The 57671-nt window shown below is 55.0% G+C and carries 44 protein-coding genes and 1 pseudogene (1 of these 45 running past the window's edge); 26 read left to right on the top strand and 19 right to left on the bottom strand.

The genetic code is table 11. The features are described 5' to 3' along the window. The 3 genes and pseudogenes from FV139_RS21240 to FV139_RS13975 all read right to left on the bottom strand — a co-directional run. Positions 1-89: pseudogene (locus FV139_RS21240) on the bottom strand (electron transfer flavoprotein subunit beta/FixA family protein); the annotation flags it as partial. Between the two features lie 67 nt (positions 90-156). After that, positions 157-1002 (bottom strand): bifunctional methylenetetrahydrofolate dehydrogenase/methenyltetrahydrofolate cyclohydrolase FolD, encoded by an 846-nt coding sequence (folD, locus tag FV139_RS13970; protein ID WP_148069420.1) that lies wholly within the window; start codon positions 1000-1002, stop codon positions 157-159. 1 nt (position 1003) lies between these two features. Next, the gene (locus FV139_RS13975; RefSeq protein ID WP_148069085.1) at positions 1004-2407 is read right to left on the bottom strand and encodes an aminotransferase; all 1404 of its coding nucleotides are present in this window, start codon (positions 2405-2407) and stop codon (positions 1004-1006) included. Positions 2408-3034: 627 nt separating this feature from the next. Between FV139_RS13975 and FV139_RS13980 the strand changes: the two genes are divergently transcribed. From FV139_RS13980 to FV139_RS13995, 4 genes are all read left to right on the top strand, one after another. Beyond that, positions 3035-3904: a helix-turn-helix transcriptional regulator gene (locus FV139_RS13980; protein WP_235898676.1), complete on the top strand. Its 870-nt coding sequence runs from the start codon at positions 3035-3037 to the stop codon at positions 3902-3904. A gap of 366 nt (positions 3905-4270) precedes the next feature. Further along, positions 4271-5980, top strand: a complete 1710-nt coding sequence (locus FV139_RS13985; RefSeq protein ID WP_187276540.1) for an alpha/beta fold hydrolase — start codon at positions 4271-4273, stop codon at positions 5978-5980. Between the two features lie 4 nt (positions 5981-5984). Then, entirely contained in the window at positions 5985-6794 is an 810-nt protein-coding gene (gene phaZ, locus FV139_RS13990) for a poly(3-hydroxyalkanoate) depolymerase (RefSeq protein ID WP_213004128.1), read from the top strand. A gap of 382 nt (positions 6795-7176) precedes the next feature. Further along, positions 7177-8691, top strand: coding sequence for an aldehyde dehydrogenase family protein (locus FV139_RS13995; RefSeq protein WP_148069088.1), 1515 nt, complete (start codon positions 7177-7179; stop codon positions 8689-8691). A gap of 213 nt (positions 8692-8904) precedes the next feature. Here the strand turns inward: FV139_RS13995 and FV139_RS14000 are convergent, their stop codons facing one another. The 9 genes from FV139_RS14000 to FV139_RS14040 form a co-directional block, all read right to left on the bottom strand. Beyond that, positions 8905-11355, bottom strand: a complete 2451-nt coding sequence (locus FV139_RS14000) for a GcvT family protein (protein WP_148069089.1) — start codon at positions 11353-11355, stop codon at positions 8905-8907. A gap of 193 nt (positions 11356-11548) precedes the next feature. Beyond that, positions 11549-12973 carry an APC family permease gene (locus tag FV139_RS14005; protein ID WP_187276541.1) on the bottom strand — a complete coding sequence of 475 codons (1425 nt, stop codon included), beginning with the start codon at positions 12971-12973 and terminating at the stop codon, positions 11549-11551. Between the two features lie 10 nt (positions 12974-12983). Beyond that, entirely contained in the window at positions 12984-13811 is an 828-nt protein-coding gene (locus tag FV139_RS14010; RefSeq protein WP_148069091.1) for an acetoacetate decarboxylase family protein, read from the bottom strand. Between the two features lie 105 nt (positions 13812-13916). Beyond that, positions 13917-16187 carry a TonB-dependent receptor gene (locus FV139_RS14015; RefSeq protein ID WP_148069092.1) on the bottom strand — a complete coding sequence of 757 codons (2271 nt, stop codon included), beginning with the start codon at positions 16185-16187 and terminating at the stop codon, positions 13917-13919. A gap of 344 nt (positions 16188-16531) precedes the next feature. Continuing rightward, entirely contained in the window at positions 16532-18802 is a 2271-nt protein-coding gene (locus FV139_RS14020) for a TonB-dependent receptor (RefSeq protein WP_148069093.1), read from the bottom strand. Between the two features lie 351 nt (positions 18803-19153). After that, the gene (locus FV139_RS14025; protein WP_187276542.1) at positions 19154-19894 is read right to left on the bottom strand and encodes a TetR/AcrR family transcriptional regulator; all 741 of its coding nucleotides are present in this window, start codon (positions 19892-19894) and stop codon (positions 19154-19156) included. A 37-nt stretch (positions 19895-19931) separates the two neighbouring features. Beyond that, the gene (locus FV139_RS14030) at positions 19932-20831 is read right to left on the bottom strand and encodes an SDR family oxidoreductase (protein ID WP_148069095.1); all 900 of its coding nucleotides are present in this window, start codon (positions 20829-20831) and stop codon (positions 19932-19934) included. Between the two features lie 62 nt (positions 20832-20893). Continuing rightward, positions 20894-21604, bottom strand: coding sequence for an SDR family NAD(P)-dependent oxidoreductase (locus FV139_RS14035; protein ID WP_148069096.1), 711 nt, complete (start codon positions 21602-21604; stop codon positions 20894-20896). Positions 21605-21640: 36 nt separating this feature from the next. Beyond that, entirely contained in the window at positions 21641-22414 is a 774-nt protein-coding gene (locus FV139_RS14040) for an SDR family NAD(P)-dependent oxidoreductase (RefSeq protein ID WP_148069097.1), read from the bottom strand. A 131-nt stretch (positions 22415-22545) separates the two neighbouring features. Here FV139_RS14040 and FV139_RS14045 point away from each other — a divergent pair, with 131 nt between their 5' ends. The 4 genes from FV139_RS14045 to FV139_RS14060 all read left to right on the top strand — a co-directional run bounded on the left by FV139_RS14045 (position 22546) and on the right by FV139_RS14060 (position 27896). Then, positions 22546-22971, top strand: a complete 426-nt coding sequence (locus tag FV139_RS14045) for a cupin domain-containing protein (protein WP_148069098.1) — start codon at positions 22546-22548, stop codon at positions 22969-22971. 85 nt (positions 22972-23056) lie between these two features. Then, a complete protein-coding gene (locus FV139_RS14050) occupies positions 23057-25522 on the top strand; it encodes an FAD-dependent oxidoreductase (protein WP_148069099.1) in 2466 nt (821 codons plus the stop codon). Positions 25523-25629: 107 nt separating this feature from the next. After that, positions 25630-26670: a phosphotransferase gene (locus FV139_RS14055; RefSeq protein WP_148069100.1), complete on the top strand. Its 1041-nt coding sequence runs from the start codon at positions 25630-25632 to the stop codon at positions 26668-26670. Positions 26671-26699: 29 nt separating this feature from the next. After that, a complete protein-coding gene (locus tag FV139_RS14060; protein ID WP_148069101.1) occupies positions 26700-27896 on the top strand; it encodes an MFS transporter in 1197 nt (398 codons plus the stop codon). Positions 27897-27979: 83 nt separating this feature from the next. On the opposite strand, the gene FV139_RS14065 is transcribed toward FV139_RS14060, so the two are convergent. The 3 genes from FV139_RS14065 to FV139_RS14075 all read right to left on the bottom strand — a co-directional run bounded on the left by FV139_RS14065 (position 27980) and on the right by FV139_RS14075 (position 30910). Next, positions 27980-28870: an arginase family protein gene (locus FV139_RS14065; RefSeq protein ID WP_213004129.1), complete on the bottom strand. Its 891-nt coding sequence runs from the start codon at positions 28868-28870 to the stop codon at positions 27980-27982. Beyond that, entirely contained in the window at positions 28867-29859 is a 993-nt protein-coding gene (locus FV139_RS14070) for a quinone oxidoreductase family protein (RefSeq protein ID WP_148069102.1), read from the bottom strand. The genes FV139_RS14065 and FV139_RS14070 overlap by 4 nt, the downstream gene beginning before the upstream one ends. A 115-nt stretch (positions 29860-29974) precedes the next feature. After that, positions 29975-30910 (bottom strand): helix-turn-helix domain-containing protein, encoded by a 936-nt coding sequence (locus FV139_RS14075; protein ID WP_148069103.1) that lies wholly within the window; start codon positions 30908-30910, stop codon positions 29975-29977. Positions 30911-31167: 257 nt separating this feature from the next. Between FV139_RS14075 and FV139_RS14080 the strand changes: the two genes are divergently transcribed. The 6 genes from FV139_RS14080 to FV139_RS14105 all read left to right on the top strand — a co-directional run bounded on the left by FV139_RS14080 (position 31168) and on the right by FV139_RS14105 (position 38381). After that, positions 31168-31872, top strand: coding sequence for a TetR/AcrR family transcriptional regulator (locus tag FV139_RS14080; RefSeq protein ID WP_148069104.1), 705 nt, complete (start codon positions 31168-31170; stop codon positions 31870-31872). A gap of 533 nt (positions 31873-32405) precedes the next feature. Further along, positions 32406-33644 carry a sugar phosphate isomerase/epimerase family protein gene (locus FV139_RS14085; RefSeq protein ID WP_187276543.1) on the top strand — a complete coding sequence of 413 codons (1239 nt, stop codon included), beginning with the start codon at positions 32406-32408 and terminating at the stop codon, positions 33642-33644. A 1-nt stretch (position 33645) separates the two neighbouring features. Continuing rightward, positions 33646-34806 carry a Gfo/Idh/MocA family protein gene (locus FV139_RS14090; protein WP_148069106.1) on the top strand — a complete coding sequence of 387 codons (1161 nt, stop codon included), beginning with the start codon at positions 33646-33648 and terminating at the stop codon, positions 34804-34806. Between the two features lie 44 nt (positions 34807-34850). Further along, a complete protein-coding gene (locus FV139_RS14095; protein WP_187276544.1) occupies positions 34851-35378 on the top strand; it encodes a gluconate 2-dehydrogenase subunit 3 family protein in 528 nt (175 codons plus the stop codon). After that, a complete protein-coding gene (locus FV139_RS14100; protein ID WP_148069108.1) occupies positions 35375-37072 on the top strand; it encodes a GMC oxidoreductase in 1698 nt (565 codons plus the stop codon). Before FV139_RS14095 ends, FV139_RS14100 begins: the two co-directional genes overlap by 4 nt. A gap of 88 nt (positions 37073-37160) precedes the next feature. Further along, positions 37161-38381 carry an MFS transporter gene (locus FV139_RS14105; RefSeq protein ID WP_148069109.1) on the top strand — a complete coding sequence of 407 codons (1221 nt, stop codon included), beginning with the start codon at positions 37161-37163 and terminating at the stop codon, positions 38379-38381. 49 nt (positions 38382-38430) lie between these two features. Here FV139_RS14105 and FV139_RS14110 read toward each other — a convergent pair whose 3' ends face one another. Continuing rightward, positions 38431-40113, bottom strand: a complete 1683-nt coding sequence (locus tag FV139_RS14110; protein ID WP_148069110.1) for a GMC oxidoreductase — start codon at positions 40111-40113, stop codon at positions 38431-38433. A 171-nt stretch (positions 40114-40284) separates the two neighbouring features. After that, a complete protein-coding gene (locus FV139_RS14115) occupies positions 40285-41472 on the bottom strand; it encodes an MFS transporter (protein ID WP_213004130.1) in 1188 nt (395 codons plus the stop codon). A gap of 432 nt (positions 41473-41904) precedes the next feature. Here FV139_RS14115 and FV139_RS14120 point away from each other — a divergent pair, with 432 nt between their 5' ends. Together FV139_RS14120 and FV139_RS14125 are read left to right on the top strand one after the other, a co-directional pair. After that, complete coding sequence (locus tag FV139_RS14120; protein WP_148069111.1) at positions 41905-42303, top strand: C-glycoside deglycosidase beta subunit domain-containing protein; 399 nt, start codon at positions 41905-41907, stop codon at positions 42301-42303. After that, positions 42300-43310, top strand: coding sequence for a sugar phosphate isomerase/epimerase family protein (locus FV139_RS14125; RefSeq protein WP_148069112.1), 1011 nt, complete (start codon positions 42300-42302; stop codon positions 43308-43310). The genes FV139_RS14120 and FV139_RS14125 overlap by 4 nt, the downstream gene beginning before the upstream one ends. A gap of 112 nt (positions 43311-43422) precedes the next feature. On the opposite strand, the gene FV139_RS14130 is transcribed toward FV139_RS14125, so the two are convergent. Next, complete coding sequence (locus FV139_RS14130) at positions 43423-46731, bottom strand: glycosyl hydrolase (RefSeq protein ID WP_187276545.1); 3309 nt, start codon at positions 46729-46731, stop codon at positions 43423-43425. Between the two features lie 39 nt (positions 46732-46770). After that, a complete protein-coding gene (locus FV139_RS14135) occupies positions 46771-47502 on the bottom strand; it encodes a TetR/AcrR family transcriptional regulator (RefSeq protein ID WP_148069114.1) in 732 nt (243 codons plus the stop codon). A gap of 374 nt (positions 47503-47876) precedes the next feature. On the opposite strand from FV139_RS14135, the gene FV139_RS14140 reads away from it, so the two are divergent. The 10 genes from FV139_RS14140 to FV139_RS14185 form a co-directional block, all read left to right on the top strand. Then, the gene (locus FV139_RS14140) at positions 47877-50045 is read left to right on the top strand and encodes a TonB-dependent receptor (protein WP_148069115.1); all 2169 of its coding nucleotides are present in this window, start codon (positions 47877-47879) and stop codon (positions 50043-50045) included. A gap of 69 nt (positions 50046-50114) precedes the next feature. Beyond that, entirely contained in the window at positions 50115-51017 is a 903-nt protein-coding gene (locus tag FV139_RS14145) for a sugar phosphate isomerase/epimerase family protein (protein ID WP_148069116.1), read from the top strand. 14 nt (positions 51018-51031) lie between these two features. Then, positions 51032-51436, top strand: a complete 405-nt coding sequence (locus FV139_RS14150; RefSeq protein WP_148069117.1) for a C-glycoside deglycosidase beta subunit domain-containing protein — start codon at positions 51032-51034, stop codon at positions 51434-51436. A gap of 260 nt (positions 51437-51696) precedes the next feature. Further along, positions 51697-52689, top strand: coding sequence for a fumarylacetoacetate hydrolase family protein (locus tag FV139_RS14155; protein ID WP_148069118.1), 993 nt, complete (start codon positions 51697-51699; stop codon positions 52687-52689). Positions 52690-52725: 36 nt separating this feature from the next. Further along, positions 52726-53505, top strand: a complete 780-nt coding sequence (locus FV139_RS14160; protein WP_148069119.1) for a cyclase family protein — start codon at positions 52726-52728, stop codon at positions 53503-53505. Positions 53506-53524: 19 nt separating this feature from the next. Next, positions 53525-54688: an alpha/beta hydrolase family protein gene (locus tag FV139_RS14165; protein WP_148069120.1), complete on the top strand. Its 1164-nt coding sequence runs from the start codon at positions 53525-53527 to the stop codon at positions 54686-54688. Positions 54689-54708: 20 nt separating this feature from the next. Continuing rightward, the gene (locus tag FV139_RS14170; RefSeq protein ID WP_148069121.1) at positions 54709-55644 is read left to right on the top strand and encodes a VOC family protein; all 936 of its coding nucleotides are present in this window, start codon (positions 54709-54711) and stop codon (positions 55642-55644) included. A gap of 1 nt (position 55645) precedes the next feature. Next, positions 55646-56020 carry a Rieske (2Fe-2S) protein gene (locus tag FV139_RS14175; protein WP_187276546.1) on the top strand — a complete coding sequence of 125 codons (375 nt, stop codon included), beginning with the start codon at positions 55646-55648 and terminating at the stop codon, positions 56018-56020. Continuing rightward, on the top strand, positions 56017-57150 hold the full coding sequence (locus tag FV139_RS14180; RefSeq protein WP_148069122.1) for an FAD-dependent oxidoreductase: 1134 nt from the start codon (positions 56017-56019) through the stop codon (positions 57148-57150). Before FV139_RS14175 ends, FV139_RS14180 begins: the two co-directional genes overlap by 4 nt. Before the next feature lie 16 nt (positions 57151-57166). Next, positions 57167-57671 carry the 5' portion of a glutathione S-transferase family protein gene (locus FV139_RS14185; RefSeq protein ID WP_187276547.1) on the top strand. 305 nt of this gene lie beyond the right edge of the window, so the window shows 505 of its 810 coding nt (coding positions 1-505); its start codon is at positions 57167-57169; its stop codon lies beyond the right edge, outside the window.

Consider the following 57671-nt stretch of genomic DNA (forward strand, 5'->3'; position numbering starts at 1 on the left):
TTGTTAAGATCAACATCACTGCCATCGGCTTTGGCGCGAACCTTGACGTTGTAGTCAACAACGCGCTTTACAGCAACTAGCACTTTCATCGAATTTGTTCCCCGGCAATATGCCTTGAATGTCCGGTATCAGGGTTAATCCACCAACACGCTCTCCTTAGCGCTTCAGCTTCTTCTCACCCGCCAATACCGTTTGCAGAATCAGTGTATTAATCGTCATCGGCCCCACCCCTCCGGGTACCGGCGTCAGTGCCGTGGCCGTGGCCTCAAGCGGACCGAGCTCGATATCACCTACACCGCCGGGGTGATAGCCCGCGTCAACGACTACGGCTCCCGCCTTTATCCATTCAGCGCGTATGAACTCAGGCTTGCCTACTGCCCCGACCACAATGTCCGCCTGGCGGACAATGTCAGGCAGGTTACGGGTACGGGAATGACAAATCGTCACGGTGGCGTTTTCGTTAAGCAACATCATTGCCATTGGCTTGCCGAGAATAGGACTACGCCCCACCACTACAGCATGTTTGCCTTCGAGCTCAATATCGTAAGCCTGTAGAAGACGCATGATGCCCTGGGGCGTGGCCGAACCATAGGCCTCCTCCCCCATGGCCATGCGACCAAATCCGAGACACGTTACTCCATCGACGTCCTTTTCCAGGGCAATCGCGTCAAAACAGGCCCTCTCATCAATCTGCTCCGGCACTGGATGCTGCAGAAGAATGCCATGGCAGTCAGGGTTGCCATTGAGTTCCTCAATGGCAGACAGGAGTTGTTCTGTAGTTGTCTCTTCGGGCAGTTTTACCGCGATGGACTCCATACCAACTCGACGACACGCGTTCTGCTTCATGGACACATAGGTCGCCGAGGCCGGATCTCCACCAACCAGGATCGTTGCCAGAATCGGCGTCCCGCCACTGGACTGCTTAAGCCGCTCGACGCGCTCTGACAACTCAGCCTCGGTTTGTTTTGCGATAGCCTTGCCATCGAGAATAAGCGCAGACATATCAATCAAACTCGCCTTTATGCATGGCGTCCTCAATCCGGGTAAACGCTCGCAGGAGGCGCTCCACGATCTGGTCTGCCTCAGACTCAGTCAGGGTGAGTGGCGGAGCCATAGCCGCCAGTGCTCGTCCCCTCGCACCTCGAATTACCAGTTTCTCATCGTGACAAGCCTGTATCGCGAAGTGTCCGGCTTTGGAGGCTTGAACAAAGGGCGTACGGGTCTCCTTGTCCTTGTCGAATTCAATGGTCATCAACAGACCTTCTCCGCGGATGTCCGAGACAAACGGCCGGTCGCCCAGTTGCTCCCGCAGTTGGTTCTGCAGATAAGCTCCGACCTTGGCCGCGTTCTCCGGGAGCTTTTCGCGCTCCAGGATATCGATATTTGCCATCGCTACGGCCGTGCAAACCGGGTGCCCTGAGGCGGTAAAGCCGTGCCCGAAGGCGCCGTCAGCCTCGGCCTCTGAGTAAAGCACCTTGCTTACACGCTCAGACAAAACACTGGCGGACAGTGGGAGATAACCGCTGGTGATCCCTTTGGACAGGGTCATCAAGTCGGGTTTGATATTGTAGCGCGGAGAGGCAAACCAGGTGCCTGTCCTTCCGAATCCGGTAATCACTTCATCCGCGACCATCAGGATGTCGTAACGCTTCAGTACCGCATCTATCGCCTCGAAGTAGCCAGCAGGGGGCGGGATAATGCCGCCTGATCCGGAGATGGGCTCAGCAAAGAAGGCAGCAATCGTGTCAGGACCTTCCGCAAGAATGAGCTTTTCCAACTCGTCAGCCAGATAGCGAACGAACTCTTCCTCAGTGGCGATGTGATCGGGCCTTCTGTGCCAATCCGCAGCGACAGTGTGCAGGAACCCAGGGCGCGGAATATCAAATGCACGGTGGGCTGCAGTAATACCTGTAAGACTACCCGCGGTAACAGTGGAGCCGTGGTACCCAGATTCACGCGCGATAATTTTCTTCTTCTCGGGTCGTCCCAACACATTGTTGTAACGCCAGATCAGCTTCACGTTACTGTCGTTGGCGTCCGACCCCGAAAGTCCATAGAAAATCCGGTCAAACCCACTCGGCAGAAGAGACAGCAACTTCTCCGTCAGTTCGATCTGAGGCTCATGGGTGAAGTTGGAGAAACTGTGCAGATAACACAGTTTTGACATCTGGCTTGAGGCAGCATCAACGAGTTCCTGGCGACCATAGCCTACGTTGGTGCACCACAACCCGCCGGCTGCATCGATATACTTCTCCCCAGAGGCGCTTGTTAGCCAGATTCCCTCGCCTGACTCAAAGAACGCGAGCTCTTTGTTCTTCTGGCTATAAAGCGACGAAAAAGGGTGAAGCAGGTGAGCGTGATCGGCGTCTATAAGCCGTTGCTGTGCAGTGCTGGTGTTACTTGTCATGGCGGTTTCTCCCCATCCATTTCGGCGCCAGTTACCGTCATCTGTCCACAGGCCATTCACGAAGGATGATGGCCGGGAACAGTTTACAGGTGGCACCTGTTCGCTAGTACATGCGTCCTAATACTAGATGTTTCCGAAGGATCGATCAAGGGACTTTTGGAGCGCATGAAAAAAAATATGTTTTGGGAATGCTGGCGCAAAACTACCGGCCAAAAAAAAGGGCCCCTGTCGGGGCCCTAAGGTCTTACAAGGACCTTCACGGGAAAATTCCAGAATTCTGACGGGAAGCCCAGGCTTCCTGCGTTCGTCATGCGAATGCCGCTACTCAAGGCCGCATCGCTAGGACATATGTACTAGGATAGCATCAGCCTGAAGGCGCTGCAAGCCCAATTTCCATAAATTCAAGCTCTGGATAAGGCGGTGACACAGGGCTTCAGGGGCTCAATTTGTTCCTGAGCAGCTGTTTCCGGAGCGCTGTGGATTTGGTAACTGGCCTGCAAATTGCTAAGGCAATCAATAAGTTGGTCAGCGAGTTGCCATGCCCGTCAAAACGGTCACAATGAAGGCATTCGGGCAGGAGCTGTCCAATCCCGGTGAAAATTGCCTTACTCAGGAGTTGGTGTATTGATGTCGACAAAGTGTGCCTCTTTTCTGCAATCCAGCGAGTGGTACGAGTCGCTCGGAAGAGTTGTGTCTTCCCAGGGGGCAGAAAAGGTGGAAGCGCTTTTTGATGCGATTTCGGTGCTTTTGACGGCCGATGAGGTAATGCTCTTCTACTTCAAACCAGACCTTGGCCCCGACATCATTGTGCACCGTACCGACAATGCAAAGAGAACCAGGCAGATACACGACTATAAGCGAGGTTTCTACCTTACCGACCCGTTTTACCTGGCCCTTGAGAGGACCGAGCAGTCTGGCGTTATGAGTCTCGGCGAACTGGTGGAGGATGATAGTTTCGAGAAAAGTGAATTCTATCGCTATCACTATCGTGCAACCGAACTGGTGGACGAGGTTTGTTACTGTATGTCACACGGTTCTGGGGGGCATCTGCTACTATCCTTTGCCCGCTCGCATCATGTCGGAAGATATTCCTCAGAAGATATTGTTGCTGCGAGGCTGATAGTGCCGTTAGTAGTCGCAGTTCTGACTGCAAGTGCAGATTACCTGGTCGATCCGGCTTCGATATCTCCCGCTACCACCGACGAAATCAATTTTCACCGCAATCTAAAACGCGCCAGGAGTAATTTTGGCCGATCCGTACTAACGGATCGTGAGTATGAGGTTGTCCAATTGTTGCTCAGAGGCTACCCGATCGACGTCATATCGGAAAGATTGGAAATGGCAAAGGGTACGACCGCGGTTCACAGGCGCAACATCTACCGGAAGTTGGACATCAGCTGTCAAGCGGAGCTGTTTACACTTTTTATTGATGTTATAGAAGAAGTCAGTATTGATATTGACAGTGATCCACTCAGCCTCTACCTGCAACCTCTCTAATGTTTCTCTGCCACGATACCGCCTCGCTCACATACTCCTCGCTCAAATTATTACCCGACTTTAAATCGTGAGAACCAATTATACGCGTTCAACACATCACACATAGTCGACGCTAAAGGGTTAGGTCACTGGCGCTTTTGCGCAATTCACGCTGCATATGTAGTGCTCAATCAAAGGCAGCGCAGAAAGTTACCTGTTTTTCGTCAGTCTAAGAATTTAGTGGTCTTCTCAGTAAATCCCTTCGTCGCAGGGTAAAGTTTATCGTGGCGTGGGTATGCAAATAGAAGTGATCTAGAATCGAAGCAAAAATGCGAATGGTCAATAAAGTATTGAGGTACTTTAACGCATCGAAAGAGGTGGATGGCTATGGCCTTGTCAGCACAACAGAAACGTGCTCGAAAATTACGTGAACAGAAGCAACTCAATCAGCAGGCGGAGGACGTAGTCGGCCTGAGCCCGCTCATCGGTGTGAGCAGGGATGACATCAGAGATGCCGTTGCAAACATGTCACGACATTTCCTACGTCACCCCCTCCACCTTATCAAGCATTTAGCCGGTTATAGCGGCAAGATTGTTGATTTGACTGCAGGCCTTGAAGAACGCGGTGTGCCGCAGGGGGACCGTCGCTTTAAAGATGATAGTTGGCAGGATAGCGGTTTCTATCACTGGGTATTGCAGGCTTACCTTGCCCTCGGGGAGTCAATGGATGAGTGGCTCGCAGAGCTTGACCTGGATAGCCTGGACGAACAAAAGGCGCAGTTCGTGCTCTCGGTGATCAAGGACAGTCTCGCCCCGACAAATCATTTGTTGACCAACCCAGTAGCGCTCAAGAAGTTTCGAGCCACTCGTGGCGGCAGCCTGATCCAAGGCATGCGTCATCTCATGGACGATATGCGCAACAACCATGGTATGCCATCTCAGGTAGATAAGAGCCAGTTCGAGGTCGGGAAGAATCTTGCTACCACAGAGGGGGCCGTGGTATTTCGTAATGAAGTTCTGGAACTGATTCAGTACTCACCGCTTACCAGTTCGGTCTATCAGCGACCGATGCTAATCGTTCCACCGCAAATCAATAAGTACTACATTCTTGACCTTTCACCCGAAAAGAGCTTGTTCAAGTTCCTGCTCCAGCATGGTCATCGTGTTTTTACTGTTAGCTGGCGCAATCCCACCGCCGAGCTTTCGAGTTGGGGCATGGAACACTACATAAAAGCGCTGGTACAGGCCGTTACGGCTATAAAAGCAATCACTGGACAAGATAGCATCAATATATCGGGTGCCTGCTCGGGCGGCATCACGGCCACTATCTTGTCCAGTTACCTAAAGCAATCCGGTGACAGTTCGATCAACAGCTTAAGTCTCAGCGTCTGCGTACTCAGTCAAGCGGTCGGCGATTCAGAGATAACGGCATTTGCTTCACCAGATTCAATAGAGTCGGCACGGCGCTCCTCACGCAAACATGGAGTACTGGAAGGAAAGGATCTCTCCCGAGTATTCAACTGGATGCGACCCAATGACCTCGTGTGGAGTTATGTAGTGAACAATTACCTGATGGGCAGTAAGCCACCGGCCTTTGACATACTGTATTGGAATAACGACACAACTTGTCTACCAGCACAACTCCATAGCGATTTCCTTGATATTCTATTGTCAGATCCGCTTGCCACACCAGGTGCTCTCAAAATACATGATCAGGGAATAGATTTGCAGGCATTGGATTGCGACAAATACCTGGTAGGCGGCACCACCGACCACATAACTCCGTGGCATGCATGCTATCGAAGCACTCGAATTCTTGGAGGAACTGTTCGTTTTATACTCAGCACTAGCGGACATGTACAGGCGCTGGTCAATCCGCCAGGGAACCCCAAGGCAAGCTACCTGAGCAATCCGGAAAATCCTGCGCGGCATGAAGACTGGTTGGCGGGAGCAGAAAAGCAGCCCGGTTCCTGGTGGCTGGACTGGCATGACTGGTTAGCCAACCGCTCTGGCCGTAAAATCAGGGCGAGTAAAAAGCTCGGCGGCAAAGGCTACGCGCCCATCGAGCCAGCACCTGGTCTCTATGTGAGAGGCTGAAACATTGGATGAACACGCGCTTGACATTCGCTACCTACAAATTGAAGGAGTGAATGTACGTACCGGCATCAGACCAGGAGCGCGGGAAGGCCTTGCTCTACTTATATTCAACGGGATTGGCGCCGGGCTTGAATTGCTCGAACCCATTATTACGGCAATGCCAAACCGCGAGATAGTCACGTTTGATATGCCCGGATCGGGCAGTTCCACCACACCGCAGCGACCATGGCGAATGCGAAACTATGCACGCCTGGCGGCTCAACTCCTGGATCGCCTTGGTTATGAAAAAGTGGCGGTACTGGGGATTTCATGGGGCGGGTTACTGGCGCAACAATTCGCCCGGCAATACAGTGAGCGGTGTGAGAAGCTTATCCTGGCGGCTACTACTCCGGGGCACTTGATGCTCCCACCGCGCATGGAGGTGATCGTGCGCATGTCGAATCCGCTACGGTATTTTTCGCCTGACTACATGGTCTCCATCGCACCGAAGATCTATGGCGGCTCCTTACGGACCAATAAGCTCAAGGCAAAAGCGCATGCCAGTCAGATGACACCTCCCAGTGTGCGGGGCTACTATTACCAACTATGGGCGTTGATGGGCTGGAGTAGCCTACCGTGGTTACACAAGCTAGAGTTGCCAACACTGGTTTTGTCGGGGAGTGATGACCCTATTGCACCGCTAGCCAACGGTAAACTGTTAGCCAGGATGATACCAAACGCCCGGCTTCACGTGGTCGCGTGCGGCCACTTGTTCCTACTAACGCGTGCTCAAGCAGTGGCGTCCGATCTGGAGGATTTCCTGGATTCCAAGTAGAGTTCTGTAAGCCAGTTCCAAAGGTGTTCAGATAATCGGATCCCTGAAAGCCTCGCGGCGCCTCGGTTTCAGCGCGAAATCCTGGTTGCCAAGGAGGTGTAATGGGTGGCCCTCATTGAAGCGACGGATATCGATATGGACGACGCACACTCACCGGATAAAGTCGGGCCTGACAACATACCCCTCCAATGGTATTGCCTGTGCCAGCCCAATTAACCAAGCTAGCCCTAAAGACCCGGCTCTGATCAGCTCTTTGCCTGCAATTCAGGCCGCTCGCATCGCACCGCGAGCATACACAACTACGCCATTACGCATCGTCGCAACGTCAGAGTCCCGTCGGATCATCCCACCACTAACCATCGCTGTTCAATTGGAGTACACAATGAATTCATTTCAGCCCTTTGCCGACTTTAGTCATACAATTCTGATTGACGGTGAATTCCAGCGTAGCGCCGCAACCGGCTCGTTCGACGTCATCGACCCTGCGAGTGCAGAAGTCGTTGGAACCGTCGCAGATAGTACCGATGCCGAGCTGGATACCGCCATTGCCGGTGCGCTGGTGGCGCAGCGGGCCTGGTCGCGCCTTTCTGCGCTTGATCGGACTGACGCCCTGCACCGGATTGCCAATAGTATCGAAGAGAACCAGGCCTTGCTGGCGGAGTCGCTTACTCGCGAAATGGGCAAACCGTACAAGGAAGCGTTCGATGAAGCCTACTGGGCCATCCTGGCTTTTCGCCACTACGCTGAGACCTCCCGCCTGGACAACGGCAGAATTGCCGGACCGGTCGTGGGCGGCCACCAGAATTACGTAACCAAGCACCCCCTGGGCGTTGTCGGCATCATCATGACCTTCAACTTCCCCTTCTGCCTGTTTGCCTGGGAGGCGGCAGCGGCACTGGGTGCCGGCAATGCCGTCGTACTCAAGCCCTCCGAGCAAACTTCACTTTCATCGTTACTGCTTATGCGCTGTCTGCTCCCCCACCTACCGAGCGGACTGATCGCCTGCGTCACCGGCGGGGGCAGGATCGGCGGGGGACTCGTGGCGCATCGCGACGTACACGGCGTGGCTTTCACAGGCAGTGTCACAGTCGGGAAAATGGTAGCCAGCGCCTGTGCTGAGACATTCAAAAAGGCCCTGATCGAAACATCTGGTAATGATCCCTTTATCGTCATGCCGTCAGCCGACCTGGACGTCGCGGCAAGGGCCGCGGTCTTCGCTGCCTTCTTCAACGCCGGGCAGGTATGTACATCCGCTGAGCGTTTCTATATTCATGAGGCCATCTACGACGATTTTGTCAGCAAGGTGATAGATCTGGCCCGGGAGGTTCGCATCGGCAATGGCCTCGACCACGTTGACATGGGACCCATGGTGTCGGAACGCGAACGCACCCGTTTTGAAGCGCTGGTAAACCGGGCTATCGAGGAAGGCGCGAGCGTCGCATTTGGCGGCGGCCGACCCGCCGGCCTGGACAAGGGATTCTTCGTCAATCCGGTCATTCTTAAGGATGTATCTCCCGACGCGGAAATCATGAACGTCGAGAGCTTCGGGCCGGTAATGTCGATCTGCAAAGTAGCGGACTTTGACGAGGCCATTGTCCTCTCCAACCGCTCTGAATATGGTCTCGGCTCGACGGTCTACACGACCGACCTCAAGGAGACCGCCCGGGCTATCGAGGAACTGGAATGCGGAATGACGTGGATCAATGCCCCGCTGATGGACAACAATGCCCAGCCATTTGGTGGTCGCAAACTTTCCGGTATCGGCAGTCAGCTAGGCTCCGAGGGTCTCGATCAGTTCCGCCACTCGAAGATGGTAATGATCGATCCTGACTGCACCTCTCAGGACTTCTGGTGGTTCCCCTACTCTGACAAGGAAGCATTTGGCGGGGATCAATAACCCGCCCTTGCGCAGTCTGCGCCGACTACTGGATCCAGGCTACCTGGATCCAGGCTACTTTGCTGCCACCGAAGCCCATACAGGACACCGCGGTGGTAGTGGAGTCAAGCTGACCAGTGCGTTCCTCTGAACGGTCTCTTCCACTACTCCCTCACTGAAGTCAAAGATCCCCGGTAGCGCTCAGAATTCTCCGGAGCGCGCCGGGGCATTGAACTACGCTTTTATGCACTTACCTGCGGGGTCGTACCAGGGCTTGAGTTGAACTTCGATGGGGTAGCGTTTCCAGGCGATTTCAACCTCGAATTCGTGAGCAGAGAGAAAGTCCGCATCCACGCCTTCTTCGGCTTCAATAAATCCCATTCCCAGTGATGCCTGTAGCCTGTGGCCGTAAGCCCCCGAGGTGACTGAACCGACGATCTTATCGTCAACCCAGATCGGTTCATGGTGAAACACAAACGGACCGTTGGGGTCTTTGAGCTTGAACTGTACGAGCCGTCTCGTCAGAGGACCGCTATCCAGCTGCTTCTGCAGCGCTTCCCGGCCTATAAAACCACCAGGCTTATTCATAGCAACAGCGAAGCCAACGCCGCCCTCATAGGGCGTATCTTCCTCGCCGATATCATGGCTCCAGTGACGGTAGCCCTTCTCCATTCTCAGCGAGTTCAGCGCAAAGAAGCCCGCGTGCCCCAGGCCAAGTTCCGCGCCAGCTTCGACAAGGACGTCATAGACATGTTGTGCGAACTCTGCCGGTATATACAATTCCCAGCCCAGCTCTCCCACAAAGGTGACACGAGACGCGCGCACTTTGGCATAGCCGAGGTCAATTTCCTGGCTGGTACCAAAGGGAAAAGCTTCGTTGCTGAAATCCGCCGGCGATACCCGTTGCATTAGCTCGCGTGATTTCGGCCCCATGAGCGCCAGCATCGGCATACCCGAGGTAACGTCGGTGACGAAAGCATGCGCATCGGCAGGGATATGCCGCTGGAGCCACGCCAGGTCGCGGCGCTGTGATGCTGCGACAGTGACGATAAGGAAAGAAGTGTCGCTCAGTCGAGTCACCGTCAGGTCTGCCTCGATACCGCCATGAGGGTTCAGCCACTGGGTATAGACCACCTTGCCATGTGGAACGTCCACGTCGTTCGCACAGACATAGTTCAGGACTTCCAGCGCATCCCTCCCCTCGAGCATGTATTTGACGTAACAGCTCAGGTCGAACATCGACACGTTCTCGGCCGTGTTAATGCACTCCAGGGCAGTTCGCTCGAACCAGCTGGGGCGTCCATAGGAGTAGCGTACGTCATGCGTCTCACCCGGCACGCCGAAGAAACCCGGCCTCTCGTAGCCGTTCATCTCTGTCATCCACGCCCCCTCGGAGATGAGCCGGTCGTGGAATGGGCTCCGGCGTACGTTGCGGGCGGTTTCATACTGCAGATTCGGCCAGTGCATGTCATACATCGCGCCGATGCTCTCGGTCGTCCTGTCGTGCAGGTACTTCCTGTTCGACTGGAAAGAATGAGTGCGACGGATATCGACATCAACCAGTTCAACCGGAGGCAGGCCATCAACGACCCAGTCAGCCATGACTTTACCAACACCACCTGACGAGAGTATTCCCACGGAATTGAACCCGCAGGCAGAGAACAGGCCCTGTACCTCCGGTGTCTCGCCGAGGTGATAGCGATTGTCTGGTGTAAAACTTTCCGGCCCGTTGAAGAACAGCTGGATTCCCGACTCCGCCAGTAGCGGCACGCGATTGATGGCCTGCTCCAGGATCGGCTCGAAGTGATCAAAATCATCTGGTAGCTGATCGAAACAGAATTCCGGCGAGATCCCGTCCATCCCCCAGGGTTTGGCGTCGCGCTCGAAACAGCCAATCAACAGTTTCCCTGCATCTTCCTTGTAGTAGGCGTGCTCGTCGCCGACGAACATGACGGGCAGATCCCCCGGAAGACCGGGAATTGCCTCAGTAACAATATAGAAGTGCTCTGCAGCGTGCAGTGGGATGCTCACGCCAACCTGCGCGGCGAGATCGCGCGACCACATACCGCCAGTGATTACGACGGACTTTGCTCTTATCTCTCCCTGGTTGGTAACAACGCCGCGGGCTTTGCCCTGTTCCACAATAATTTTTTCTACCAGGCACTGCTCCAGCACCTTGGCACCCCGCATGCGCGCACCCTTGGCGTACGCCATGGTCACATCGATCGGGTTGACCTGGCCATCTTCGGGGAACCAGAAGCCGCCGACGATTCCGTCGACATTTACCGGTGACCATCTCTCCTTGATCTCGCCCGGCGAAACCGGCTCGACTGGAAGTCCGAAGCAACGCCCCATGGAGGCTCCCCGGGCGAGTTCCTCAAGCCGTTCGGGTGTTTTTGCCAGCCGCAGCGATCCGCGCTGCATGTAGCCTGTCGCCAGCCCGGTTTCAGCTTCCAGTTCCCGGAATAACTGGCCCGTGTAGTAGGCGAGTTCCGTCATCCTGCGGTTTGCGCGAAGCTGGGTAACAAGACCGGCCGCGTGCCAGGTCGTTCCACATGTTAGCTGTTTTCGCTCACATAAAACGACGTCTGTTACTCCGCGTTTTGCAAGGTGATATGCGATCGAACAGCCGGCTATACCGCCCCCGATAATTACTACGTCAGCTGTGCCTGGAACCGATGTCATGATTTTTTCCTACAGTTGCTCTTCGTTACTTTTCGCGTCGAAAATTTCTAAGCGAACGCTATAGGTAGAGAGTGTGACAGGTGCGCTAGATGGGCAATACCATACAAATGGTAGGGAACAGAGCGAATGCCGAGCAGGAAGGATTGTTACCTGCTATTCCTCGGTCGCGGTGTACGCACCGGAGGAAAGGTGCCTATAGCACCTCCTCCAGCTTGCTGATCCGGGAGGGGCTCCTCCACTGGACGATCGCAAAAATGAGAAAAAGAGCCATCGTCAGTATCAGGGATAGCCAGGGAAGCATTCCGAACACTCCCTCGTCAGAATGACTCAGGCCAAACCAGAAGAAGTATCCCCAGGCCAGCCCGCTGCCAGTCACTGTAACGATCTGGAAGATCCTGAAGCCGCCTTCGCGGACCAGCATGACGACGGCTGCTATCGCTGCGAGCACGTAGGGCAGCAGGTAGAAGTACACATAGAAGGTGTACAGGTACACGGATGACTCGAGCGGAGACGCAGAAGAAATCAGCTGCAGGAGTACCGGCAACCCCCCGGCGATAACGCCTATGAATACGATGGCCGTAACGGGTGAGCGATAAACGGGATGAATTCGGGATAGTCCTTTCGGAAGAAGACCATCTGCAGCCGCGGTACCGATGATACGCGAGCCATAATTGATCGTCGCAACAAGCCCTGCAAACGTTGCGGCGGCAAGGAGTAGATCAAGCGGCGCGGCAAGAAATGATACATTGCCGACGTGGGCCAGAATCGTTGTGGGCGACTCGCCACTTTCCAGCGCTTCGAGATTGGAACTTAATACGGGCACCTGGATCCAGATCATGGCTACGTAACTCAGCCCACAAACACCGAGCATTAACGCAATCAGGCGGGGAATTGAACGCCGCGGATCCCGCGCCTCCGAGGCCATCGCGGTCACCCCTTCGAAACCGACAAAATTTGCCGCAGCAATTGTGATTGCAGGTATGACTACGGCCAGCCGGAAGTCGGCGCCAGAGAAGTTGAACTGTTCCACCAGGCTAAAATCGGTGTTTGCAATCGCCGCTACCGAGACCCAGACAGCGAAGGGAATTCCGGCAAACGTCAGCACTACCGATACTCTCACTGACGTGTCCAGACCGCGATACGCCAGGGCGCACGCGCACGCCGTCAATACCACTGCCGATATCGCCTGACCGACTGCAGAACTTCCCCAACCGAATCCCATCTCCAACAGGAAGCTCGCGGTAAAAATCACCACCCCGGTCGCAACCGCAGCCATCGAGACCAGTAGGCCGACGAGGTAGCCGGCCGCTGCGAACGCTCGCGGCCAGGGCCCCAGCACCGAACCAACGTAGGAGATCAGCCCCCCCGAGACAACAAAGCGACGCGCGAATGCAGTCACGCCTACACCCAGGGCAGCAGTCGCTAGCAGGGCTCCCAACATTGCCAGCCACGAAGCATTACCGGCGTAGAGAATCAGGTAACCGCCGGCCAGCGCAATGCCCGGGCCGATTTGCATGGCGGCCAGCCCCAGCACCGTCATCGTCCCCATCGAGGCGTGGTTGTGCTGCAGGGTCGCAGCCTGCCCCGAATCCGCTGTGCGCTCTTCTGCCTGGGTCATGGGCAGGGCTTCAAACGGAAGTCGGCGAGCGCGGACGCCCTTCCCGGTCCTCGTAATCCTCCCACAGGTCGTAGAATCTTCCGAGTAGATAAGGAAAGTAATCATTTCCATCGCCACTCAGGTCCGTGACACTGTCGAGCTGGTAGCCAGTTTCACCACCGGACATTGATCCACCGGCGAACTGGCCAAGCTCAAGTGTCCCTATACCGCGATCGAAAGGCGAGCCTGTAAGATTGACATAGGGATTCGATAGCTCCCTGAACCTGGAGGTTTTCGACGGCATCTTTTGCACTACGAGCTCGGGATGATGAACCGCTGACAGGTCGGCTGCAAACTGTCCGCGAAGTTCAAAGTAGTACTCGATCGAGTCTTCCTGTTCACCCAGTTCCGGGCCAAGCTCAGCTTCGAGTTCTACCAGACGATGCCCCTTGCGCTCGCAGAAAACCCAGAGTTTGCGACCGTCTTCCCAATAGTCGACGGTGCCAATTTTCTTCGGCATCCCCCAGACCTCGCGCCCGGTGGTCACGTTGACTTCTTCGGTCTCGATAACAGCAAGAAAGTAGGTTCCTTCGAGCCCTTTATATACCGCGTTGATACCCACAAGTAAGGCCGAGTCCCGCCCCGGCCGGTTTGGATACCCCTCGAAGATTTCCATAAATGAACCGACCGAGAGGCTGACAAGTGGCTTTTCAGCCACTTCCAGGCAAGGAGGGAGTACTGAGCGTGCATAGTCTGCAGTCGTTTCGAACGACAGTGTGAGGTTGGATCCCCTCGTAGAGATACTCTTGTAGTATCCCGTGTATTTTTCGACTTGTTCCTTGGTCCAGACAAACGCCATTGAAAGATCCTCATTCGAATAGGAGTTGGCTTAACGCAGGCCAGTGTTCACGATTACTATGCTTAGCCTGCGCCGACGTGACAATACCTTGCTAAGGGTAGCGTGCTAGAAACGATAGCGCACCTGCGCACCGTACCAGCGCGGCGGGCCAAACACCTCAGCAGCCAGGCCGCTAAAGGACACGAAGTCGAAGGCATAGGCGTGATAGGTCTCATCGGTCAGGTTGCGAACGTAGACGCTCGCCTCCCACGCATCGTTACTGGAATAGTAGGCAAGGCGCGCGTTCCATAGTGTGTAGGCATCGCCTTGTGTTACGCCAGTAGCATTTGCACTGTACTCCTGCTCATCGACATAGTTCCCGTCGACCTGAATATCCAGCGAGCCGCCGTTACCGAAGGTCCAGGCCTTCTTCGCAATCCAGTTTGCACTGAGATTGGGCGACAGCACCATGTCCTGTGACGGATAGGTCGCCGAGCCATCGCGGCTTGCTGCAACGTCACTCAGCTCGGTATCAAGGAAGGCAAGCCCGGCAGAAAAGTACCAACCATCCGAAGGGGTCAGAACGAGCTCGATCTCGCCGCCCTGGGCTTCGGCTTGCGCATTCTCGACCAGATTGGTTACACCCGCAAAAGTGAAGGCCTGATAGTTACTGTAATCGTAGTAGAATGCAGCAACGTTTAACTGGGCTTTACTATCCCAGAATTTCGACTTCACCCCCAGCTCCCACGCGTCGAGCTCTTCCGGGTCAAAGGTCAGCTCGTCCAGGTAGGTAAAGCCGTCTCCCGCGATATTGTAGCCGCCCGCCTTTGCACCACGGCTATAGCCGCCGTAGATGAGGACATCTTCGGTCATTTGATAATTCAGTTTCGCCGTATAGGTATCCATCGTATCATCGCGATCATCCTTGAAGGCACCGGGGAAATCGACGATAAGCGGGTCAGCCGGATCAAACGAGCTGTAGAGTACACAGTCATCGTAGAATTCTCCTAACACTTCCCCGGTCAAGTTTATTGACGGTGCGGCACAACGAGTGTCGTTTGAATATTCTTTCTCGTCGGTGACCCAGCGGGCACCCACGATAGCAGTAAGGCTCGACGTGATATCGTATTCAAGCTGCCCGAATACAGACCAGGACTCGGTCTTTTGACTGGCATCCACAAGCGCCCTCCCGGCAAAGGCAGGAAAGTCTGTATCAATACTGAAATCGCCATCTATAAGCAGGTAATAAACACCGGTCTGGAAGCGGAGTTTGTCGGTACTTGCGTTGAGACGCAGCTCCTGTGAAAACTGGTCCTGGTCCACGGTACTGCTGAGCGTATACTGGGAGATACGCCCCTCCCAACCTGCGCTACCGTCAACTTCACGATACTCCTTCTGGACATTTCCATAGGCGCTGATGGAAGTTATCGTCGCCGTCTCACCCACATCGAAAGCAGCTGTCAACTCATAGGAATCTGCGCGCTTCCCAAGGTAGCCGTCCGCAGCGATAGACTGCTTGTTGGGTTCTGAACCCTGGTCGGGATTGCCAAACCAGTCAAACTCCGCATCGCCTCGTGCTGCACCCGTCGACGGCCGGGCGTCATAGGCATGCTGGATCTGGCGCGGGTTATCCGTGTAACGACCGACGAAATCAATTGTGGCGCGGTCTGACGGCATCCAGCGCAGCTGGACTCGAGCGTTATGGCTCTCACGCTCCCGCCCGTCGTTGCCGGTCAGCGGATTCTTGAAGTAGCCATCGGCATTGTCCGAGAAGACTGAAATACGCCCCAGCAGGGTATCAGTCAGCGCACCGCTCAGGGCACCTTCAACGGTAAACTGGTTATACGATCCGACGGTCAGGTCGACATAACCCTCGGTCACCTCCGTCGGCTTGTTGCTGATGAGCTGGATCAAACCGCCGGTCGCGTTACGACCAAACAGGGTTCCCTGTGGCCCCTTGAGAACTTCCACACGCGCCAGGTCGTACATGGTCGCTCCCGCAGCGCTAGTACTCGGGATATAGACACCATCCGCATACACGGCGACGGGGCCTTCCTGGTGATCTCCAAAATCGTTTTGTGAAACCCCACGAATCGAAAACAGGGAAACGGTACCCCCCCCCGAAAAGGAGGTAGCGACCAGGCCGGGCACCTGCGCCCCGAGCTGCTCCGCGTTATCCAGACCGAGTTCGTCAAGTGCCTGCCCGGACAGCGCCGTGATGGCTATCGGCACGTCCTGCACATTTTCTTCGCGCTTCTGTGCGGTAACGACGACCTCTTCAATCTGTCCTGATGTCAGTTGCTGTGCAGACGCCGACCCGGGCTGGAATGCGAGCATTGCACTCGAACTACCCAAAAGCATCGCAATTTTTACGTCTTTCCGATTTTTAAACGCCATTTCACCCCCTCAAAAAATGGATTTCCAGATTAGTACTCAAACCGGCTGGGACAATATCGGTCGACGCGTTGGACGACATTTCACCTCAGGCCAGCTAACAGTCGCTGAATCTCATCGTTCGAAATACTGTTAGTTAGTAGATTGAACCACTGGTCGCAGGTACTTTGTTTTACCTGCAGACCAAGGACAATACCTCGCGAAAGGTAGTAGTGAGGATTCGCGGTGGAATATGCGCGATCGGGAGATCGCTCGGACCAGTAGCGGAAGCAAAGGGAAAGACGACGGTCTTTCTGGACGTATAAAAAATGGGGCCGGAGCCCCATTAAAGGTTTTACTCAAAGCGTTCAGAAGCGATAACGAACTTGTGCACCATACCAACGCGGCGGACCAAACACCTCGGCAGACAAGCCAGTGAACGCTACCAGATCGAAGGCATAAACATGGTATTCCTCATCGGTCAGGTTACGCACGAACACACTCGCTTCCCACTTGTCGCTAGGAGAGTAATACCCCATGCGGGCATTCCAAAGTGAATAGCTGTCACCCTGGGTAACGCCACTGGTATTCGCACTGTATTCCTGCTCACCAACGTAGTTGCCGTCGATCTGAAAATCGATTGAGCCACCACTATTGAACTGCCACGCTTTCTTGACGATCCAGTTGGCGCTGAATTCAGGTGACAGGACCATATCCTGAGCCGGATAGACTTCCGAACCATCGCGGTTCGCTGCGATGTCGCTCAGCTCCGTATCCAGGAAGGAAAGTCCTCCAGACAGATACCACCCCTCGGCTGGCGTCAGTATCAATTCAATCTCGCCACCCTGGGATTCGGCGGCCGCATTCTTGACAAGATTCGTGACACCCGCGAACGTAAACGCGTGGTAATTCTTGTAATCGTAGTAAAAGGCCGCAGCATTCAGCTGGGCTTTTCCGTCCCAAAACTTGGATTTAACACCGACTTCCCAGGCATCAAGCTCCTCAGGATCGAAGGTCAATTCATCCAGGTAGGTAAAGCCATCTGTAGGTACATTGAATCCACCGGCCTTGGCGCCACGGCTGAACCCGCCGTACAGCAGTACATCTTCGGTGACCTGATAATTCAACTTCGCAGTGAATGCATCCATATTGTCATCGCGATCATCCTTATATGTGCCGGGAAATTCGACAATGAGTGGATCGTCGGGATCGAATGAGCTGTAGACGAGACAATCTTCGTAAAATTCACCGAACACAATCTCGGTCAGGTTTTCTGAGGGAGCCGCGCACTGGCTGTCGTTAGTATACTCCTTTTCATCCGTGATCCACCTGGCACCCAGAACAGCGGTCAGGTTATCGGTCAGATCGTACTCGCCCTGACCAAACACTGAGAGTGATTCAGTCCTGAGCGTTGCATCTACCAGGGTTCTTCCCCCGAACCCGGGGAAATCAGTATCAATACCGTAATCACCATCAATCAGCAGATAGAAGATACCGGCCTGGTACCGGAATCTATCCCCACTGCCGTTAATGCGAAGCTCCTGCGAGAACTGGTCCTGGTCAACGTCCGTTGCGTAGGTATATTGAGGGATCCGCATCTCCCAACCTGCGCTACCGTCGGTCTCTTGATACTGCTTTTTCACGTTACCAAACGCAGTAATCGAGGTAATCGTCGCTGTGTCTCCCACATCGAACGCCGCTGTCAACTCGTACGAACTTGCCTCTTTCTCAAGGTAGCCATCCACTGCGTGCGCGTGTTTGTTCGGCTCTGAGCCCTGATCGGGGTTGCCGAAGTAGTCAAACTCAACGTCTCCTCTTGCCGCACCGCTTGAGGGGCGGGTATCGTAGGCTTGTTGAACTTGGCGAGGGTTGTCCATCAATCGACCGACGAAGTCAACTGTCACACTGTCGGACGGCATCCAACGCAGTTGCAAACGTCCGTTGTGGCTTTCACGACCGCGCCCGTCCTTGCCGGTAAGTGTGTTCTTGAAGTAGCCATCTGCATTGTCAGAGTAAAGCGACAGGCGTCCGAGCAACGTATCCGTTAGTGCACCGCTAAAAGCGCCTTCTGCCGTGATCTGATCGTAGGATCCAACGGTCAGGTCAACGTACCCTTCAGTCTCCTCTGTCGGCTTTTTGCTGATCAGGTGGAGAAGACCGCCGGTGGCGTTACGACCGAACAGTGTTCCCTGCGGGCCTTTCAGCACCTCGACCCGCTGTAAATCAAACATCGTCGCGCCAGCGGCACTGGTGCTGGGGATGTAAACGCCATCCGCATAGACCGCTACCGGCCCTTCCTGGTGCTCACCAAAGTCATTCTGAGAAACACCACGTACCGAGAACAGCGAAACCGTGCCACCACCCGAGAAGGAAGTCGCCACCAAGCCAGGCACTTGCGCGCCAAGCTGTTCGGCATTGTCCAGACCAAGCTCGTCGAGGGACTGGCCCGAAAGCGCGGTAATGGCAATTGGTACATCCTGAAGATTTTCCTCTCGCTTCTGGGCTGTTACAACGACTTCTTCAATCAACCCCGAGGTCAGTTTCTGTGCAGAAGCCGGTACTGCTTGCAGTGCAAGAATCGCACTGGTAGTACCCATGAACATTGCCGTACGAGTTAATACTTTTGAATTTATCGCCATTATGCTTCCCCACAATCCAACTTTAAGTGTCTGACTGCTATCGCTTCATAGCTATTCACTCGGGTGGCGTCAGCTATGTCGTGCGTGCAACCTGTGAACCCGGCAAAGTACAGCGCTTATTTGCTGAAACAATTGCTAGGACAACTGTACTATGTGGATACCTTAGGACGATTGTCCTGTTATTGTCAAGCGGTTTGTTTGGCTGAGGATTGTAAAAATTTTGTGCCGCTCGAGGAACGGCGCGCCCAAGCTTAATCGGGCCAAAATTCAGGCGATTTCGGCCCGGCTAATAGCCAAACATTCAGATAGTGGGACTTAGAAGATTACGGGATAAGCACGGGCCAACTAAGGCTAGGATTCGGGATGAAGGTGTCCTGTCAACGACTCCATAGAAATGATCGCATGCCGCTTAAAGCTGGCCACGCGTTGTTTGGAGTCTGGCAGGGTGCCAAAAAGTACAATGGAGCCTTCCGATAGCACGCCCATAAAATAGGCCAGGTCCATTGCTTCGGCTTCAGAAAGTTGCGGAAAACAGCGCCGACGTAATACCTTGGCCGCAGCCTCTGTCGTTTGCCGATAAAAATCATCCATCAAAGCTGCATCAGCGCTCGAATGCTCTGCCATCGCCCAGAGTTCGCGGAACAATCGAGCGGTGCGCGGCTCAATCGCGTCAGTGATCAACCAATCGAGGACTTCGCGAATCGAGTACAGCTCGACATCACCTGCAGGCTCTTCTTCAAGAAAATCTTCCCAACGCTTCAGGTAGCGCCCCAGCACATTCTCGATGAGTGCCAGGTGGAGTTTCTTCATGGAAGGGAAGTGGTAGGTAAGATTGCCAACTGCAATACCTGCTTCCTCAGCCACTTTTCTGGCTGTGAGGCCTGAGTAGCCTACCGAAAGCAAGACTTCCTCAGATGCAATAAGAATGCTGTCTACCGTCTCGCGCTTTTTCATTTTCCCCGTAGAAGCTGAGGGCTTTTTGACTTTAGCACTGGCTCTTTTCTTTCGGGCAACCCCGCTCTTGACAGCACTCTTCTTTCGGGCGGTCGTTTTCCGGGTGTTGTGTTTTCCTTCAATCACCTCTGCTGACATCGAAACTGTAACTCCTGGAACCTGACGAATTGGGGCCTCAAAGTAACGAATCTTTGATACTACGTACATACTGCTCAAGCGATGTTCGCTCGCGCCCCAATAACTTTTCCAGCTCCTGTGTAGCTGGCACAGCACCGTATACTTGCGTCTCGTGCCCGAGGTAGGTCATGAGCGTATCGAATTTGTCGCCCATGATATCTCGAAGGCCGGTATCGTCATCGACCCAATCGACGCGCTCTCCCAGCTCGCGACTGATCAGTTCAGCCTGGTCCTGGTAGGTATAACGGGTACCACCGGTGACAAGGTATTCACGGCCGACATGATCTTCTGCGGGATCGGTGAGAATTTTCACGAAGGCCTCCGCGAGGTCCCCCTCAGCAACCCATTGCCTGGCCATGTCGGTGGCGGCGGGCATACGGATCTTCCGCAGTTTACGTATATCTTCACCGTAAAACCACTCAATGTTGAATCCGATCCAGCAGGCCGCATTGACATAGCACACGGGCAATTGGCTGCTGTCGAGAAGCGGCTTCGCCTCCAGCGTAAGCATGGCCCCGCCTCGCGTGGCGAAAACATCCGGTGGTACACTTTCCCGGGTCAGCCCCGGAGGCAGGGCTATAAACCGTAGTACAAGCTCCACGCTGCCCTCGGCATTCAATGCTTCGATCAGATTAGGCGTGGCGATGGATTCATCGATGACCCAGTCTGTCATGACAACAAGAACCCGGTCGACATCCTTGACGGCTCTTTTCAGGCTGTCCAGGTCGTTCCAGTCAGCCTGCATGACTTCTGCCGACGGATACTTTTCCCCGAGCTCCATGACGCCTGAATCACGGTGACTGGTCAGTCGAAGTGTTACATCAGGGTGCTTCGCCACCAGTAGTTCAATTGTTGGCGAGGCGAGGTTTCCAAGAGCACCGATAATGAGTATACGCATAGCAGATTGCCAATAGATTCCTGTCTGATTCAATCGATGTAGAAATAACTAACCACTTTGGATTAGTGTCCGGAGAACGTTCCACCATCGGCTGACAGCACATTCCCTGTCATGAATCCGGCAAGGGGTGATGCCAAAAACAGCACCGGTCCTACAACGTCTTCAGGAAGGGTAAGCCTTCCCATTGGTACTTCATCTTCCATAGTTGGAGCCGTCGGCTGATCATTGGCTGCGGTCAACCCGACGATCTCCTTCTCCGATGTGTAGCCTTGGCATACACAATTCACTCGCACACCGTCGAGTGACAGGCGAAGTGACAGCATACGCGTATGATGGATAAGACACGCCATAGCTGCGGCAGGAATCGCCAGTCCAGGAGCTGCGCCCATTTGGCCAAGCGTTGAAGTCACATTTACAATCGCCCCGCTCGATTCACGCAGCGCCGGTATCGCCGCCTGGGCGGCAAAAAATGCTGCTTTGAGTGGCATGGAAAACCCTGCTTGCCAATTGTCAGCCGAGGCTGCCTCAATGAGCTCCATGTCATTGATCCCCAGAGTAACTACCAGGACATCCAGACCACCCGTTGTAGCGATATATTCCTTGACCTTGGCACTGACAGCGTCGGCACCGGCGCTTTGCACAGCTCCGAGAATATCCACTTCGCCAGCCGAAGCACCAGCCTCAACAAAAGCTTTGGCAATTGCCTGCTGCACTGGGTCACCTGAACCCGCCACCAGGACTTTCTTTCCTGAAAAATTCATTGCGCTCGTCACGTCACTTATCCTCTTCCTACAATCAATATTTGGCGACTAGTTGCGCCCACCCCAGGAGCGCTGAACCGTCAGGCCGCCATCATTCACGATCGGCACGCCGGTAAAGTACGCAGCGGCGTCGGTAGCGAGATACTCAATTGTTGAGGCACATTCCTCTTCTGTACCAATGCGTCCCAGCAAAGTAGCTTCTTCAACAAATCGGTGCACCTGACCACCGGTTGCCGCATTCTCCTCCGCGATGAGAGGGGTATCTATAAAGCCGGGACAAAGGGCATTTATGCGAATTCCCGCCGGCGCGAGCTCAACAGCCAACGACTGTGCGAGACTCATCATGCCGGCCTTGGCAACCGCATAGGCAAAGTTATCGGAAGGACCCGCACAGACACCGGCAGCTGATGCCACCAGCAAAACCGCACCTCGGGACTCACGCAATGCCGGGAGCGCAAACTTCGTCAGGAGATAGCCCGAGCGGCAGTTGACGTCCATCACCTTGTCCCAATGCTCCTCGGTGATGTCCTCTGGATATGAGAGGTCGCCGATACCGGCATTGCACACCAGGTAGTCGAGCCCTCCCAACAGCTCCGTGGCGCTATCGACCAATGCCCGGCACGAATCGGGATCACCAACATCTCCGGCAACCACGAACGTTCTGTCGGGAAATCCCAGGCTTGCGGCAGCCTCCTCGACGCGCTCAAGTTTACGGCCGTGTATGGCAACTTTTGCCCCTGCCTTGAGTAGCGCCTCGGCAGCGGCCCTGCCTATTCCCATAGTGCTACCGGTTATAAGAACTCTACGATCCTGCAAACTCATCACTGACTCCTCGGGGTTGTATCTGGCTCCGTATGAACGAACCCGAATTTTGATACGCGTATTGACATTGCCACTATTTAGGACAATAGTACTAGACCATTCACATTAAGCAAGAAAAATTTGGAGCAAGCATGTCGAACGCAGACGATCAGCCGCGCCTCATCGAGCCAGTGCGACTGTCCCAGGCGGTAGCCGGCGGCACGGAACTCGAACACTTCGAGCCGTGGCCGGCAGGCATGCAACAACGCCGGGTTGGGCGACATGCACTCAAGGTCTGGTTTGAAGGGGAACACCTCACTGCCATGGTCTATCAGGCGGAAGAAGGCCAGCTTCGTTTTGAGTCTTTGCCCTATGACGAGCACGTCTATGTGCTCAGCGGTGGAGCTGTGCTCGAGACAGACGCAGGTGAGAGACACGATTATGGCCCGGGAGACGTTTTTGTCGTCCCCAAGGGCTGGAGCGGTACCTGGGAATTTCTGAAGGACTACCGAGAATTGGTTGTGTTTGAGACCAGTTCCGTGAATGCGGCAATGAATGCATGGTTTGGCTGGGAATGAGTATTACCGAGTCTCTGGCACTTTGATTAGCCAAGTCGCCAAGGCAATCCCACCGAACGCAACCTGAAAAAATTGAGGAAAGAAAATGAGTAAACCTTTGCCCGAAAAAGCCAATGTTGTCATCCTCGGTGGCGGTATCATTGGCGCTTCAACCCTGTATCACCTGGCCAAGTCGGGCGTCGAGAACTGCGTCCTGCTGGAGCGCGACCAGTTCTCCTGCGGCACTACCTGGCACGCAGCGGGCCTAACCTCCAGAATGCGTGAGTCGGCCAGCCAATCCCGACTGGTGCAGTACACCTGTGATTTGTTCAAGTCCCTCGAGGCGGAGACGGGACAGGCGACCGGTGTTCGCGAGCAGGGCACGCTGTACATCGCCACCAATGAAGTGAGATACGAGGCGCTGCGCCGCTCTGCCTCCGCCTCCCAGCATATGGGTGTCAAGGTGGACGCACTTGACCTGGACGGCGTTATGTCTCGCTGGCCCCTACTCAACCCGGAAGGTGTTCACGGCGGCATTTACATCCACGGTTCGGGTAGCGTGAATCCGATCGATGCGACGATGGCGCTGGTCAAGGGTGCGCGTCTTCATGGTGGCCAAGCGTTCGAGAAGACTACAGTCGACGACATTCTTACCCACAAAGGACGGGTGGTCGGTGTTAAAACCGACCGTGGCGAAATCGCCTGTGACACGGTACTCCTTGCCGGTGGCTTGTGGAGTCACAAGATCGCTAAAAAGCTTGGCGTGGCGCTTCCTCTCTACTCCGCGGAGCATTACTACATTGTCACAGAGTCGGTACCTAACCTCGACCCGACCCTCCCAGTGCTGGGCAGCCCTGACGAATCGGCTTATTTCAAGGAAGACGCTGGTAAACTTCTGGTCGGTTTTTTCGAGCCCAAGGCGAAGGCCTGGCCCCCAAGGGGACAGGACATCCCAACTGAATTCTCCTTCTCTGAATTGCCTTTCGACTTCGAGCACCTCGAACCACAGCTTGAGCAGGCATTCAGCCGGGTTCCAGTATTAAACGAGGTCGGTATTCAGTTGATGTTCTGCGGCCCCGAAAGCTTTACCAGCGATAGCCGGGCTGTTATGGGGCCGGCAGCTGAAGTGCAGGGGCTCTATATCGCGTCGGGTTTCAACTCTCACGGCATTCTGTCGTCCGGCGGCGCAGGTAAAATGATGGCAGACTGGATTCGCGACGGCCTGCCAAGCCAGGGAATGGCCTCGACCCACTCACATCGTTTGATGCCCTTCCAGGCCAACACCCGCTATATGCAGGAGCGTGTAACCGAGTCGCTCGGCTTCAACATGACGCTTCATTGGCCAGGTCACCAGTTAAAGACCGCACGAAACATACGCCATATGCCCGTACATGACCGGCTCATTGACGCCGGTGCGGTGATGGGAGAACGGGCAGGCTGGGAAATTCCGCTGTACTATGACAAACCCGGTGCCACCCTCCCCCACAAACCCAGCCTCGGCTATCAGGAATGGTTCCCCAAGGTTGCCGCTGAGTGTGAAGCAGCACGGGATAAGGCCGTACTGGTAGATCAATCCTGTTACGGCAAACTACTGATTTGCGGTCCGGACGCTGTCGCTGCCCTGAATCATCTCTCCGCTAACGAGATGGACGTTCCGGTTGGTCGCTCTGTTTATACCCACTGGCTTAATCCCCGCGGCGGTATCGAGGCCGATATCGTACTCATGCGCATGGCAGAGGAAGAGTTTCTGCTGATCACGGGCCCTGGTAGTCAGGTCCGGGACCGCTGTTGGTTTAACGCCAATAAACCAGCCGGTCTCAATGCCCAGTGCATTGACGTCACGGCACAGTATGGCATGTTCTCCATGTCCGGGCCTGCCTCCAGGGAAATCCTTGAGTCGCTCACTGATGAGGATGTATCCAAAGCCTCGCTTCCCTTCGGGCACGCCCGACTGATGGATATTGGCATGGGCCGAGCATGGGTATTGCGTCGCTCTTTCATGGGGGAACTCGGCTACGAAATCTTTCCGACCGGCGACCTGTGTCGACACGTCTACGATGCCCTTTTTGAAGCGGGTGCTTCCAAGGGGTTGGTCAATGCCGGATTCTTTGCGTTGATGACGTCGCGAGTTGAAAAAGGTTTCGTACACTTCGGGCACGACATCAGCGAAGACGACACACCACTGGAAGCCGGTCTGCGCTTTGCCGTCAATTTTGACAAAGATAGCTTTATCGGCCGCGAAGTGCTTGAGCAACAGCGCGACGCAGGCCCCATCGAGAACCGAATCGTTCACCTGCACGTACCCGGGGCCAGCCTCGAAAATGGCCCCTACCTGTACAGGAATGAGCCGATCTGGCGAGGAGACGAGCTTGTCGGCTATGTGACGTCGGGCGCGTGGGGCTTCCGCATGGGCGCTTGCCTGGGCATGGCTTCCGTGAAAAACGCCGGCGGTGTGACCGCCGACTGGCTTGCTGAAAGTGGCTTCGAGGTGGAAGTTGCCGGCACCCGGTATCCGGTAGAACTCAAATTTGGCGGCTTCTATGACCCGAAAAGTGAACGGATGCGAGCCTGAGCAACAATTCAAGCGGCCGAAGGCCAATCAACCGAACAGCGCGCAAGCCCGGCCGTCAGCCCGGGAGATATGCGGCAGCTATAACAGAACGATCCTGGAGGGCTAAAATGTCTGGTGACAACAGCGGTACTGAACACACCATTTTCAGCGAAATTTCAAACGTGCGCCGGGACTGGTCACCGGAAAAAGTCCGCGACTACATCGCGGACCTGCCAATCTGGCCGGAAAACACCGAGGTTCGCCAGAAGTTTGGTGGGCTGACCAACCGGACCTACTTTGCCTATGTCGACGGTGCCCCAAAGTACGCCATCAGGGTTGGATTCGACCAGTATCGTACCCGACAAACCGCCGTCATCGAATCGACGCTGGCGGCACAACGCCTCGGCATTGGCCCGCGCCTGATCTACGCAGAGCCCAACGTGTCAGTAACAGAATTCGTGGAGGGCGAGGGCCTCAGCCTTGAGGACATGAAAGACCCTGATGTCATGCGCAGTGTCATCGACATGATGAAGGTCATTCACAACGGCGGCTCGGCAGTGAAGGAAACCATCAGCTACTGGTGGCCTTTCGATACGATACGTCGCTGGATGGATGCCATGGAAGTTGGAAAGGCCGCTACTGACTGGCAGCCCTCCCCCTGGGCGGACCAGCTACCTCGCCTGCGAGGTATTGTCGATCGCCTTGAACGCGGCATCGGTCCGTTCATCCCTACGTTTACCCACAACGACATGACCTTTGTAAACCTGTTCAAGAGCCCTTCTGGCGAAATCAGGATCATTGACTGGGATGGCGGCGCCTACGGGCACCCTATGTTCGATCTGGGCGAAATGCTGATGTGGGCGGAGGCCGATGAGCAAACCTGTATCAAAGCCATCAAATACTACTTCGGGGACATCAGCGACGAGGATCTGGAACAGCGACTTACCGAGGTGCACGCCTTCCAGACCATTGCCGCGCTTCGCCTGGTAACCGAATGCCTTTATACCGACCTTGACCCTTACTACCACGTAACACCGGAAGAGTTCGCTGAGGGGATGAAAGAAATTCTGCCTGGGCAGAAGGCCGCGCTGATCGGTCTGGCGGAGATGCTTATGCCTCGCTTCGAAGAGCTCTGGTCAGATTACCAGCACCTGTTTCCAGAGGCTTAAATACCTAGCAGACCTGCAGGGGAGTTGAGATGCACGAGGCATTCCGATCCAGAGTCATTCTAAGCGCCGTCCTGGCCTACGCCGCGGCGATCACGGCCTGCAATGTGATTCCAGCTCAGGTGCCCGCCTTTGCCAGTGTGCAACAGCTCAACCCTGAGCAGATCGGCACTGTTGCGATGAGCGAGGTGCTTGCACTTGCGCTGACCACCATCTTCGCGGCTGCCCTGCCTACCAGGTTAGGGGTCATGGCTGGGATATTCGGAGCCCTCTGCGTTGCTCTGGGTCAGTTGAGCTCGATCTGGGTCCCTGGGCTATTGCCACTGGCGGTGACCCGCGGTCTCGTTGGTCTCGGTTGTGGGCTGGCTGCGGCGGCCGTGTCGCACACGATCGCCAGGTCGGCAAACCCCGCGCCAGCCTTTGGCCTGGCCAACGGCTTGTCGGCCGTCATGATCGGTGCTTTCCTTATTTTCATCCCCTGGGTTCCCAGTGACCACCCGGGGGTGAGGGTCTTTGTTCCACTTGCGGTGCTCGGTCTTGGACTGGCAGCCGCTACGTTTCTAGCGACCCGTACGTCTGTGCATGAAAACGATGAGGCTGAATCCGATCACGCCCCTGCAGTACCGAGCGACCACGCAACGGGAGTCACTCCCCTGCTCCTGTGTCTTGGCACACTGGTAATGTTTATTCCGTTAGGTGGAATCTGGACCTTTTCAGTGCAACTCGGCCTGGACAACGGCCTCTCGGAGCGCTTGATTGGTGGTCTTCTGGTTTTTGCCGTGTTTGGTGGTTTCGTCGGAGGAACGGCGGCGGCCTGGGTGGAAACCCGGGTTGGCCTGGTCCGTACGATGCTTCTCGGGGCTGCCAGCTGTATCGCCGCGTGTATCGCGGTAGGGACCGTCGGCGGTGCGATTTCCTTTGCTATCGCTTTTTGCCTCTACTCGGCAGCCTACCAGTTCACCATCAGCGCCTTCCAGATCACGGCAGCCTTCGCTGACACCCAGGGTCGCCTGCCTGCTGTACTGCTCGGGATCACACTTGTCGGCTACGCAATGGGTAGCTATGTCGTCGGTTACCTGATCAACAACAATCTGAGTCAGCTGATCTGGATCGGCGGTGGCGTTGTCTGCGCTGCCGCGGCCCTGCCCGCACTGCTGGCCGCAAGTCGGGTAAGTTCAGCGCTGTCCTCCGGTCAATCTGACGTGTCGGACGCCTGCATAGCCAACTGAGGCAACAAGGGAGCACTGTCGAACAGCGTTGGTCCTGTATCAACTCCCGGTAGCCCTGTTGGCTTGCAGCGAATTTCGTTCTGCTATCGACTGCCGCCAATTAGCGGCAGTTTCTCCAGCATCTTCTTTAGTGCGAGTGCATCCCACGGCAGGTGCTCGGCGATCCCAATACCCACTACGTCGCTTTCCTGCGACAAATCCGACAGCGCGTCAATCACCTGTCCCATGCTCAGTTTACCTTTCGCCACACCGTCAAAGACAGCTGGATCATCGTCGACATTTGCGAACAGCAGGGAACGGAACAGGTCGGGATCGAGCACATCCAGGTCCAGGTGTATTGCCAGGTGTTTTGCGCCCGTAGACTTGAACCATTTGAGGATGGGCTCGCTGCCCTCAGCCACAAGCTGCTCAGGGCTGATATTGCGAAGCCCCAGGCTTTCCATTTGCTCATTTTCCCATTCGCTTGCCTTGTTAACCCCCAGGTAGCAGACGTTCTCTGGCTTCAGCGGCTGCTTGACATGTTGCAGAAACTGGCTGTCACCCCGGCCCAGTAGATTGCCCAGAACCATGGCATGGGCATTGGTAAACTGCTGCGGAGTCATAATATCCGGATGAGCATCGACCCAAAGCACGGCAAGGTCGCCATCATAGCGTTCGTTCAGGTAGGCAAAGGGAGCCAGGTCGACAAGACAATCGCCACCCAGTACGACGATACGCTCGGGTTGATGAGCGTCGATCCGAGAGCGTGCGTCCTTGAGCTGTTCAATCAGAGCCGTTCTGGCAAGAATTCCGTCTTCGTTTTCCAACGGTATATCGGTTGGTTCCGCAACATCGACATGCTCTACGTCTCCTTCGGTGGCAGGGGCGAGCCAGTTCAATAACTGCGCGCCGAAAAAATAAGGAGGGTTATTACCCCCTTGCCACTGAGGGAAGACCAATCTCAATGTATTCTGGTTGCGGGTGTTACTCATCATGTTTCCTCCTGAATTGTATCCAGCTTAAGCAAAACGCTGCCCTTGGCTTTGCGAGATTCCAGGTAGCGATAGGCCTCTTCATACTCGGCGAGAGGGAAAACTGAATCGATACGTGGGCGGATCTTTTCCTGCTCGATCAGTCGACAGATCGAGCTGATAACTGTCTGAACGTCCTCATCACGCTCAAGATGGGCGTCAAACCCAAGCAGCCTCTTTTCAAACACCACGATATCGACGATATCGATAACGGGCTTTACGCCTCCCGCAAACCCGATCGATACTGCGGTGCCCCTGGATTTCAGTGACTTGATCAGCGGTTCAAGAATGTCACCTGCAACTGTATCGAAAGCGAGATCAACCCCTTTACCGTTGGTTAGCAACAGTACCGAGTCGACAAGTGACTGCTTGGACAGATCAATGATGTGTGCCGCTCCCGAATCCCGCGCGCTGTCGACCTTTGATGTGTTCGACACGACTGCGATGGGAGTGGCTCCAAAGGCGTTGATCAACTGGATCAATGCATGACCCACCGAACCCGAGGCACCGGAAACCAGTGCTGTTTGCCCGGACTGCAACAGACCAACGCGCTGGATCGCCTGATAAGCCGACACGTAATTGATAGGCAACGCGGCTGCCTCTGTGAGGCTGATGTTGTCAGGCAGTTCTACAATCCATTTGTTGGCCACCAGGACCTCTTGTTGCTGCAACCCGTCCTCCTTGACCCCTAAGTCACCACTGCCATAAATGGCGACCCGCGCGCCTGGCAGGTACTTGTCACTGGCAATGACGAACCCGGAGCCGTCGTTGCTCAACACGAGAGGTGCTCGAGCGGCCGGGACATGGCCGTGGCGAATCTGGTTCGAGAGCGGATTCACTGTCGCCGCATGCATTTTTACCAGAGTATATCCAGCTTTTGGCTCAGGAGACGGTCGCTCCTCAAGCGCCATTTTCGGAGTGGCTCCAATATCGGTGGCTACCAGGGCTTTCATAATTCCAATCTCACTCGTGGGGTCGGGCTGTTCTGAATTGGGTCCAGTATCGGTGAGTGAAAAAAGGGGGGTTACTCCAGGAAAGACAACCGACTTTGCTGGCAGAGACAGCTACCTAATATTGATCGCGAAACGCTGACGGGCGCAAGCCATAGGTTTCTTTGAACATTTTGCTGAAGTGGGCCGTGTTGGAGAATCCGTAGCGATGGGCTATATCGCCCAATTGGGCGTTCGGTTCGGACAATATCGCCCTGCGGCAGGCATCAAGGCGCTGCTGCCATAGCCAACGTATTGCCGTGGTTCCCTCTTTGGCGAACAGTCGACTCAGCGTTCTCGATGAAAGATGGATGTCGTGGGAGATTCGCTCCAGAGACAGGGCCGGGTCCGAAAGATGGGTGACAATATACTCCTTCGCACGTTGCAGGTTGTCCTTTTTGTACTCAGTTACCTGCCGTTTATCGCCGTCAGATGCTGCCCGGTAGGCGGTATCAAGCATCGACAAAATCGATTCGAGTACTTTATCGCCATACAACTCTTCTTGCTCCTCCGATTCCCAGGCCTGCGAGATCATTGAAGCGATAAACTGACCGAGCGGCGATCCGTGCTTCAAGGTTTTATTGGTGACGCTCTGAGCATCGTTGATATGCGTATCGAATATCGTGTGAGGCAGCGATATCACCACCTGATCGTCACCTTTCGGGAAGTGGAATGAATACGGCTGGCCACCATCACATATCACGATATCACCGGACTCCTGCTCGGATGTCTGCCCGTTTTGAGTCAGTTGTGAGATCGGACACAGGGAAAGACAAATGAAGTAGTTGTCTGAATACTCAGAGGTGGTCACTTCATTGTACGCAACGGGTGATGATTGAATGCGTGTTATCAGAGCGCTTTTGCCCAACGACTTTACGGCCAGAGACCCCCGAAACTGACCGTCAGCCAGGTTGATGTTTGTTGTTGGCGCCGAATAGGTGGTGCTAACCCAGTCTTCCCAATGGTCAAAGCCATCCTGGCTTCTTACATCTTCAGTGGAGTAGGTTCTGCCCATGTCGCATTCCCAGCTTCTGCCGAGTTGATAACGCGCAGTATATAACACCTGCCGAACTGACCCGCAGACTGGGGGCCGGTGTTCTCTGACACAGTTCCACATCGGGATTGGCCATCTTTGTGGCCTTCCACCATCAGTTGCAGATTATCCCCGAGCCATCCCAGCTCTGGCAATATCCTTGCATATCACTATACTAACTACATTCTAGAATTCTATTTCGAATTTCACGCTCAGTCACATTGAATCGGATAACCCCCATGGTTTCGAAGGCAACAGTAAAGCGCCTGTCATCTCAAACACAGCAATATGCCCGCGAGCCAAAGCAGAATCGCAGCAAGGCGTCTCTCGAACGCCTGTTGAGTTCCGCTTCGGAGATACTGGCCGAACGAGGCTACAACGAATTCACCCTGCAGGAAGCCAGCAAACGCGCCAAGGTATCCATCGGTTCGATTTACAATCGTTTTTCGGGCAAGGACGACCTGATTCGGGAAGTTCACGCGCGTGAATTGGGTGTAATGGAAGTCGAGACAGCGGTTTTGATCAATGAACTGCGAAGAAAGGAATTACAGCTCAGGCAACTGGTGCCAGCAATTACCAAAGAGTTTGGTATGTTATTGAAAAGGCACAGTAAAATTTTACGCCCACTGATGGGGATTGCTTCCGTTGATGAAGTCGTCGCCAAGAGAGGGAAGATGCACTTTGCCCAGAATGTCGGCGATTTCGAGCGACTTTTACTGGAGCGTAAGAGTGAAATCCGGCAGGAGAACCCCGAGCGCGCAGTCAGTATCTGCTTTCAGATCATCTACGCCTCATTGTCCCGCCATCTTGGCCTGGGAACAGAGCCCGAAATAATTGGCGAAGGCGACTGGGATACACTCCTGGATGACCTCAGCCGAGTATCACTGCACTTCCTCCTGGGACACCCGGATCAGTTGAAAGCCGAGCCATCAGCCACCGGGTAATCGAGAACTCATCAGGCTTGACAATAATAGAATGTAAATTCTATTATGTGGGACACTTTATAATAAGGACCGTTCCCATGCTGGAATCCTCGCATCTCGGTATCCGAGACCGGCACGCGCCAGCTGTCGGACTACCTGCCCCCGCTGGATACAGGTACTGCGGTAGAAGTTCCCCGACAGTAAGGCGCTGTTGCTAATATTTTTTGCACTCACTACTCATTCGTATCGCAGGTGATTGGTGGCTTCACCGAATTCGTTGAGAACTACAAACCCAACGCACATCGCTTGGCGATGTAGCGATCAGGAGCAACGATTTTACCGGCTATGAAGATGTTCTGCCTGCGACGATGGCGGAACCAAGTGAGAAACACGGCTGCTCATTTTTCTGTCTTTACCAGAAATTCCAGGACGCAGTGACATCTTGCAATAAACAGCGGAAGCCCGAATCACAGCAGCACGATTCAGTCATTCGCTGCTTCAGAAAATGACTCCGCAGCCTTAAACCCAAAAATAGAGCAGACGGGAAAATGCACATGGTCACACCGTATCAACCCAAGCACATGAAGCTGAGTGTGCTCACTGCCGCCCTGCAAGAGCTCACCCCCAGGGAGTTACGGGATAATGACCCGGATCTCGCCATCGAAGAGTGGCTCGCCTTCTCACGAGACATTGGTTCACCCTTCATTCAACTGTCCGCGGCGCTACATCCGAGCGAATCCGACGTACCGGCCGAGGCGATGCTCGACCCGGTTGCCAATACTCTCGATCTGCGCCAGGCCTTTGACGCACAGCGCGCGCAGCGGGTACTGGCAGCGATGAAAGACACCGGCGTCGGCCTGTCCGACCTCGGCTATTTCGACAATATGCTGGTCAACGATGAGCAGACTCGCAAGATGAAGCACGATTTCATGCTACGGGTGTTCGATGCCGCCTCACTGCTTGGCGCCGAGGCCGTTTGTGGATTCGTCGGCCGCAACCCCAGCCTGTCCATGGACCAGAACTTGGTGATGTTCGAGGAGGTCTTCGTCCCATTGCTGAAAGAGGCCAAGGCCCGCGGCCTTTCCTACCGGGTCGAGCAGTGCCCGATGCCGGGCTGGAACACCACCGACATCTGGCACAACAACATCGCCTACGCGCCCGGCCCCTGGATCGCACTTCACCGCATCTGTGAGAAACATGGCCTGGGTGACCAGTTCCGCATTCACTACGATCCGTCCCACGCGGTTCTCATGGGCCAGGATACACGATCCATTTTCCAATACCTGAAGGATGAGGGCTATGGCTTTCTGATTGAAGGATTTCACGTCAAGGGGCAGGTCACGGACTCACGCGGCGTCTCCGCCTGGGGTTACGGCGGTCAGACCATGGAGCGCGGTGACTGGATCGATGGCAAACCCTCGGAAAACCCCGCGGATCAGGTCAACGCCTGGAAGAAGCAGACCACCATCTGTGAACACGAACTACCTGGTAGCGCCCGACACGATCCACTCGCCTACCTGCAGAACCGCACTGTGGACTGGCTCGATCATCAACTGGCGGCGCGAGAGTTACTCGACATCGACCCCTCCAAAACCTATCTGGTGGTCGAACACGAATATCCCCCGGCACGCATCCAGGACAGGGAGAAACTGGCACCGTTGCTCAAGGGCTCTGTGGATTTCTGCCGGGCAATCGATGAAGCCGCGGCCGCCATGTATAGCATGCAACATGAAGTCATGCCGAGTCTCGGAATTCCAGTACAGGGTTTCGGGCGCGAGGCTTACAGGTCATAACATGGACATCACAAACACAAATCCTGGCAGCAACAGACGATTACGTGGCGGCATTGTCGGCGGAGGCCGCGGCGCGTTCATCGGGGCTGTACACCGCATCGCAGTCGAACTGGACGGTCAAGCGCAGGTCGTCGCAGGTGCCATGTCGTCGACCGCAGAAACTGCCCGTACCAGTGCCGAAGACTGGTTTCTATCGCGATGGTATGACGACTTCGAGACCATGGCCCAGCAAGAGGCCGCACGTGAAGACGGCATAGACTTTGTCATGATCGTCACCCCCAACCACCTGCATGCAAAGGCGGCCAAAGCCTTCCTGCGAGCCGGAATCCACGTCATGTGTGAAAAGCCGCTGGCCTTCACTGTGGAAGAAGCGGAAGAACTGGCCGCAGTCGCCCGTGAGAGCCGGGTTCTGTTTGGCCTGACGCACACGTATACCGGCTATCCGGCCGTGCGCGAGGCGCGCCAGATGGTACTTGATGATGAACTGGGTGAAATCCGCAAAGTCCTGGTGGAATACCAGCAGGACTGGCTTATGGACGCGGTGGAAGAGGACCCCGAGGCCAAGCAGGCCCAATGGCGGGTCGACCCGGAATGCGCCGGTATCAGCTGCTGTGTAGGCGATATTGGCTCCCATGCCGCCAACCTGGTCGAGTTCGTCACCGGCAGGAATATTGCATCCATCTGTGCCGACCTGACTGCTTTCGTACCGGGTCGGCTGCTGGATGATGACGCCAACATGTTGTTGCGCCTGCAAGGTGGCGGCAAGGGTACTTTGACCTGCTCCCAGGTCGCCTGCGGTGAGGAAAACAATCTCTCCCTGAGAGTCTACGGCTCCAAAGGCGGGCTCGAGTGGCACCAGCAGGAGCCCAACACCCTGATCTTTAAACCGGCCGGTCAGCCCTGGCAATATCTTCGCACATCAGTGAGCTTGAAGAGCGTTGCAGCAGCCGAGGTGACCCGCACCCCGGGTGGTCACCCTGAAGGCTACCTGGAAGCCTTCGCCAATCTCTACCGTTTGTTTCTCGCCGATGTCAGGCGCTTTATCGATGGCACGCCGCCTGTCGGTGGCTATCCCTCTATTGACGAGGGTGTGCACGGCATGCGTTTTATCGCCAGGGCCGTGGAGAGTTCCAACGCCAATTCCAGCTGGGTGGAGGTGTAGTCATGCAGCGTCGAGGATTTCTTTTGGCCGCTGGTGGAGCCGCCATGATGACACTGACTACCTCATGTCAGAAAATCTGGCAATCGGTTGAGGAAACGTCCCCGACATCAGCCACCTTGGGTGGCGACTCAATGCTTGAAACCCTGGATATAGTCTGCGATCTGGTGATCCCGAGCACAGAGACGCCCGGCGCCAAAGCGGTGGGAGTTTCACAGTGGATACTGGGTGCCGTCGACAACGGCCTGCTGGCAACCTCAACAGGAGAACTGCAGCGTTTTGCCGAGCTTTTGAGTACAGATTTCCCGTTCCTGCAAAGCACTGCGGCCGAGCAAAGCCAAATTCTTGCCGCTATCGATAATCGCGCCTATATCGAGCACTCACAGGATGAAACCTCCCTGCTCTGGCAAAAGTTCAAGACGCTGATACTGATGGGCTACTACACATCGGAAGTAGGCGCCTCACAGGAGTTGCATTACGAACTGGTGCCCGGTCGCTTTATACCTGACGTTGAGATAAAGGACGGTATAACCAAGGCATGGTCAAATGACTGGACAGCGGTGGACTTCGGATGAGCACACAAGTTACTACAGATTTCGATGCTATCGTAGTCGGGTCAGGTATTACCGGTGGCTGGGCCGCTAAAGAACTGACAGAAAAAGGCCTCAAAGTATTGTTACTCGAACGAGGCCGACACGTTGAACACGGCCGCGATTACAAAACCGAATTCAAGGCACCCTGGGAATTGCCCTGGCGCGGCGAGGGTGACCAACAGTTGTTCAAGCGGGACTACCCGATCCAGAGCCGGGTCCATCACCTGAACGAATGGACCTATCAGCATTTCGTCAACGACAGGGAGCATCCCTATCAAACCGTGGAAGGTAAACCCTTTACCTGGATTCGCGGCTATCAGCTTGGCGGTCGCTCGTTGATATGGGGCCGCCAGACGTACCGCTGGGGTGACGTCGACTTCCGGTCCAACAGCAGAGACGGGCACGGCGTGGACTGGCCAGTGCGCTACGAAGATATCGCCCCCTGGTACGATCACGTTGAGGAGTTTATCGGTGTCTCCGGCGCGCCGGAAAATCTGCCCCAGCTCCCGGACGGTAAATTCATGCCGCCCATGGCCTTGAATCCGGTGGAAGCAGCATTGCGGGAACAGCTTGACCGGACTTATCCTGAAAGACGCCTGACCATAGGCCGTACCACCAACATCACTCAACCGTTACCCGGCCGCTCACCCTGTCAGTATCGGTCCATCTGCGCGCGCGGTTGCAGTTTCGGCGCCTACTTCTCTACCCAGAGCTCGACTCTGCCAGCCGCCAGCGCCACGGGTAATCTCACCTTGAAAACCAACACCCTGGTGGACAAACTCCTCTACGATGCCGACCGCAAACGCATCACCGGCGTCAATGTTATCGATACGGAAACTGGCGCTCGGAAGAGCTATTCATCCAAAGTGGTTTTCCTGTGCGCCGGATCCGTCAACAGTGTGGCGCTGATGCTGAGATCCACGTCCGGGACATTTCCCAAGGGTCTTGCCAATAGCAGCGGTGTGCTCGGTAGATACTTTATGGATCACGCCAGTAGCCTGGCGGTGCTGGCCCAGATTCCGGGCTTTGATGAACACTATTACGAGGGCGTACGACCTACGGGTATCGTGATTCCGCGCTTCCGCAACCTGGGTGAGACACCGGACAATGTCGAATTTTCGCGCGGCTATTCCTACCAGGGGGGAGCCTACCGCCTGACCTGGAATCGCGGCCGACGCATGGCAGGACTGGGAACTGAGTTCAAGAACGAATTGCAAAAGCCCGGTCCGTGGATGTTTGCGCTGACCGCATTCGCAGAGTCCATTCCTCGCGCCAGCAACCGTATCCTGCAGTCCAACAAGACCGACAGTTTCGGGGTACCGCAAGTACTGTTCGATTTCGAACACGGCGACAATGAACGCAAGGCGCTTCAGGAGGCCGCAGCTGAAGCCAGGAAAATGGTCGAACTGATCGGCGGGCGGGTATTGATGTCTTCTGGAGAACCCAATGAAGGCGGCATGGCCATTCATGAAATGGGCGGCGCCAGGATGGGCCGCGATCGTGCTGATTCAGTTTTGAACAGCAACAACCAGGCCCACGACATCCCCAACTTGTTCGTCACCGACGGGGCAGCGATGGCGTCATCGGCTTGCCAGAACCCCTCTCTCACCTACATGGCGTTTACTGCGCGCGCAGCAAATTACGCGGCAGAGTTGGTCAAGAACGGACAATTATAAATACGACAGGCGACGATACCGGGCAGTCCGCACTCACCAGCTCAATTGCAGTAGCGTCCCGACTTTTTAGTAACGGATCAACACACGCATGATTGCAGCCGGCAATACCAATGCAGTGGCATTTCTTCTCATCACCATTTTTCTGGATTCGGTGGGAATAGGTATCCTCATACCGGTGATTCCCGAACTCATCAAGGAACTGGCCGGCGTCAATATTTCCCAGGCTGCCATCTACGGGGGAGCGATCACGGCCCTGTTCTCCCTGGTGCAATTTTTTTCTTCGCCGATCCTCGGCAGCCTCAGCGACTCTCTCGGTCGCCGCCCGGTCATCCTGGTATCACTTCTGGCGTTCGGTCTGAACTACGTGATGATGGGCCTGGCGCCCTCACTGGCCTGGCTGTTTTTCGCCCAGGCCCTGGCCGGTCTGTTCGGCGCCACCCACAGTGTAGCTGCGGCTTATATCACTGACATCACCGATCCACTAAAACGCGCGGGTCCGTTTGGCATGATGGGGGCCGCCTTTGGCCTCGGATTCATGGTAGGCCCCGTGCTGAGCGGCCTGGTATCGGAGTGGGGCATTCGCCTGCCTTTTTTCATCGCCGCATCTCTCGCACTATTGAATGTGCTGTACGGCATCTACGCGCTTCCCGAATCCCTTTCCAGAAGAGAACGCCGTCAGTTCAGATTCAGGCAATCCAGCGCCTGGAGTGTTTTCCGCCATCTGCACAGATACCCGCAGATGACCGCACTGTTGTTTGCCACCCTGCTCATGCAATTAGGCTTGCAGTCGGTGACCGTAACCTGGCCCTATTTCACCACCTTCCAATACGGCTGGACGCCGCGGGAAATTGGCTTCTCCCTTGGCCTGTACGGCATTGTTACCGTGGTTACCCAGGGATTTATCCTGAAAAAGCTGGTCGACTGGTACGGCGACGCAAAAGCCGCCAATATCGGACTAGTGCTGATGATAGTTGGTCTGCTCGGCTTCGCCCTGAGCGACCACCCTGCTCTGGGCGTACTGTTTATAGTCCCCCATGCAATGGCCTTTATGTCTCAGGGCGCACTTCGCAGTTTGATGTCCCAGGGATTGTCCGCCAACGAGCAGGGCGCTCTGCAGGGGGCTATAATCAGCGTCAACAGCTTCGCAGCAATTATTTCGCCGCTGTTGATGCCATGGTTATTCAGTGTGTTTTCGTCTGGTGTAACCGGATTTGTATTCGCTGGCGCGCCCTATGTTCTGGGCGCTGCTTTCGCGTTTATGTCAATCCTGTTAATTCATCCACACAGGACATTGAACAAAATCGGTTAGCCGGGGAATTGAACGCTGGAGTGGAGCTTGCCCCGCCCTCCCCTACTGGCTATCCCGCCAGTGCAAATTGCGATGTGCCGCTGTATTGCCCGGCTATAAATTCGCAGGCGCGTGTCGTCAATGCCATACCCGTCAGGGTCGGTCCAACCGAGCCATTGGTTACAAAGCAACTGCTGTCAGTGACAAAAACATTCTCCGCGTCCCAGCACTGGTTTTGCGCGTTCACTACCGAGTTCGCTGGATCAGAACCCATGCGTGCGCCACCACACTCGTGAATCGCCGACCCTAGTCCGATAGATTTCCTGTAGGACAGGCGAAACATCAATCGCTCAAACCAGTTATCATGCGGCATCAGGGTTTCCGGGTTTTCCAGCCCAAGGGCGCTGGCCGCCATCTCGATATTCCAGCCATTGGAGACGACCATTTCTTTCATGGTGTCCATCTGGTTACGCAGCATCTTGCGTTCATTCTCAGACATGGCAATGCATACATCTGCTACCGGAACTCCCCAGGCATCTTTCTTGCTGCGATGCAATGAAATACAGTTGTCGTAGCTGGGCAGCATTTCGCCCTGCGCCGTCATACCAAACAGTGAGGGGACATGCTCCGGAACGCCAATGCGACCGGCCATCCCCTGGATATTGTAACCTCGGGCAAATTCCGGATGAGTGACACCATTCAAGTTCTGGAAACGCGGGATCAGGAAGCCGCCGTGATTGTCAGCCGGTGATTGGCTGTCGACCCCTTCCCAGCCAAAGCTGCCTGGCACCGTACCGAACACCATTCCATTGACCTGATCCATAAAATAGCGACCGAGAACGCCATTTGTATTACCCAATCCATTTGGGTGACGTGAACTGGTAGAATTGAGCAGGATACGAACCGATTCGATGGTCGACGCACACACCACCACGACATTGGCTTCGATGTGGTGTTCCTGCTTGGTCGTTCTGTCTATATACGTAACACCGGTTGCCTTGCCTGTCGACGCATCAGTATTAATACATTTCACCACCGCATCGGGCTGCAATGTCAGTCGGCCGCTGGCGAGTCCGGCCGCAATCGGAGAGGTAATATGCTTTTCTCCATTGGCATCGGGACAGGTTGCGTCCTTCTGCACATAACGCCAGGGAGTAAACTTACGTTCCGGCCATTTGGCCTGTACTGTTTCGCGGAATTGTCGCTCCAGCTGGCTCTCTCCAGCCCGGGACGCAAAAGTACCGTCCGGTAGATTGGGAATCCCAGCTGGAGCACCAATAATCCCCAGGAATTTTTCGACATGATCGTAATAGGGTTCCAGATCGGCATAGGAAATAGGCCAGTCTTCACCGATACCATCCATGCTGGCGGCTTTGAAATCAACGTCTGACATACGCAGGGCTACACGCCCCCAGGTCTGAAAGCGCCCACCGACCTGGCGACCGCGCACCCAGAGATAGTGCTCACCGGAATTGGTGTAGGGGTTCTTAAGGTCGTTAACGAAGAGGAAGTCTTTGTCGGGACTGAACCAGGACGCCCTGGCCTGCACATGCTGCCCCTTGATACCCGACAGCATGCGTTCCAGCGCCCTTGGCGGTTTCATTCCGCCGATCTGCTGAAATCTGGCTTCGTCGTGAGCCGGCCCCGCCTCCAGAGCTATGACATGCAAGCCCCGCTCTGCCAGTTCTTTGGCAGCAAATCCACCGGTCGCACCGGTGCCGATGACGATCGCATCATATTGATTAGTAGCCATTATGCTTTCCTGTTCCGAATTATCGAATCGCCAATTGAGCGCCGCGATGGGCCGTCTAACGCGGCAAGCGTGGTGAAATTGAAGAAATACAACGGGATTTATAGCTATGCGGCGACACCTTAAGCAGGTTATCCGTACTTGTACGTAATCTCGCAGTAAAGGCCCTGTGAACTATGCCAGTTCACGCCTCTGAATCGCATTTTTAACATGAGTTAGAAACATCATGGCCGCCACTGCAAGTCCGATTACTCCTGAAACTACAAAAGCACCTTGAACCGTGCCCGTCAGGTTCTCCAACCTTGCTACCAACCACGGGCTGGAAAACTGTCCGAAGAAAAAGCAGGCGGTCCAGATGCCCATTCCCCTGCCTCTATGTTGATAAGGTAGTTTGGTCTGAGTCCAGGCAATCAGCGTTACCACTGTCATTCCGGCACCAGTCTGTTGAATCACAAGGCCAAGCACCAGTACCGGTACGCTTTTCGCCAGGCCAATAATCGTCAATCCTGTACACAACACCAGAAGAAAACTGCCCAACTGTACGGTGTTGTCCTGAGTGCTCAATATTCTGAATACGAGCGCGCCAACTATGATGAAAAGCGCGGGTATTGCTGAAATATCGCTGATTCGGGAGGGCTCGGTAATACCGATCTCATTGAACACCAACCCCCCGGAGATAATGAAAACGTAGTACAGCGCTGATCCAAAAAGAGTCAGCAACCCGACCTGGGTCATCGATTTCGCTGGAAATGGACTGTTGAGCGAAGAAGAAGTTTCGTTTTCAGTTTTCGCAGAACCTGCCTCCCCATTGCGTAGGGCGGCGTGGGATTCCGGCTCAAACAGAAATTTCTTCATCAAGATAAAGATAACGAACGCCACACCATAGATCAGGAACATCCCGTTCCAGCGCAACTCTGTTGCAGGCCCAGCGACCCAGATCGTAACGGCTCCCAGAACCGGTCCGGCGATACCCTGCAGGAACAACCAGTCCCTGCGCCCTTCGTCCTCCCAGTAATCACCAATCAGGGTGTTGACCACGGTCAGAATAGCGGCTTCACAGGCACCCAGAAGCAGGCGCGACACGAACATCAGCGTCAGACTGTCCAGGAAGAAGGGCGCAACGCCAAAAATTCCATAAAAGAACGTTCCCCATAGCAACAGGGGAAGGCGGCCAAACCTATCAACAAAAAAGCCAGCAAAAGGTGCCAGGAATGCGATAGTTAAGCCCGGCGCCGAAACCATAAGCGGCACCAACTCCCGGGCTTTTGGGTTGTCTTGAAAATGTCCGATGATCGAAGGCAGCGCCGGGAACATGGAGACAATTGCAAACAGCGGCAAGAAGCCGGAGATCACAATGATCATCCCCTGCGGAACCAGGGTTAGTCGCTTATGTATAGCAAGGATCGAACTCATAGTTACAGTTTCAACGATAGTTGTTATGCATTTTTCTGGAGAAAACTATTACGGGGGCAGCTATCTGACTGGATGTATCAGGTCAGGCCAGAGTGTGGATCTATCATTCATCCAATCGTCGGGCGGGAGCAGCAGGTAACCATCAACCCCTTGCGACTATACTAGAATGTGCATTCTATATAAGTCAACGGTTTTGTGGCCGCCATAGTTATGAGGGGTATATCAAACGAATAATCTACGCCAAATATCCATATCAAGGCCTGCAAATGAATTAACACAGATCGTTATGATTGATTTATTGGAATTTCAGTTCTAATATTATGCAAAATGTAGCCAACTCCGACATTTATCCTTGCATAAGAAAAGAGTTAGGAGGAAATCATGACTCTAGAAGCCAATGTCCTCGGTCCGGAGTCTGTTCGCAGCACTCCTCTGGGATACGAAATTGACGTCCATCTGGCGTGGTACCGCTCACTGCCCTTGTCCTGTGTCGAAAACATCAGTATCAGGATCGCGGATAAAGCGATACCTCAGGACGATATTCGCATTAGTTATAACGACAAACAGCTCACAGTCGAAGAACTGGCCGATCTGGTCGATGACTGGTGGTTCGTACAGGATCCACTGACCATTCAGGTCAACGACAATTCCCCTTTATCCAAAGGCAGCAGGACCAGCCTCCAGGTAACACTGGATACACGGATTCCCTACATCATTATCGGACCAGAAACCGCGCTGGTTAAGCGCACCGAGGCCATGACAGAGGTGACGGTAAAATGAGTATTTGTCTGGGTGTTACCCTGTATTCCATGACTAACGAATGGCTCGCCGGGGCTTACACACTTCCACAGTTGATTGATGAAATGGGTCGTCGCAATCTTGGACCAGGTGTAGAGCTAATCGGCTTTCAGAGCCTGCGTGGTTTCCCCAACAAGGTTTCGAAGGAAGATATCAAAGAGCTGAAAAGCGCCATAGAGCGCAACAATCTGGTGTTGACTGCACTGGCCTGCAACGCCGATATAGCTCTCAAAAAGGACGCGTGGATGAGTACCGACGAAAGTGTCGAATATATGCGCCCGCAGATCGAACTCGCAGGTGAACTCAATGTTCCAGTGGTTCGAATTCAAATTGGATTAACTCCTGAAGTTCTGCAGAAGCTCGAACCTATCGCCGCACGCAACAAGGTAAAGCTGGGCATGGAAATTCATGCTCCCGAAGGCCCAAATACACCTAAAGTGCTGGCTACACGGGAAGCCTACGAACTCATCGACTCCGAATATCTTGGTTTCATCCCGGACTTCAGTGCCACCATGCGGGCAATACCATTGGGCATGTTGGATAAGCTGCGATCAGGAGGTATGAGCGAAGCCGGAATTGAAGCGCTGGACCGCGCCTGGAAAACTCCAGGTGTACCCATTAAGCGATACATGGACTTTTCGCAAGAGGCCAGGAGTTTGGGGGAACCCGAACTTCCAGTTGTACAGGCCAGACTGATATTCACTATGTTTGGACGCGAGAATCTGGCGGACTGGGAAGAACTACTGCCACGCACTGTCCACATCCACGGAAAGTACTACGATATCGATGAAACTGGTAATTCTCCCTCTATCGACTATGCAGGGTTAATGCGCATATTTTCAACAACGGAGAGAAACCTGACCATGTCTTCAGAATGGGAAGGACACGCCTATCTCGACATGACAGAACAGGACGCTTTTGGCATGGTGGAAAAGCACCACGCCATGTGCCGCCGGTTCCTGGATGAAGCATTCGCGTCTCAGGGTTAGATCCCCGACAGCGGCCTCGTAAAACCCCAAACGGGCCTCCGAGAGGCCCGTTTAACTTTTGGTTTTTCCCAAACCATTACCGGTCCGGTAACTGCGCAGGATTATCAATCTACTAATACGACAGGACTGCTGGCCCAATCAGTCCCGCGGGTCGCAGTGGCGCCGCAGGTTTGTACACATGTGCCGGGAAATTGTCTCTGGTTTCACCTTTGCGTTCCATACCGATCAAGCGGTTCGCCCAGAGGTTCGCCACCCGTACTTCGACCGTATTTTCACCTGTGCCAAGGAATGGCTTTAGATCAAGTGCATAAGGCGGTGTCCACACGCTCCCTGCCGACTGGCCATTGACATAAACTTCAGCCATGTCCCCAACGCCCGCCAGGGAAAAACAGACACTCCGGGATTGCTGCAGGCTGGTGTCGTCAAGTTCAAACGTGTTGCGATATGTGATGACACCGCTGTAATAGCGAACGCGATCATCCGCATGTTGGTTCAGCGGCAGTAATCGCTCGAGTTCGAGATCCGGGGCCCCGCCGTAGCGCTGGTCGAACTCCACTGTCCAGGGACGTGTAAAACCAGCCGGCGACACGGTTGAATTTTGACACTGCAGCCCAACAGGCTGCGATACCGGGGACTCTGACACATGTTCAAACACCAGAAATCGTGATTCCTGAGGAGCAAGTTGCAGCTCGATGGACACACCCTTCTCGCCCCTGTTGCCGATGGATGCAGAGTGCCGTTCGCCGGTCGTAGCCAGCCAGAAATACGGTTCTCCAGGCATCGGGGACCCGGAAAGAGAAAACTGCCCCTCAAGAGGCTCATCCTGAGCATTGACCAAATAGTAGATGACCCGATCCGGCAACTGACGTTTCTGCACCAGTAGAGATTCAGCGGGAGCGTCGGTGGGGATAAATTGCCAATCTGGCGGCAAGCCATAGTGCTCGACAACCTCGGTAATCGAGTTCGAGTCCATAACATTGCTGCGCTTCCATATATCGTCCACGATCCGTTGCCACTCCTGCTTGTCATCTCCCAGCGAAGGAGAGTCAATCGGTATCGGGCCAACAATCTTTACTCCTGACCGGGCAAACTCCCCTACTCGTCGCAGCGTGTCCAACGTTAACCTTTTGCTGGAGCCACCCAGATAGAGGAACTTGTAGCTATTGCCGCTACGATTACGCAAGTTACCGTCCACTACCTGCAACTGCTGCAACCCGGAAGCCGACACAAAGTCATAGTTGAAACCGGCCGGAATGCCTTCCGGCAAGTGGTCTCCGTACAGTCCGGTTACCGGTGCTTCCTCACCGATAAAGAAAGCAAAATCCGCCGACGCAAAACCCTGTTGCAACAGGTATTGGGTTCGGGACAGATACTCAATCCAGGACTTGGCCATAGCTGACCAGGTGACATTGCGATTGAAGTAATGCCCCAGCAACGGCATCATTGGCAGTCCCGGACTGAAATCTTTGCCTTGGGCCTGATGCACCGAACTGTGCAGCATCAGTCGGTTCCCCCCCTGAACAAAGGCGCGATCGGCTACCGCTTTCAACTCGCGCGGCCCTACCGCCCAAGGGTGCCCGAAGGTGGTCATGGCCTCCACCGCGACCAGCGGCTTGCCATACACATTGGCTACCGAAGCCGCACCCTTGACGTCCATCAGATAAGTTGGTTTCGGAGAGCTACCCGCGGAATAATGCCAGAATGCGGACATGGGTATATCGGCAGCCGCGCGCATATCCAGGTCATTGCCCAACTGTGGACGGTGGTCCTCAAGCGCCTCGGCGTAATACTGCAATCCTCGAGTGTGGGCAAAATCGGCTATAACGGCATAGTGATTCTGGCTTATCAGCCGGGAAATGACTGTTCGAAAATCCCACAGGAAGCGATCTGTCGCGTCGGGGCTTTCGATAACTTCTCCAGTCAGTGCGGGCAACCAGAGCAGTGCGTCGTAGCCGTGGATTGTCTTGAATTCCCGCAACATATTATCGGTCCAGTTTTGCGGGCCGGATTCGATACTATCGCTCAGAAGTCCGGTAATGCCGGGCATCAGGGTATCCTTGCTTGAACTATAGTTCTGCAAGTACGTTTCCAGGTAGGCGTGCACCTTATCGGCCGCCAGCTTGTCCACCTCAAGTCCCGTTGCTTCCTCAGGCGCCGGCCCGTTTTTGTGGCCTGTGAGTGAATACCCCAGCCGAATTATCCGCCATTCACCCTCTGGCGCATCCCAGCTCAAGAGCCCGTCAGAACCCACATAGCGAGTGACGTCTACAACCTCTGACAGCCTGGCAGAGGCTTGCAACGATGCAGGGTTGGCCAGCGCGTAATAGTTATCAGCAGCCGCAAAGCCGGCTTTTTCCTCAGCGGCGTTCACATGCGGGGCGGTGTGCAGCGTGATCTCGGATATCGCGTAGCTGCTGTGACGAGCAGGGAAAGGGAGAAGGTTGGCTCCGGGAGCGTACTGCAGTGTATCCATAAAGCCTGGTCTGGGGTCCCGCGAAAATGCCACCCTGAAGTATTTTGCCCGTACCGGTGCGAACGAAGCAGAGCGTACCGGGGAAGCGGTGGCTTGCAAGATTGCAACGGTTTCGAAACGCTTGCCGTCCAGACTGTATTGAAATTCAACCAGAGGTGGCGCTGGCGTGCCAAAACCGCGTGGATCCGGCAAACCCAGTGTAATACCCTGCACGTCAGCAACTGTGGCCGTCTTCAAATCCAGCCAGGCACTGCCCTGTTTGTCCACGGGCAATTGCTGGGCGGGCCAGAATTGGCCGTCTGTCAGCTCCGCCACGTGGTCAATTTCTGCACTGGCGCTGATAGCGAGCGATTCAATATCTTTCCCCTCGAAGGGGACTGCCAGAACAGCAATATCCCTATAAAAATCCAACTCATGTTCGCTCGCTGCTGCGCCATGTGTATCAGCCGGAATATCCTGGTAAGGGCCTGCCACAGCGGGCGGTGCAGGCAATTGCTTTTGCACCTGTCCTCCGCCCTTTATCGACGTTTTCGACCAGACCAGCTTTTTCATGGCGTCCTCCGGTTTGACCCAGGGCCCCCCGGTGGCGCTCCAACCCGGTGACGTGGTGATCGAAAAATCGAGGCCCAGTTCACTTGCCTTGCTCGCACTCTCAGCCAGCACTTTTTTCCATGCGGGTTTGCCGTAAACCAGGCGCTGGCCATCGGGTAAACGTTGCCCCATACCAGCTTCGAAAACCTGAACGCCACCAATTCCCACTTCGTACATCCACTGCAGATCGTTCAATGCTTCCTTGTTACTGACATTGCCATTCATCCAGTGCCACCAGGCTTGGGGGCGAGCGGATTCCGGCGGATTCACGAAGCCGTTATACAGATCGTCGCCTGTCGCGGCACCAACGAAAAGCAACTGTAGAAATAGAATAGTCAGGTCTGACAGGCGTCTCATTGCCATGATCCTCGATATCACTTTTCCGGCACCTCAGCGTTAATCACTTTCCATAACATGGATCGCTTGCTGTATTACCGAGTCGGCCAGTTTCGAAGAGAATGGATCCCGGACAACGTGATTTGTCTGAATCATTCCCAGGTTCCGTAGCATGGCGAAGCCAAATATCGTGGACCAGAGGGTGGCGACCCTTACGCTCAGAGCTTTGGCTGAAAGCCTGGGAGTTATCACCAATATTGCCTCCTGCAGAAATTCTGCGCCCCGTTGTTGCGCCTTGGCAATGGCGGGGTCCGGAATTGGGCGGGTGAGTTCGCTATCGTACATAAGCGTCATCAGGCGCGGATTTTCCGCGGCAAAAGTCAGAAAACGACGGCACACGTTGAACAAGTGGGTTCGCGGCTTTACGTTCATCGATGAATTTGGCGTAACAGGTACAGTATTCAGTTCCCGGTATCCCTCAAGAGCAACGGCGAGCAACAACGACCGCTTATCCGGAAAGTGATGATAAGGGGCACCAGGGGACACTCCGGTTTCTTTTGCCAAACGCCGAATCGATAACTGTTCGTAGCCTTCGAGATTTACGACTTGTGCCGCCGCCCTGAGCAGATCGTCCCGTAAATTCTCCTTGTGGTAACGCTTCATCGCTGACTTCATCACTGTAATCTCTCTTCCAATACGGTAAGCATTGTACCAACGGGTTTGTGCCAGACGGACTCCCGCAATGGCAAGCAACGGGGCCGCCATTGTAGTTGACATCGATATTAAGTTCATATCTAATCGCTGCTTAGATTAGATGATACGACATACAAATTGCTATAAAAATAAGGCTTTTCCACAAATTCAATCGTCAGACAGAAGATAAATAGCGTTATTAAACAATAAGTTACAAGTACGCGATAGCACCAACCCGGGTACCAGGTTGCGGATTCAGAGAAGAGAAATCTGAACATCCATCTTCTGGATACTAGTGAACCTGGACGTTTAGGCAGACTGTGAACTGGCTGCGCCAGTACAACAAACGATGAGTTGACAACATTTATATAGAATGTGAATATTGATTCTAATATATTCTCAAAACTGGCGAGTAAAGAAACCACGGTTGATCTTTCGCCAGATAACGCTAATAAAACGAGGTCATCGAAAACATGAAAACCATGATTCCAGCCAGATCTAAAAAAATCGCTCTTGGCATTTCCGCTATTCCACTTGCGATAGCATCGGTTAACAGCCTTGCTGCCGAACTGGAGGAAGTTGTCGTTACCGCCAATCGCGTGGAAACCAGCGCCCAGGATACCGCTGTTGCGCTGACTGCCTATACAGGTAGTACCCTTGCGGAATCCGGCATCTCTAATGTGATCGCGTTACAGAATATCGATCCCAGCATCAACGTGACAACCAGCAACGGTGCTGCATACGTCGCGATTCGAGGTATAGCCAGTACCGACGTGACCGAAACGGGCGATCCCTCAGTCTCGATCGCCAGAGACGGGTTTTTTACCAACCGCTCCTTTGGCGTGTTTGCCAACATGTACGACTTGCAGCGGGTGGAAGTACTCAAAGGTCCTCAGGGAACACTTTTCGGTCGTAATTCAACGGGTGGTCTGATCAATATCATTACCAATAGACCCTCTGACGAACTGGAAGGCAAAGTTGCCCTGGAGGTCGGAAATTACAATGCCCGCAATATTGAAGCGATGCTCAATGTTCCGATTACCGAGAAGGTGCAGGCGCGAATTTCCGGAATCAACCGTGAACACGATGGATACAGGAAGTTGGAACCGGTTGGACAGCGCTCCGACGATGAGGATAACTATTCCTGGCGCGCCCAGCTTGCGTTTCAGCCGACCGAAACCCTGGATGGCTGGATCAGCTACCAGAAGGATCGCGTCGACCAGGTGGGTGACACGCCCTTCAATGGCCCGCTGGAAACCAAGCTCGATATCGACGACATTGACACAGAAAACTACACCAATTACTCGCAGGCGCTCACCGAGCTTGACGGCGAACGTACGCGCTGGGAAGTGACTTACAGTGGACTGCCCGGCGACATCGACGTTACTTACTCCGGTGGCATCGACAAGCAAGACTGGGCCCATCGTCTGGATGGCACAGATTCTGGCACCCTGATTCCAGCACAGTTTGTACAGAATGAAACTCCTGACACGACCAACCACGAAATTCGCTTTGCAACTCCGCAAGACAAAGCGTTTACCGCTCAGTTTGGTTACTTCTATTTTAAAGAAGAAAACACTATCGACTCAGGCTTACTGCAGAACGGTGGCCCCTATGCGGGTCGTTACCTGATCAAATTTGACTACGAAATTGAGACCGAGTCCAAAGCCTACTTTGCTCACTTGGGTTATCAAATCAATGATCAGTTTAAAATCACGGCGGGCGCACGGAATACCGACGATAAAAAGGAACGCACCGGGAATGCGGTACTGGATCTGGAAGTTGCTACATTTGGATTTTTACCCTTTAAGATCACAACGCCCGGCAACGGCAATATCGATAATTCACAGGACACCTATCATGTCGGCTTGGAGTGGACACCTTCCGAAGACACGCTGGTTTATCTGAAACGAGACACAGGATACAAGGGCGGCGGTTTCAACTCGAATGGCTCGGCGCCTTCGATCAACTACGACCCAGAGGAGGTGACAACCTGGGAGATCGGTACTAAAAACGATCTTTTCAGCAATCGCCTGCAGCTTAATGCTGCACTGTACACGACCGAGTACGAGGGCTACCAGGCGTCTCAGTCCACAGAAGTGATCTCAGGCGAAAGTGCTGGCGTGTTCAATGTCGGTAGCGCGACCATCAACGGACTTGAAGTTCAAGTTCTCGCTCTGGTGGGTGACAACGGCAGGTTCGACTTGAATGCAACTTACCTGGATGCCACCTTCGATAATCTGGACGATCCCATTGTGGATGGTGCTGGAAATGAAGTGGACATCTCGGGTAACGATCTTCCAAATGCTCCTGATCTCTCTTTCACTCTGGGCTACGAACACGTATTCCCACTGGGTAACCAGGGTGAATTGACCGCCAAGGTCGATGCCAAGTACTCCTCATCGTTCTACTATTCAGCCTTCAATACCGAAGACTTGAAATCACCCTCCTACACCACAGGTAACGTATCGCTGAGCTACGCACCAGGCAGCTACAACTGGCAACTCCAAGCCTACGTGAGAAACGTTACCGACGAAGATATATTGGCCAATGCGGCAAGAAATTATGTGGCCCACTGGAACACATACCAGTTCCAGCCACCGAGAACCTACGGCGTAAGATTCACCTACAATTTCAAATAGGTGGTGTTTGCCCGACCAGTTTAGGTCGGGCGTTTTTTAATCGGTTCATCTGCAATCAAAGTTAATAGAATGAATATCTACGATCACAGAAAAAAACTTGAGCGAGAAAGAACGAAGGGTGTTCCCTATCGTGGCGTTTCGCTGTACTGCTATGCAGAAGAACTGGGTTTTACTATGACCCTGGAAGACTGCTTAGCCGATATGTATGACATGGGCGCGACTGGCCTCGAAATTCTCGCCAACGGGCATATCGAAAACTACCCCAATCCTGGCGAAGAGTGGCTGGAAAACTGGTTTTTCCTCTTGGAGAAGTACGATATCGAACCTGTTGAGTACGGCCACTGGGTCGACTCGCGCATGATTCCAGAAAAACAACTCTCCACCAAACAGTCGTATGAAATGCTGGTGCGGGATATAACACTCGCTAGCAAACTGGGCTTTACCGTCATGCGTACCAAGTTAGGTGTAGTAGATGAAATTCTCAACCCGGTACCGAACTGGCGGGAATTTATCGAAATGGCGTTACCGGTTGCCGAAGAACACAATGTCAGGATGTGCCCGGAACTGCATCAACCGACAGCCCTGAAGTCAGCAATGGTTGACGATTATGTGGAATTTATCGAAAAGACTGGCACCAAACATTTCGGTTTGAATATCGATTTAGGTGTATTCCAGACTGCGGATCGGCTTGAAATCCCGGGCTATGACGACAAACCGTGTCAGCCCGAAGACATGGTTGATTTGTTGCCCTATACCTACGCTTGCCATGCCAAATTTACGCATATGACGGAAGACCTGGAGGATCCAACCCACCCTTACAAAGAGATTCTGGCGGTTATGATCCGCGAACAGTGGGACGGCTGTCTGCTTAGCGAGTACGAGGGCAAGAACAAGGATGTACCGGGTTATTCATCGGATCAACTGCGCAAACAGCATGTAATGATGCGTAAACTGTTGGGCGAAATCGACTAAGGGCGAAAGAAGATATGTTAGAGCGTTCAATTATTCAGCAACGTGGTTTTCGCAACATCGTCGACGGTAATGACATAACGGGCTTTCAGGTACCCATTCGACTCAATTACTATCGCGGCGTATGGATGTCACAGGTCAGGCCCATCACCGTGACCGTAGACGGCACCACTTACGAGGGCGATCAGATTGCCTGGGAAGTTTCCGGCAAGACCATAGCGCAGAAAGATCTCGCCGACAGCACTGATATTCACTGGAATTCACTGGATGCCGCCATGTTGTTAGTAAAGAAGGCGGGCGGGCTGAAGCCGGGCATTCATGATATTGAAGTATTCAATGAGTTCAGTGCCTCTTACTTGCCTCCCAGGCTCGATTTGATGTTCAGCCGTCCTGAGCAACGTCGTATGGTCCTTGTGCGTTAGACCCTCTCGGCATCGATCCGACAAAACGTGACCTGCTTGCCTCTCTCTGCATAGGTGTAATGACCCATTGAAAAACTGCTCATAGCATTGCCACGATGAGAGTAGCGATGACCGTGATGCAAGAACATGACATAAAACGCAGTGCGGCGAAACGCGTTTTGGTAGTGCAAGCCAGGGCATAGTCTGCGCATCTGGGACGCCGTGCTGGAGAAATTTCCGGGATTACTGGCCTTAGGCAAATCATTGTCAGGAAACGCTTCATGAAGCTAGCCACTCTTAAATGCGATCAGGCGAATGGCTGTCCGGTCCTCGTATCGCAGGATCAACAACGCGCCATACGCATCGATCACCTTGCCCCCAGCGTGCTGTCGGCAATCGCAAACTGGAGGGAGGTCGAGTCCGAATTGCAGGCTCTCTACAAGCAACTCAACACAGCAGAGGTGGAGAGCTCCTTCGCCTTTGACCCGGAGCAGGCGATGGCGCCACTGCCGCGTACCTGGCAATGGCTCGATGGCTCCCTGTTCCTGAGTCATGGTGAGCTGATGCAACTGGCTTTCAACCTGGAGCCGATCGAGGGGGCCGACACGATTCCCCTGATTTACCAGGGGGCGGGAGATGACCTGCGCGGCCCCCGGGCTGACCTGGAAGTGACCACCGAAGAACACGGTATCGATTTCGAGGGCGAATTCGCCGTGGTCGTGGACGAAGTCCCCATGGGGACACCGGCAGACAAGGCCCTGGACTATGTTCGCCTGGTGATGATTGCCAATGATGTCAGCCTGCGCGCACTGGCACCGAGAGAGATGCGTACCGGCTTCGGCTTTGTGCAGGCCAAGCCATCGACTGCTTTCTCGCCAGTGGCTGTCACGCCTGATGAACTGGGCGCCGCCTGGAAGGACGGTCGTGTGCACCTGGACCTGGAAATCGAGTGGAATGGTCGCTGGTTTGGCAATCCCAACGGCGGTGAAATGCACTTTGGCTTCCACGAACTGATCGCCCATGCCGCGCTGACACGGCGACTGAGCGCCGGCACCATCCTCGGCTCCGGCACGGTATCTACCCGCGATCGGAGCCGAGGCTCGGCCTGTATTTCAGAGCGCCGCGCCATTGACATCATCGAGTCCGGTGAGGTCAAGACCCCCTTCATGAAGTTTGGCGACCGTGTGCGTATGACCGCGAGACTGGCCGATGGCGATGCCGTCTTTGGCGAAATCGACCAGCAAGTTACGCAATACAAAGTGGCTGACGCCTGACGTCCGCTGGTCGCCAAGGAATCCGGAGTGAAGAATATGAGTACCCGCAAATTGATTGACCTCTCCGTGACGCTGGAGAACAACCCCTATACCGATCCGCCTCCGTTGCTGCCCAGCATCGAGTACACCGATCACCAGCAGGGCTGGCCGGAAATGGCCGCGATGTTTCCCGGCCTGAAAAAATCGGACCTGCCCGGTGACGAAGCCTGGGCCGCCGAGCGGATGAACATTACGACGCACAGCGGCACCCACATGGACGCGCCATGGCATTACGCGTCGACCACCGATGGCGGCAAGCCGGCTTACGGCATCGATGAAATGCCGCTGGACTGGTGCCTGCAGCCGGGGGTCAAGCTGGACTTCCGCGATCTTCCCGACGGGCATGTGGTAACCGCGGACGAGGTGGCGGCCGAACTGGCACGTATCGGGCACGCACTCAAGCCGCTGGACATCGTGCTGGTCAACACGCGCGCGGGTTCAGTCTACGGCCAGCCCGAGTATCTCAGTGCCGGTGTGGGCTTGGGGCGCGAGGCGACCCTCTACCTGCTGGAGCGCGGCGTTCGCATTGTCGGTACCGATGCCTGGAGCTGGGATGCTCCCTTCAGTTTTACCCGCGAACGTTATCAGGAGACCGGTGACGCCTCCATTATCTGGGAGGGGCACAAGGCCGGTCGCGACATCGGTTACGGACAGATGGAGAAGCTGAGCAATCTGGAAAGCCTGCCCGATCACGGCTTTGTAGTCTCCTGCTTCCCCTACAAGATCAAGCACGCATCCGCCGGCTTCGTACGCGCGGTGGCGATTATAGAAGACTGACAAATTTCGAGGACACGTCATGTTCAAGTATTTTCCCACCAACTATGTGTGGAATCTCTCGGTGGATCTCGCCATCGAGATGGGCGCCCGCATCGGTGAAATCGAGGAGATGTGCGCGCCCCTGCAGGAAGCCGCGAAGCAACCCGATGCCGAGGGCACCCAGGCCTTTCGCGATGTCTGGGAAACCATGTCGAAGAAACTCTGTGGCCTGGCGGCGGAAGACGAGGAGCGCGGGCGCCTGTTGTCCGCGGGCGAGAAATACCTTCGCGCCGGCATCTACCTGACGACCTGTGAACGCCTGCAGGCGCACGATGCCCCCAGCCGAATGGAGCTGTACAGGGAGTCCCTCGAGCTATTCCAGAAGGGGGCTGCCTTGTCGGGCGCGCCCTGTACCCGGGTGGAAATTCCCTACGAAGGCAAGCACCTGTCAGCGCTCTTTGTACCAGCGGAGGGCGTCGACGGCCCCGCCCCGGTACTGGTGCAGGTCAACGGCCTCGACTCTACCAAAGAGATGAAATACCACGTCGGCCTGCCGCGCTGGCTGGCCAAGCGCGGTGTCGCATCCCTCATCGTCGATCAGCCCGGTACCGGTGAAGCGCTGCGCCTGCAGGATTTCAAGGCGCGCTACGACAGCGAGCACTGGGCCAGCCGGGTGGTGGACTACCTGGAAACCCGTGCCGACGTCGACAGCAAGCGCATCGGCATGGAAGGGGTGTCCCTGGGTGGTTACTACTGCCCGCGCGCCGTCGCCTTTGAACCGCGGTTTGCCTGCGGCGTGGTCTGGGGCGCCAACCACGACTGGCGCGATGTGCAGAAGCGCCGATTGGAGCGTGAGGGCGACTTCCCGGTGCCCCACTACTGGAAACACGTCTGCTGGGTCTGGGGCGCCGACTCGATCGAGCACTTCATGGAAATTGCCGAAAACGTCCACCTGGACGGTGTCGTCGAAAAGATCAAGGTGCCTTTCCTGGTGACCCACGGCCAGAAAGACAGCCAGATCCCACTGAAGTGGGCCGAGCGCACCTACGAGCAACTGGTAAACAGCCCCGATCGCGAATTGAAAATCTTCACTGAGCGCGAGGGCGGAGTCCAGCACTCCAGCTTCGATAACAGTGTCAATGCTGGCCACTACATTGCCGACTGGGTTGCTGAACACCTCGGTGGGCGCACCGCTGTCGAATAGTCTGAAAGGAGAATAAATACATGAACATTATCGGACCTGATTTTCTGGTGTTTGGTGTCGACGACATGGAATCCTGCCGTCAGTACCTGACCGACTACGGGCTCAAGGCGGCGGGCGACGATCGCTTCCTGGCGCTTGACGGCACCGGCGTCATCATCAAGCCAAAGGATGATCCCTCGCTGCCCGCGGCGCTGGAAACCCCGACCATGTTGCGCAAGACCGTCTACGGTGTCGCTGACCAAGCGACGCTGGAGGCCATTGCAACCGAGCTGTCGTCCGACAGGGAGGTCAAACGCCTTGCGGATGGCTCCATCGAGTCTGTTGACGATATGGGCTTTGCCCTCGGCTTTCAGGTAACAGTACGCACAACACTGTCGCTGCCTGCAGAGATCGTCAACGCCCCGGGGTCTTCCCACCAACGTGCGGTCAACGATATCGGCGTTCAAAAAGTTGCGGCACCGGAGCCGCGCTCGCTTTCACATATCGTTTACTTTGTACCGGACTTCGCCAGGGCGGAGGCCTTCTACGCGGAGCGCCTGGGGTTCATCACCACTGACCGTTTCACCGGCGTCGGCCCCTTCATGCGCCCCGCGGGAACCACGGACCACCACACCGTATTCTTCATCCAGACGCCACCGCACATGCTGGGTTGTGAACATTTTACCTTCCATATGGCCGGCCCCACCGAAGTGATGCACGCGGGCAGGAATATGGTGGAAAAGGGCTATCAGAGTTTCTGGGGGCCCGGCCGCCACCTGTTCGGCTCCAACTGGTTCTGGTACTTCAAGAGTCCACTGGGCTGCAACATGGAGTACGACGCCGATATGGACCTGCACGATGATCAGTGGACGGCGCGCGAGGGCGCCCCGGGCGCTGACAACTCGCAGGCTTTCCTGTTCAAGTACACGGAAAAGTGGTCTCCGATGGGACCGCCTCCGGGCGCCAAGCCCCAGTGATATGTGGCGCGACTGGGTGAGGCTCTGCCAGGTGGAGGAGCTGGCGGAGGGCGAAGCCCGGGGCTTCGATCCGCTGGATGAGGGCCAGGACAGCGTATTTGTCGTGCGGCGTGGCGGCGACCTGGTCGCCTACCGGGATATCTGTCCCCACTACGGCAGCACTGCACTGCCCTGGCGCAAGGACGCCTACCTGGACGCTGGTGGCAAAGACATTATCTGTTCAGCACACGGTGCGCGATTTGCTATCGACACCGGCCTGTGCACGGCCGGGCCTTGCCTCGGTGAGTCCCTAATCCCTGTTCCACTGCAGTTGAGTGACGAGGGAGAGGTGCTGGCAGACCTCAATAGTAATAACAGCGTTGGAGTAGTGAAATGACGGGCATCGTTAAAAAAGTACTGATAGTGGGCGGCGGTTTTTCCGGCATGTCGGCTGCCATCGAGTTGCGCAAGCAGGGCATCGAAACACACCTCGTGGAAATTGACCCGGACTGGCAGGCCGATGGCGCCGGTATCAGTATCGGCGGCGCGACCCTGCGCGCTTTCCGTCAGCTCGGGATTCTGGACGCCTTTCTCGAACAGGGTTCCGGTAACGACGGGCTGGAAGTCATGGCGCCTACCGGGCAGCTGATTACCACGATTCCCATGCCGCGCTTTGTCGATCCGGAGATACCCGGCCAGGGCGCTATCATGCGCCCGGTGCTCGCGCGCATCATGTCCAGAGTGGTTGAACAGAGTGGTACCCATGTCCGCCTGGGCCAGAGTTATGAGTCAATCGAGGAGGACGAGCAGGGCGCTCTGGTCACCTTCACCGATGGCAGCAGTGATCACTTCGACCTGGTCATCGCCGCCGATGGCCTGCAGTCAAAAACACGTAAGTGGCTGTTTCCGGAAGCGCCCGAGCCCAGCTATTCCGGTCAGGGTGTCTGGCGCGCGGTACTGCCGCGGCCAGAGGGCCTGAACTGCACGCGCATGTGGGTCGGTGAGCACCTTAAGGCGGGTATCAACTCCATGTCGAAGGAGCAGGTCTATCTGTTCCTGACCGAAGATCGCGAGGCGCGCGAGCGAATCGCCGAGGATGAGTTGCCGGGGATGCTGCGACAACTGCTGATCGACAACTTCCCGGCACCCGAAGTCCAGGCGCTGGCGGCCCAGATCACCGCGGACTCCAGGGTGCTGTATCGCCCGCTGGACGGCCTGTTGGTGGCCGGGCCCTGGCATCGTGGCCGCGTGGTCCTGATCGGTGACACGGTACACGCCACCACGCCCCATCTCGCCTCCGGTGCGTGCATCGGTATTGAGGACGCGATTGTCCTGGTGGAGGAACTGGTGCGTGCAGACAGCCTGGAACAGGCCCTGACTGCTTTCCAGGAACGCCGCTGGGAGCGCTGCCGTATGGTGGTGGAGAACTCTGGCAGGCTCGGGGAGATCGAGATTCAGGGTGGAGACAAGGCCGAGCATGCCGGCATCATGCGCGACTCCATGATGGCGCTGCGGGATCCGATCTAGGTCGCCGGAGCACATGATGCTGGAGCTGTACCACAACGATATGTCGGTCTGTGCCCAGAAGGTTCGCCTTGTACTCGAGTACAAGGGAATTCCCTGGCAGGGCCACCACCTGAATTTGCGCGCCGGAGACCAGTTCAAGCCCTCGTTCCGGCAGATCAATGCCAAAGGCCTGGTGCCGGTCCTGGTGGATGACGGTGCAGTCATCACCGAGTCCAACGCCATCATCGAGTACCTCGAGGACACGGTAGAGGGACATCCGCTGAGACCGGTGGACGCAGCGCTCAGGGCAAAAATGCGCGGCTGGCTGATACGCCTGGATGCCGGTCTGCATGAACATGTCGCAGCCATCAGCTTCTGCGTGGCGTTCCGCCACCAGTTGCTGCAGCGCTATCCGGACACCGAGCAGATTGAGCGTTTCATCGATCAGATACCCGACCCGGGTAGAGCGGGTTTTATGCGCGACGTACTGCCCAACGGCGTCGCGAGCAAACGCTTCAGTCTCGCCTTGTACAGCTATAACC

The sequence above is a fragment of the Parahaliea maris genome, from assembly GCF_008064665.1.
In the GTDB taxonomy this organism is placed as follows: domain Bacteria; phylum Pseudomonadota; class Gammaproteobacteria; order Pseudomonadales; family Halieaceae; genus Parahaliea; species Parahaliea maris.

What these genes read in the sequence shown, in the direction of transcription:
- folD (WP_148069420.1), bottom strand. Translation starts at nt 1,002, where the DNA reads ATGTCTGCGCTTATTCTCGATGGCAAGGCTATCGCAAAACAAACCGAG.
- FV139_RS13975 (WP_148069085.1), bottom strand. Translation starts at nt 2,407, where the DNA reads ATGACAAGTAACACCAGCACTGCACAGCAACGGCTTATAGACGCCGAT.
- FV139_RS13980 (WP_235898676.1), top strand. Translation starts at nt 3,035, where the DNA reads ATGTCGACAAAGTGTGCCTCTTTTCTGCAATCCAGCGAGTGGTACGAG.
- FV139_RS13985 (WP_187276540.1), top strand. Translation starts at nt 4,271, where the DNA reads ATGGCCTTGTCAGCACAACAGAAACGTGCTCGAAAATTACGTGAACAG.
- FV139_RS13995 (WP_148069088.1), top strand. Translation starts at nt 7,177, where the DNA reads ATGAATTCATTTCAGCCCTTTGCCGACTTTAGTCATACAATTCTGATT.
- FV139_RS14000 (WP_148069089.1), bottom strand. Translation starts at nt 11,355, where the DNA reads ATGACATCGGTTCCAGGCACAGCTGACGTAGTAATTATCGGGGGCGGT.
- FV139_RS14005 (WP_187276541.1), bottom strand. Translation starts at nt 12,973, where the DNA reads ATGACCCAGGCAGAAGAGCGCACAGCGGATTCGGGGCAGGCTGCGACC.
- FV139_RS14010 (WP_148069091.1), bottom strand. Translation starts at nt 13,811, where the DNA reads ATGGCGTTTGTCTGGACCAAGGAACAAGTCGAAAAATACACGGGATAC.
- FV139_RS14015 (WP_148069092.1), bottom strand. Translation starts at nt 16,187, where the DNA reads ATGGCGTTTAAAAATCGGAAAGACGTAAAAATTGCGATGCTTTTGGGT.
- FV139_RS14020 (WP_148069093.1), bottom strand. Translation starts at nt 18,802, where the DNA reads ATGGCGATAAATTCAAAAGTATTAACTCGTACGGCAATGTTCATGGGT.
- FV139_RS14025 (WP_187276542.1), bottom strand. Translation starts at nt 19,894, where the DNA reads ATGTCAGCAGAGGTGATTGAAGGAAAACACAACACCCGGAAAACGACC.
- FV139_RS14030 (WP_148069095.1), bottom strand. Translation starts at nt 20,831, where the DNA reads ATGCGTATACTCATTATCGGTGCTCTTGGAAACCTCGCCTCGCCAACA.
- FV139_RS14040 (WP_148069097.1), bottom strand. Translation starts at nt 22,414, where the DNA reads ATGAGTTTGCAGGATCGTAGAGTTCTTATAACCGGTAGCACTATGGGA.
- FV139_RS14045 (WP_148069098.1), top strand. Translation starts at nt 22,546, where the DNA reads ATGTCGAACGCAGACGATCAGCCGCGCCTCATCGAGCCAGTGCGACTG.
- FV139_RS14050 (WP_148069099.1), top strand. Translation starts at nt 23,057, where the DNA reads ATGAGTAAACCTTTGCCCGAAAAAGCCAATGTTGTCATCCTCGGTGGC.
- FV139_RS14055 (WP_148069100.1), top strand. Translation starts at nt 25,630, where the DNA reads ATGTCTGGTGACAACAGCGGTACTGAACACACCATTTTCAGCGAAATT.
- FV139_RS14060 (WP_148069101.1), top strand. Translation starts at nt 26,700, where the DNA reads ATGCACGAGGCATTCCGATCCAGAGTCATTCTAAGCGCCGTCCTGGCC.
- FV139_RS14065 (WP_213004129.1), bottom strand. Translation starts at nt 28,870, where the DNA reads ATGATGAGTAACACCCGCAACCAGAATACATTGAGATTGGTCTTCCCT.
- FV139_RS14070 (WP_148069102.1), bottom strand. Translation starts at nt 29,859, where the DNA reads ATGAAAGCCCTGGTAGCCACCGATATTGGAGCCACTCCGAAAATGGCG.
- FV139_RS14075 (WP_148069103.1), bottom strand. Translation starts at nt 30,910, where the DNA reads ATGGGCAGAACCTACTCCACTGAAGATGTAAGAAGCCAGGATGGCTTT.
- FV139_RS14080 (WP_148069104.1), top strand. Translation starts at nt 31,168, where the DNA reads ATGGTTTCGAAGGCAACAGTAAAGCGCCTGTCATCTCAAACACAGCAA.
- FV139_RS14085 (WP_187276543.1), top strand. Translation starts at nt 32,406, where the DNA reads ATGGTCACACCGTATCAACCCAAGCACATGAAGCTGAGTGTGCTCACT.
- FV139_RS14090 (WP_148069106.1), top strand. Translation starts at nt 33,646, where the DNA reads ATGGACATCACAAACACAAATCCTGGCAGCAACAGACGATTACGTGGC.
- FV139_RS14095 (WP_187276544.1), top strand. Translation starts at nt 34,851, where the DNA reads ATGATGACACTGACTACCTCATGTCAGAAAATCTGGCAATCGGTTGAG.
- FV139_RS14100 (WP_148069108.1), top strand. Translation starts at nt 35,375, where the DNA reads ATGAGCACACAAGTTACTACAGATTTCGATGCTATCGTAGTCGGGTCA.
- FV139_RS14105 (WP_148069109.1), top strand. Translation starts at nt 37,161, where the DNA reads ATGATTGCAGCCGGCAATACCAATGCAGTGGCATTTCTTCTCATCACC.
- FV139_RS14110 (WP_148069110.1), bottom strand. Translation starts at nt 40,113, where the DNA reads ATGGCTACTAATCAATATGATGCGATCGTCATCGGCACCGGTGCGACC.
- FV139_RS14115 (WP_213004130.1), bottom strand. Translation starts at nt 41,472, where the DNA reads ATGATCATTGTGATCTCCGGCTTCTTGCCGCTGTTTGCAATTGTCTCC.
- FV139_RS14120 (WP_148069111.1), top strand. Translation starts at nt 41,905, where the DNA reads ATGACTCTAGAAGCCAATGTCCTCGGTCCGGAGTCTGTTCGCAGCACT.
- FV139_RS14125 (WP_148069112.1), top strand. Translation starts at nt 42,300, where the DNA reads ATGAGTATTTGTCTGGGTGTTACCCTGTATTCCATGACTAACGAATGG.
- FV139_RS14130 (WP_187276545.1), bottom strand. Translation starts at nt 46,731, where the DNA reads ATGAGACGCCTGTCAGACCTGACTATTCTATTTCTACAGTTGCTTTTC.
- FV139_RS14135 (WP_148069114.1), bottom strand. Translation starts at nt 47,502, where the DNA reads ATGAACTTAATATCGATGTCAACTACAATGGCGGCCCCGTTGCTTGCC.
- FV139_RS14140 (WP_148069115.1), top strand. Translation starts at nt 47,877, where the DNA reads ATGAAAACCATGATTCCAGCCAGATCTAAAAAAATCGCTCTTGGCATT.
- FV139_RS14145 (WP_148069116.1), top strand. Translation starts at nt 50,115, where the DNA reads ATGAATATCTACGATCACAGAAAAAAACTTGAGCGAGAAAGAACGAAG.
- FV139_RS14150 (WP_148069117.1), top strand. Translation starts at nt 51,032, where the DNA reads ATGTTAGAGCGTTCAATTATTCAGCAACGTGGTTTTCGCAACATCGTC.
- FV139_RS14155 (WP_148069118.1), top strand. Translation starts at nt 51,697, where the DNA reads ATGAAGCTAGCCACTCTTAAATGCGATCAGGCGAATGGCTGTCCGGTC.
- FV139_RS14160 (WP_148069119.1), top strand. Translation starts at nt 52,726, where the DNA reads ATGAGTACCCGCAAATTGATTGACCTCTCCGTGACGCTGGAGAACAAC.
- FV139_RS14165 (WP_148069120.1), top strand. Translation starts at nt 53,525, where the DNA reads ATGTTCAAGTATTTTCCCACCAACTATGTGTGGAATCTCTCGGTGGAT.
- FV139_RS14170 (WP_148069121.1), top strand. Translation starts at nt 54,709, where the DNA reads ATGAACATTATCGGACCTGATTTTCTGGTGTTTGGTGTCGACGACATG.
- FV139_RS14175 (WP_187276546.1), top strand. Translation starts at nt 55,646, where the DNA reads ATGTGGCGCGACTGGGTGAGGCTCTGCCAGGTGGAGGAGCTGGCGGAG.
- FV139_RS14180 (WP_148069122.1), top strand. Translation starts at nt 56,017, where the DNA reads ATGACGGGCATCGTTAAAAAAGTACTGATAGTGGGCGGCGGTTTTTCC.